The 56350-nt window shown below is 72.3% G+C and carries 48 protein-coding genes and 1 pseudogene (1 of these 49 cut by a window edge); 19 read left to right on the top strand and 30 right to left on the bottom strand.

The features are described 5' to 3' along the window. The 3 genes in view from MLY01S_RS02735 to MLY01S_RS11980 are tightly spaced (at most 51 nt apart) and all read right to left on the bottom strand, a layout consistent with a single transcriptional unit that may run on beyond the window. Positions 1 to 2344: the 5' portion of an ATP-dependent helicase gene (locus MLY01S_RS02735; protein ID WP_245232079.1), read on the bottom strand. The gene continues 1292 nt to the left of window position 1, outside the view; 2344 of the gene's 3636 nt are visible here — the first part of the coding sequence; it begins with the start codon at positions 2342 to 2344; its stop codon lies beyond the left edge, outside the window. Beyond that, on the bottom strand, positions 2341 to 5946 hold the full coding sequence (locus MLY01S_RS12320) for an ATP-dependent helicase (protein WP_067189066.1): 3606 nt from the start codon (positions 5944 to 5946) through the stop codon (positions 2341 to 2343). Before MLY01S_RS12320 ends, MLY01S_RS02735 begins: the two co-directional genes overlap by 4 nt. A 51-nt stretch (positions 5947 to 5997) precedes the next feature. Continuing rightward, a complete protein-coding gene (locus tag MLY01S_RS11980; protein WP_227718833.1) occupies positions 5998 to 6444 on the bottom strand; it encodes an MGMT family protein in 447 nt (148 codons plus the stop codon). Between the two features lie 43 nt (positions 6445 to 6487). Between MLY01S_RS11980 and MLY01S_RS02720 the strand changes: the two genes are divergently transcribed. Further along, positions 6488 to 7174 (top strand): 3'-5' exonuclease, encoded by a 687-nt coding sequence (locus MLY01S_RS02720; protein WP_067189093.1) that lies wholly within the window; start codon positions 6488 to 6490, stop codon positions 7172 to 7174. 146 nt (positions 7175 to 7320) lie between these two features. Here MLY01S_RS02720 and hemL read toward each other — a convergent pair whose 3' ends face one another. Together hemL and hemB are read right to left on the bottom strand one after the other, a co-directional pair. Then, positions 7321 to 8631: a glutamate-1-semialdehyde 2,1-aminomutase gene (gene hemL, locus MLY01S_RS02715; RefSeq protein WP_067189064.1), complete on the bottom strand. Its 1311-nt coding sequence runs from the start codon at positions 8629 to 8631 to the stop codon at positions 7321 to 7323. Further along, positions 8628 to 9614, bottom strand: coding sequence for a porphobilinogen synthase (gene hemB / locus MLY01S_RS02710; RefSeq protein ID WP_067189062.1), 987 nt, complete (start codon positions 9612 to 9614; stop codon positions 8628 to 8630). The genes hemL and hemB overlap by 4 nt, the downstream gene beginning before the upstream one ends. 150 nt (positions 9615 to 9764) lie before the next feature. Here hemB and MLY01S_RS02705 point away from each other — a divergent pair, with 150 nt between their 5' ends. Together MLY01S_RS02705 and MLY01S_RS02700 are read left to right on the top strand one after the other, a co-directional pair. Then, complete coding sequence (locus MLY01S_RS02705) at positions 9765 to 10721, top strand: NYN domain-containing protein (RefSeq protein ID WP_067189060.1); 957 nt, start codon at positions 9765 to 9767, stop codon at positions 10719 to 10721. Beyond that, positions 10721 to 11242 (top strand): DUF2087 domain-containing protein, encoded by a 522-nt coding sequence (locus tag MLY01S_RS02700; RefSeq protein WP_067189058.1) that lies wholly within the window; start codon positions 10721 to 10723, stop codon positions 11240 to 11242. The genes MLY01S_RS02705 and MLY01S_RS02700 overlap by 1 nt, the downstream gene beginning before the upstream one ends. A 270-nt stretch (positions 11243 to 11512) precedes the next feature. Here MLY01S_RS02700 and MLY01S_RS02695 read toward each other — a convergent pair whose 3' ends face one another. After that, positions 11513 to 12382 carry an endonuclease/exonuclease/phosphatase family protein gene (locus tag MLY01S_RS02695; protein WP_067189056.1) on the bottom strand — a complete coding sequence of 290 codons (870 nt, stop codon included), beginning with the start codon at positions 12380 to 12382 and terminating at the stop codon, positions 11513 to 11515. A gap of 214 nt (positions 12383 to 12596) precedes the next feature. On the opposite strand from MLY01S_RS02695, the gene MLY01S_RS02690 reads away from it, so the two are divergent. Then, on the top strand, positions 12597 to 12800 hold the full coding sequence (locus tag MLY01S_RS02690; protein ID WP_067189054.1) for a hypothetical protein: 204 nt from the start codon (positions 12597 to 12599) through the stop codon (positions 12798 to 12800). Positions 12801 to 12836: 36 nt separating this feature from the next. Here the strand turns inward: MLY01S_RS02690 and MLY01S_RS11975 are convergent, their stop codons facing one another. The 6 genes from MLY01S_RS11975 to hemE form a co-directional block, all read right to left on the bottom strand. Further along, the gene (locus tag MLY01S_RS11975; protein WP_167635492.1) at positions 12837 to 14405 is read right to left on the bottom strand and encodes a uroporphyrinogen-III synthase; all 1569 of its coding nucleotides are present in this window, start codon (positions 14403 to 14405) and stop codon (positions 12837 to 12839) included. A 154-nt stretch (positions 14406 to 14559) separates the two neighbouring features. After that, positions 14560 to 15669, bottom strand: a complete 1110-nt coding sequence (gene hemC / locus MLY01S_RS02680; RefSeq protein ID WP_067189052.1) for a hydroxymethylbilane synthase — start codon at positions 15667 to 15669, stop codon at positions 14560 to 14562. Positions 15670 to 15672: 3 nt separating this feature from the next. Next, complete coding sequence (locus MLY01S_RS02675) at positions 15673 to 17034, bottom strand: ferrochelatase (RefSeq protein ID WP_067189050.1); 1362 nt, start codon at positions 17032 to 17034, stop codon at positions 15673 to 15675. Beyond that, a complete protein-coding gene (gene hemQ / locus MLY01S_RS02670) occupies positions 17034 to 17720 on the bottom strand; it encodes a hydrogen peroxide-dependent heme synthase (protein ID WP_067189089.1) in 687 nt (228 codons plus the stop codon). The genes MLY01S_RS02675 and hemQ overlap by 1 nt, the downstream gene beginning before the upstream one ends. 65 nt (positions 17721 to 17785) lie before the next feature. Further along, positions 17786 to 19372, bottom strand: a complete 1587-nt coding sequence (locus MLY01S_RS02665; RefSeq protein ID WP_082739542.1) for a protoporphyrinogen/coproporphyrinogen oxidase — start codon at positions 19370 to 19372, stop codon at positions 17786 to 17788. Next, the gene (gene hemE, locus MLY01S_RS02660; protein ID WP_369804922.1) at positions 19369 to 20571 is read right to left on the bottom strand and encodes a uroporphyrinogen decarboxylase; all 1203 of its coding nucleotides are present in this window, start codon (positions 20569 to 20571) and stop codon (positions 19369 to 19371) included. Before hemE ends, MLY01S_RS02665 begins: the two co-directional genes overlap by 4 nt. Before the next feature lie 162 nt (positions 20572 to 20733). On the opposite strand from hemE, the gene MLY01S_RS02655 reads away from it, so the two are divergent. From MLY01S_RS02655 to MLY01S_RS02635, 5 genes are all read left to right on the top strand, one after another. Further along, positions 20734 to 22083, top strand: coding sequence for a glutamyl-tRNA reductase (locus tag MLY01S_RS02655; protein ID WP_067189086.1), 1350 nt, complete (start codon positions 20734 to 20736; stop codon positions 22081 to 22083). Beyond that, positions 22080 to 22685 carry a TetR/AcrR family transcriptional regulator gene (locus tag MLY01S_RS02650; protein ID WP_067189046.1) on the top strand — a complete coding sequence of 202 codons (606 nt, stop codon included), beginning with the start codon at positions 22080 to 22082 and terminating at the stop codon, positions 22683 to 22685. The genes MLY01S_RS02655 and MLY01S_RS02650 overlap by 4 nt, the downstream gene beginning before the upstream one ends. Before the next feature lie 249 nt (positions 22686 to 22934). Continuing rightward, a complete protein-coding gene (locus MLY01S_RS02645) occupies positions 22935 to 23159 on the top strand; it encodes a DUF3107 domain-containing protein (protein WP_067189044.1) in 225 nt (74 codons plus the stop codon). A 25-nt stretch (positions 23160 to 23184) separates the two neighbouring features. Continuing rightward, positions 23185 to 24747, top strand: coding sequence for an RNB domain-containing ribonuclease (locus MLY01S_RS02640; RefSeq protein ID WP_067189042.1), 1563 nt, complete (start codon positions 23185 to 23187; stop codon positions 24745 to 24747). Positions 24748 to 25091: 344 nt separating this feature from the next. Then, positions 25092 to 26837 carry a DEAD/DEAH box helicase gene (locus MLY01S_RS02635; RefSeq protein WP_082739541.1) on the top strand — a complete coding sequence of 582 codons (1746 nt, stop codon included), beginning with the start codon at positions 25092 to 25094 and terminating at the stop codon, positions 26835 to 26837. A 242-nt stretch (positions 26838 to 27079) separates the two neighbouring features. Here the strand turns inward: MLY01S_RS02635 and MLY01S_RS02630 are convergent, their stop codons facing one another. Next, positions 27080 to 27934 (bottom strand): PHP domain-containing protein, encoded by an 855-nt coding sequence (locus MLY01S_RS02630; protein ID WP_067189040.1) that lies wholly within the window; start codon positions 27932 to 27934, stop codon positions 27080 to 27082. Positions 27935 to 28023: 89 nt separating this feature from the next. Between MLY01S_RS02630 and MLY01S_RS02625 the strand changes: the two genes are divergently transcribed. Next, on the top strand, positions 28024 to 29598 hold the full coding sequence (locus MLY01S_RS02625) for an aminopeptidase P family protein (RefSeq protein WP_067189038.1): 1575 nt from the start codon (positions 28024 to 28026) through the stop codon (positions 29596 to 29598). Positions 29599 to 29683: 85 nt separating this feature from the next. Here the strand turns inward: MLY01S_RS02625 and MLY01S_RS02620 are convergent, their stop codons facing one another. Then, positions 29684 to 30631 (bottom strand): YflT domain-containing protein, encoded by a 948-nt coding sequence (locus MLY01S_RS02620; protein WP_067189036.1) that lies wholly within the window; start codon positions 30629 to 30631, stop codon positions 29684 to 29686. Between the two features lie 103 nt (positions 30632 to 30734). On the opposite strand from MLY01S_RS02620, the gene MLY01S_RS02615 reads away from it, so the two are divergent. From MLY01S_RS02615 to MLY01S_RS02605, 3 genes are read left to right on the top strand one after another with little or no spacing between them, the layout of a single operon-like run. Further along, positions 30735 to 32006, top strand: a complete 1272-nt coding sequence (locus MLY01S_RS02615; RefSeq protein WP_067189034.1) for a magnesium transporter MgtE N-terminal domain-containing protein — start codon at positions 30735 to 30737, stop codon at positions 32004 to 32006. Between the two features lie 9 nt (positions 32007 to 32015). Further along, complete coding sequence (locus MLY01S_RS02610; protein WP_067189032.1) at positions 32016 to 32759, top strand: DUF1003 domain-containing protein; 744 nt, start codon at positions 32016 to 32018, stop codon at positions 32757 to 32759. Next, positions 32756 to 33907, top strand: coding sequence for an Mrp/NBP35 family ATP-binding protein (locus MLY01S_RS02605; RefSeq protein WP_067189030.1), 1152 nt, complete (start codon positions 32756 to 32758; stop codon positions 33905 to 33907). The genes MLY01S_RS02610 and MLY01S_RS02605 overlap by 4 nt, the downstream gene beginning before the upstream one ends. A gap of 42 nt (positions 33908 to 33949) precedes the next feature. On the opposite strand, the gene MLY01S_RS02600 is transcribed toward MLY01S_RS02605, so the two are convergent. The 3 genes and pseudogenes from MLY01S_RS02600 to MLY01S_RS13105 form a co-directional block, all read right to left on the bottom strand. After that, positions 33950 to 34582, bottom strand: coding sequence for a twin-arginine translocase TatA/TatE family subunit (locus tag MLY01S_RS02600; RefSeq protein WP_227718835.1), 633 nt, complete (start codon positions 34580 to 34582; stop codon positions 33950 to 33952). A gap of 14 nt (positions 34583 to 34596) precedes the next feature. Continuing rightward, on the bottom strand, positions 34597 to 35469 hold the full coding sequence (locus tag MLY01S_RS13065; protein ID WP_280642899.1) for a hypothetical protein: 873 nt from the start codon (positions 35467 to 35469) through the stop codon (positions 34597 to 34599). Positions 35470 to 35508: 39 nt separating this feature from the next. After that, positions 35509 to 35601: pseudogene (locus tag MLY01S_RS13105) on the bottom strand (hypothetical protein); the annotation flags it as partial. A gap of 227 nt (positions 35602 to 35828) precedes the next feature. Between MLY01S_RS13105 and MLY01S_RS02590 the strand changes: the two are divergent. Next, positions 35829 to 36479, top strand: coding sequence for an O-methyltransferase (locus MLY01S_RS02590; protein ID WP_067189026.1), 651 nt, complete (start codon positions 35829 to 35831; stop codon positions 36477 to 36479). Between the two features lie 144 nt (positions 36480 to 36623). Here the strand turns inward: MLY01S_RS02590 and MLY01S_RS11970 are convergent, their stop codons facing one another. The 3 genes from MLY01S_RS11970 to MLY01S_RS02580 all read right to left on the bottom strand — a co-directional run bounded on the left by MLY01S_RS11970 (position 36624) and on the right by MLY01S_RS02580 (position 38014). Continuing rightward, the gene (locus tag MLY01S_RS11970; RefSeq protein WP_070637713.1) at positions 36624 to 36794 is read right to left on the bottom strand and encodes a DUF3117 domain-containing protein; all 171 of its coding nucleotides are present in this window, start codon (positions 36792 to 36794) and stop codon (positions 36624 to 36626) included. A 111-nt stretch (positions 36795 to 36905) separates the two neighbouring features. Then, on the bottom strand, positions 36906 to 37235 hold the full coding sequence (locus MLY01S_RS02585; protein ID WP_067189024.1) for a DivIVA domain-containing protein: 330 nt from the start codon (positions 37233 to 37235) through the stop codon (positions 36906 to 36908). Then, entirely contained in the window at positions 37232 to 38014 is a 783-nt protein-coding gene (locus MLY01S_RS02580; protein WP_067189022.1) for an LOG family protein, read from the bottom strand. Before MLY01S_RS02580 ends, MLY01S_RS02585 begins: the two co-directional genes overlap by 4 nt. A gap of 92 nt (positions 38015 to 38106) precedes the next feature. Here MLY01S_RS02580 and MLY01S_RS02575 point away from each other — a divergent pair, with 92 nt between their 5' ends. The 4 genes from MLY01S_RS02575 (at position 38107) to MLY01S_RS02560 (ending at position 41503) form a co-directional block, all read left to right on the top strand. Continuing rightward, a complete protein-coding gene (locus MLY01S_RS02575; protein WP_067189020.1) occupies positions 38107 to 38886 on the top strand; it encodes an amino acid ABC transporter ATP-binding protein in 780 nt (259 codons plus the stop codon). A gap of 62 nt (positions 38887 to 38948) precedes the next feature. Beyond that, the gene (locus MLY01S_RS02570) at positions 38949 to 39830 is read left to right on the top strand and encodes a glutamate ABC transporter substrate-binding protein (RefSeq protein ID WP_067189018.1); all 882 of its coding nucleotides are present in this window, start codon (positions 38949 to 38951) and stop codon (positions 39828 to 39830) included. Positions 39831 to 39956: 126 nt separating this feature from the next. Beyond that, the gene (locus MLY01S_RS02565) at positions 39957 to 40637 is read left to right on the top strand and encodes an amino acid ABC transporter permease (protein ID WP_067189016.1); all 681 of its coding nucleotides are present in this window, start codon (positions 39957 to 39959) and stop codon (positions 40635 to 40637) included. Beyond that, positions 40634 to 41503: an amino acid ABC transporter permease gene (locus tag MLY01S_RS02560; RefSeq protein WP_067189014.1), complete on the top strand. Its 870-nt coding sequence runs from the start codon at positions 40634 to 40636 to the stop codon at positions 41501 to 41503. Before MLY01S_RS02565 ends, MLY01S_RS02560 begins: the two co-directional genes overlap by 4 nt. A gap of 155 nt (positions 41504 to 41658) precedes the next feature. Here the strand turns inward: MLY01S_RS02560 and dapE are convergent, their stop codons facing one another. Next, a complete protein-coding gene (gene dapE, locus MLY01S_RS02555) occupies positions 41659 to 42825 on the bottom strand; it encodes a succinyl-diaminopimelate desuccinylase (RefSeq protein ID WP_067189012.1) in 1167 nt (388 codons plus the stop codon). A gap of 107 nt (positions 42826 to 42932) precedes the next feature. Between dapE and dapD the strand changes: the two genes are divergently transcribed. Next, complete coding sequence (gene dapD, locus MLY01S_RS02550) at positions 42933 to 43892, top strand: 2,3,4,5-tetrahydropyridine-2,6-dicarboxylate N-succinyltransferase (RefSeq protein WP_067189010.1); 960 nt, start codon at positions 42933 to 42935, stop codon at positions 43890 to 43892. A gap of 117 nt (positions 43893 to 44009) precedes the next feature. Here dapD and MLY01S_RS02545 read toward each other — a convergent pair whose 3' ends face one another. The 9 genes from MLY01S_RS02545 to MLY01S_RS02505 form a co-directional block, all read right to left on the bottom strand. After that, positions 44010 to 45290 carry a citrate synthase gene (locus MLY01S_RS02545; RefSeq protein WP_067189008.1) on the bottom strand — a complete coding sequence of 427 codons (1281 nt, stop codon included), beginning with the start codon at positions 45288 to 45290 and terminating at the stop codon, positions 44010 to 44012. Positions 45291 to 45381: 91 nt separating this feature from the next. Further along, positions 45382 to 46548 (bottom strand): succinyldiaminopimelate transaminase, encoded by a 1167-nt coding sequence (gene dapC / locus MLY01S_RS02540; protein ID WP_067189006.1) that lies wholly within the window; start codon positions 46546 to 46548, stop codon positions 45382 to 45384. Positions 46549 to 46552: 4 nt separating this feature from the next. Then, entirely contained in the window at positions 46553 to 46879 is a 327-nt protein-coding gene (gene fdxA / locus MLY01S_RS02535; protein WP_067189004.1) for a ferredoxin, read from the bottom strand. Between the two features lie 53 nt (positions 46880 to 46932). Then, a complete protein-coding gene (locus MLY01S_RS02530; protein WP_127913484.1) occupies positions 46933 to 47403 on the bottom strand; it encodes a hypothetical protein in 471 nt (156 codons plus the stop codon). A gap of 9 nt (positions 47404 to 47412) precedes the next feature. Continuing rightward, the gene (gene typA, locus MLY01S_RS02525) at positions 47413 to 49323 is read right to left on the bottom strand and encodes a translational GTPase TypA (protein ID WP_067189000.1); all 1911 of its coding nucleotides are present in this window, start codon (positions 49321 to 49323) and stop codon (positions 47413 to 47415) included. Positions 49324 to 49551: 228 nt separating this feature from the next. Beyond that, positions 49552 to 51255, bottom strand: a complete 1704-nt coding sequence (locus MLY01S_RS02520; RefSeq protein ID WP_369804939.1) for an ABC transporter ATP-binding protein — start codon at positions 51253 to 51255, stop codon at positions 49552 to 49554. 161 nt (positions 51256 to 51416) lie between these two features. Beyond that, positions 51417 to 52676 (bottom strand): ABC transporter permease, encoded by a 1260-nt coding sequence (locus tag MLY01S_RS02515; RefSeq protein WP_082739553.1) that lies wholly within the window; start codon positions 52674 to 52676, stop codon positions 51417 to 51419. 5 nt (positions 52677 to 52681) lie between these two features. Beyond that, a complete protein-coding gene (locus MLY01S_RS02510) occupies positions 52682 to 54202 on the bottom strand; it encodes an ABC transporter permease (protein ID WP_067188996.1) in 1521 nt (506 codons plus the stop codon). 167 nt (positions 54203 to 54369) lie between these two features. Next, entirely contained in the window at positions 54370 to 56214 is a 1845-nt protein-coding gene (locus MLY01S_RS02505; RefSeq protein WP_067188994.1) for an ABC transporter family substrate-binding protein, read from the bottom strand. Positions 56215 to 56350 lie beyond the last annotated feature (136 nt).

The raw sequence follows: 56350 nt of genomic DNA, 5'->3' as shown, positions 1-56350 counted from the left end.
CGGCGCCGAGGGCCATCCAGCGGTCGGCACGGGTGGAGGGGAAGGCGCCGCGCACCAGGCCGGGCACGGCCACGACGTCCCACTCCAGGCCCTTGGAGGCGTGGGCGGTGAGGACGGAGATCGCGCGCGGGTCCGGCTCGGCGTTCTCGATGCCCAGGCCCTTCTCGTGCTCGGCGGCGGACTCGACCCAGGCGAGGAATCCGGCCAGGTCCACGGTGCGTCCGACGGCGCGGCGACCGAACTGCCGGGCGGTGTCGATGAAGGCGTTCAGGTGCCGCCGGGCGGCCACGGCGGAGGGTCCGGGGCGCAGGGCGAGCTCGACGTCCAGGCCGGTGGCGCGCTCGACCTCGCCGATCATCTCGGCCGGGTCCATGTCCGTGCGGCGGGCCAGGCGGCGGAGCATGTCCCGGGCGGCGGTGAGCCGGCGCAGCCCCTCGGCGGAGAAGGTGCGCCCGTCGCGGCCGGTCCAGCGGCTCGACTCGCGGGGCAGGTCGTCCAGGGCCTCGAGCAGCACGGCGGCGTCCGCGTCCTCCTCCGGGCTGGTGTCCTCGAGGCGGGCGGCCTCCTCGTCGCTCTGGCGCGTGCGCAGCCGGGCGACGAAGCGGGCGCGTTCCTTCAGCAGTGCCAGGTCGGCCGGGCCGATGCGCCAGCGCGGGCCGGAGAGCCAGCGAACGAGGTGGTCGGAGCGGCCGGGCTCGGCCACCACGTGCAGGACGGCGAGGACCTCGGCGACCTCGGGCAGGGACAGCAGGCCGTTGAGCCCGAGGACCTGGTAGGGGGCGCCGGCGGCCTCGAGCGCGTCGATCACCGGGCCGAACTGGGCGCGTCCGCGGCAGAGGATCGCCCGCGAGGGCACGGGGCCGTCGCCGGCGTCGTCGGCGAGCCGCTGCATCCGGGCGACGAGGTCGGCGGCCTCCTCCTCGCCGGTCACGTACTCGTCCAGGCGGACCTCGCCGGCGGAGGCGCCGGGGCGCGACTGCAGGGGTTGCACCTGGACGGTGTCCGTCTCCGGCTGGGCCATGGGCGCCACGATCCGGTTGGCCAGGGCGAGGATCGACTCGTCGTTGCGCCAGGCGGTCGTCAGGTGGGACACGTCCGCCGGCCTCAGCCTCCCGACGACGGCCCCCTCCCCCGTCTGCGCCTCGCCGTCCGCGGCGGCCGGGTCGGCGCCGGGTGCCTGCCGCGCGTCCTCGTCCCTCGCCGGGAAGCGGTGAGGGAAGTCGAAGAGCTGCCCGGCGGAGGCGCCGCGGAATCCGTAGATGGACTGGTGGGGGTCGCCGACGGCGGTGACGCAGTGGCCGACGCCCTCGCCGGAGGACGCGCCGAAGAGCCCTGCGAAGATCGTCATCTGGGCGTGGGATGTGTCCTGGAACTCGTCCAGCAGGACCACTCGATAGCGGTCTCGCTCGATGTGGCCGACCTCGGGGACGTCGGCGGCGATGCGGGCAGCATGGCGGAGCAGGTCGCCGAAGTCCATGACCTCGGCCTCCTCCTTGGCGGCCGTGTAGGCCTCGACCATGTGCGCCATGAGCAGCCGGGCCCGCAGGGAGAAGAGCAGCTCGCCGGCCTCCTTGTTGCGGGCGGCCCCGGCACGGGTCGGCGGCAGGGAGGCGCCGTGGGCGATTTCGGCGGCCAGGTAGTCGCGGACGGCGTCGGGCTCGACGAGGTGCTCGGCCATGTCCCCGGCCAAGCCGAGCGCGCCGGAGACGAGCGTGGACAGGGCGGGTGCACCCTCCTGCAGGTCCACATCCGCGTCCTCGGCGATCTGCCGCATCATCCGATACGCGTCGGCGTCGGTGATCTGCACGGCACCGGGTTCGACGCCGATGCGCAGCCCGTGGTCCCGGACGAGGGCGCCGGCGTAGGAGTGGTAGGTGGAGACGGCGGCGCGGCCAAGCTCCTCGGCAGTGCCCTCGAACCCGGGGATCTCGAAGCCGGGCACGGCGAGCAGCCGCTCGAGGCGGCCGTTGATGCGGTGGGCGAGCTCGCCGGCGGCCTTGCGGGTGAAGGTGACGCCGAGGACCTGGTCCGGGCGGACGAGTCCGTTGGCCACGAGCCAGACGACGCGGTCGGCCATGGTGGCGGTCTTGCCGGAGCCGGCGCCGGCCACCACCAGGCGCGGCGTGAGCGGCGCCTGGATGACCTCGGCCTGCTGGGCGGTGGGCCGCAGCCAGGTGCCGGCCTCCTGCTCGGCCTCGGTGGCCAGGAGGCGGGCGAGCTCGTCGGGGCTGTAGCGGATCTGCATGGGCTGCTCCACGGTCTGGGCTGGGCTGCTCGGTGCTGGGCTGCTCTGGGCTGTGCCGCCGCCCGGGCGGCCGGCGGTGGTGCTGGGGGCGTCGGTCACCGGGTCCACTCGGTCACCTGCCGTCCCTCGGAGCACAGCGGGCAGAGCGCCGCGTGGCGGCAACGGTCCCCTGTGCCGTGCAGGGTCAGGTAGAACGGGCCGACCGTCCGGCCGGCGGCGAGCGCCAGCTGGGCCCATGCCCACTCGTCGTCCTCGCCGAGGGCGGGCTGGTCCTGGACCTTGACCTTCTTGGTCCCCGCGCCGAGCTGCACGAGCCCGGCGCCGCCGGGCTCGGTGGGTCGGGAGACGCCGGGGACCTCGACGCCCTCGGCGGTGAGCGCGCCCGCGGCGAGGGCCACCTGGTAGGCCGCCAGCTGGGGCTGGCGCAGCATCTCCTTCTGCGTGGGGGTGCTCCGGCCGGTCTTCAGGTCGATCACGTAGGGGCGTCCCTCGGCGTCCACCTCGAGACGGTCGATCACACCGGTGATGCGCACGGTGACGTCGGCCAGCGGCACCGGCACGTCGATCCGGATCTCCTGGGCCACGCACACACGGCCGGCGTCGCGGGACTCGGGCAGGTAGCGGATGAAGGTCTCCACGAGCTCACGGACCCGCTCCAGCTGGACCTCGCCGGTCCAGCCCGCCGGCAGGCCGAGCTCGGGCAGGCGACGCTCGACCTCGTCCCGCAGCGCTTCGGGCGGGCCGGCAGGGTGGGCCTCACAGACGCTGTGCACGAAGGTGCCCACGGACTGCGCCAGGGTGGTGGTCGCCTCGGCCCCGGCCTGGGACATGATCCAGTCGAGCGGGTTCTGCAGGAGCATCTGGGCGCGCGAGGGGGACAGCCGGACCTCTCCGGCCGGGTCCACGACCGGTTCCTGCGAGGACAGCGGGGCCAGGCCCCACCAGTGGTCCGGATGGGCTGCCTCCACGCCCTGGGCGGCGAGCCAGGCGAGGCCGCCCGCGGCCTCGGCGCCGTCCTTGCCCTCGCCCTCCTCCAGCGAACGCCGCATCCGGGCCACGAGGGCGCCGGTGGTGAGCGGGTCGGGGACCTCGGTGCAGACCAGCTCGCCCTTCTCGGTGCGTTCGGGGCGGGCGATCAGCTCGAGGAACTCGGACGGTGCCGCCTCATGGTTGACCACGGCCGTGCCGACCACCGTGTGACGGGCCCGTGAGACCGCGGCGGCGAACGTGCGCAGCTCATCCTGGCGGGTCTCCTGCAGGCGGATCCGGTGCGGGGTCGGCCAGGCCGCGCCCTGACGGTGCAGGACGAGGTCCGCCAGGTCCGTGGCGCCGAGCAGCTGGCCGCGCAGGCGGGTGTTGGGCCAGACGCCGTCCTGGATCCCGACGACCAGCACGGTGTGCCAGCCGCGGCCGGCCGCGGAGGCGGGGGTGAGCACGTGCACGGCGTCCCGTCCGGACGCGCCGCGGGCCAAGGAGTCCATCGGCAGATCCTGGGACTCCATGTAGCGGGAGAACGCTGCGGGGGCAGCGCCGGGGAACTGGTCCACATAGCGCTCGACCATCTGGAACAGGGCGACGACGGCGTCGAGGTCCGCGTCCGCGCGCCGGCCCTCGCGGGCGGCGTCCGGGCGGTCGGTCTTGCCGAGCGCAAGACGGCGCCATGCCTCCCCGCGTTCGGCGGCCTCCCAGACGGCCCAGAGGACGGTCTCCGCGGTGGCCCCCTCCTGCCGGGCGGCGTCGAGCCCGGCGTGGAGCATGCGGGACAGGCGCTGCAGGCCGTGGTGGCGAGGCGCCTCCTCCCCCAGCAGCGAGGGGTCCAGCAGGGCGGCCGGAAGCAGCACCTCGGAGCGACGGCGTCCGCCGCGGGCGCGCTCCGTGGCGAGCAGGTCCTGGCGCAGGCGGCGCAGGTGCAGCGGCGTGGTGCTGCCGTAGCGGCCGCGCAGCAGGTGCTGCACGTCGAGGGAGTCGAGGACGTCCGCGAGCACGTCCTGGCGGTCCTCCTCGGCGGTGTCCCGGCCGTCCTCGTCCACGAGGGCGGCCACCACGGTCAGCAGGTGCAGCAGCGGGGCCACCGCGGGCTCGTCCTTGAGGACGGTGCCGGCGACGTCGCGGACGACCGGCACGCCCTCCGACTCGAGGAACGCGGTGATCTCGGCGACGCGGGAACCGGCGCGGGCGATCACGGCGATCTCGTCCAGGGGCACGCCCTGGCCGTGGTGGACCTGCAGCACGCGCTGCAGGACGAGGCGGTCCTCGTGCGCGGCGGTGGGCACCACGTGGACCTCGGCCGCCGGGGCCGGGATCTGTCCGCCGTCCGGCCCCTCGGTGCTGTCCGGCCCCTCAGTGTTGTCCGGCCCCTCAGTGCTGTCCGGCCCCTCAGTGCTGTCCGGCCCCTCGGTAACGTCCGGCCCCTCAGTACCGTCGTCCGTGCGGTCCTCGGCCGCCCGGGTCAGCCCACGCACGCGCGCCAGGTCCGCGGAGGCGGTGGCCACGCGTCGGGCCACCCGCTCCCAGGCCTCGAGCACGGGGGCGGACATGCGGTGGCCCTGGGTGAGCACGTGGATCCGTTCGGCGGCCGGACGCGGCCCGCCCTCCTCGTCCAGACGGGCCGGATAGGAGCCGACCTCTGCCGGGACGGCGCCGCGGAAGCCCTGCACGGTGGTGTCCGGGGAGGCGGCGAGCAGTGCGTCGGTGCCGCGGGCGATCACCGCGAGCAGGTCGTGGACCGCCGGGGTCGCCTCCTGCAGGTCGTCCACCACCACAAGCCGCAGCCTCCGGCGCTCGGCTGCGGCGAAGGCCTCCGTGGCTGCGGCACGCTCCGGGTCGTCCGGGTCCACGTCCGTGAGCACGCGGACGGCTGCGGAGATCAGACCGGCGGGGTCGAACGCCTCGGCCATGCCCAGGTCGATGCGGTCGCGGTAGTCCTGCACGAGGATCGCGGCGGCCTCCCACTCGGGTCGGCCGTGCCGGGCGCCCAGCTCCTGCAGGTCCCCCGGCTCCACGCCGAACTCACTCATGCGGTCCACGAGCTCGCGGACCTCGCGGCGGAAGCCGCGGGTGCCGACGGCCTCGGACACGGACGGCGGCCAGTCCGGACCCACCGCGGTGCCCTCCGCGTAGCCGTCCAGCAGCTCGGCAATCACGGTGTCCTGCTCGGCGCCGGAGAGCAGGCGCGGCGGCCGGGCCAGGTGCCGTAGGGGGCCGTCCACACGGGCGCGGCGGATCAGGTCGAACGCGTAGGAGGACCAGGTGCGCACCGGTGTGACGGCGCGCGTGCCGTGGCCGGTGGCCTCGAGGCGCACGGTCAGGGCGTCCCGCAGGCGAGCCGCGGCCTGGCGGGTCGGTGCGAGCACGAGCACGGACTCCGGGTCCAGCCCCGCCTCGAGCCGGCGGGCGACGGCCTCCACGAGCGTCGCGGTGCGACCGGTGCCCGGGCCGCCGAGCAGCAGGACGGCGCCGTGCCCGGCGGTGAGCGAGGCGACGGCCTCCTGCTCCTCGGCGAAGGCTCCCGGACCCGTCTTCGCGGTGTCCGGTCCGCGCAGCCGGGCCGCCACGGTGCCCTCGACGGTGGACGTCTCCGCCCAGGACTCCTCCCACGCCTGCCGCTGCTCCTGCCGCAGGGCGGCGACCTCCTGCACGTCGTCCGCGGCCGGATGGTCGGCGACGTTCGGCGGGGCGGGGTGCTCGGTGCTCTGGTCCATGTCCCCGATTCTGTCAGGAGCACCGGACACGCTAACGGCCGCCTTCGGGCCTCAGGCCTGGCGCGACCGCTGCGCCAGCCGCTCCAGGGACCGCTGCGCCGCGGCATCGGGCTGCCAGCGCGCAGCGGACAGGTCGACCCTCGGATCATCGTGTCCGCGCAGCGGCGTCCCCTCGGTCTCCCAGTGTCCCTTCGCGACGACGGCCAGCTGAGTCGGCAGGGACCCGTCGGCCCGCACCACACGCCACCAGGGCGTGCCCTCGGCAGACTCCGCCATGGCTCTGCCCGCCTGACGGGCGCCGCCGGCGCCGAGCAGGGCGGCCAGGCCGCCGTAGGCGACGGCCCGCCCGGCCGGGATCAGCCACGCGGCGGCGGCGAGGGCCTCCAGCACGGTGAGGGGGCCGTCGTCGGGAAGGCCCGGGACGGCAGGAAGGGAGCCGTCGCCAGGCGGGCAGTCCCCGGCGAGCGGCTGTGCAGGAGGGGTCTCGGCGGTGTCCACAGGCTCATCCTGCCGTGTCCGTCGACGCGGTAGCGTGGAGGCCGTGAACTGGCATGAGCAGATCCGGGCAGGGTTCGACCTCGAGACGACCGGCCGCGATCCTTCGAAGGCGCTGATCGTCACCGCGACGATCGTCATGGTGGACGGCGCGGGCCTCGCCCGCTCCAGCGCCGAGTGGCTGCTGGACCCGGGTGTGCCGATCCCGGACGAGGCCGCCGAGGTCCACGGGGTCACCACCGCGAAGGCACAGGCTGAGGGCATGCCCGCCGCTCAGGGCGTCGCCGAGATCCTCGAGACCCTGCGTGACCTGTTCCGCGCCGGCATCCCGGTGATCGCGTTCAACGGCGTCTACGACTTCACGGTGATGGACCGAGAGGCCCGCCGCCACGGCCTCCAGCCGCTGGAGCCGACACCGGTGATCGACCCCTTCGTCCTGGACCGTCAGATGGACCGCTTCCGCAAGGGCAAGCGCACCCTGTCCGTGGTGTCGGAGCACTACGGCGTCACCCTCGAGAACGCCCACACCTCCGCCGCGGACGCCCTCGCCGGCGTGCACGTGGCGGACGCTCTGGCCCGCAAGTACGACGCGCTGCGCATCGATCCCGCCGACCTGCACGAGCGCCAGGTCACCTGGAAGGCCGAGCAGGCCGCCAGCTTCGAGGAGTACCTGCGCCGCAAGGACCCCCAGGCCACCGTCTCGCGGGCCTGGCCGGTCGAGCCGCAGGCCTGAGGCCGCCGGCTGCCCCGCCGCCCGGCTCGGCCAGGCCGCGCACGCCACGAACAGTCGTGACGTCCGTGACACGACGACGGCGCCCCACCTCGAGCAGGTGGGGCGCCGTTCGTCTGTGCTCCGGTCCGGGAGGCAGCGGCTGCGGATCAGCCCTGCGGGGTGGCCTGCGCCGCGGCCTCGGCGGCGGCCGGCAGTGCGTCGAGGACCTGCTGGACGGCGGCGTCGTCGTGGGCGGCGGAGACGAACCAGGCCTCGAACACCGAGGGCGGCAGGTACACGCCGGAGGCCAGCATGGACTGGAAGAACGGGGCGTGGCGGAAGACCTGTTGGCCCTGGGCGTCGGCGTAGTCCTTGACGCCGTCGGCCGAGGTGCCGAAGGCGACGGAGAACAGGGTGCCGGCACGCTGGATGGAGTGGTCCACGCCGGCGGCGGTCAAGGCTGAGGTCAGGCCCTCGCGGATGGCATCGGAGGCGGCGGCCACACGGGCGTAGACGGCCTCGTCGGCGTGCTCGAGGGTGGCGTGGCCGGCGGCCATGGCGACCGGGTTCCCGGAGAGGGTGCCGGCCTGGTACACCGGGCCGAGCGGGGCCAGGTGGTCCATGATCTCGGCGGAGCCGCCGAGGGCGGCCGCGGGCATGCCGCCGCCGATCACCTTGCCGAAGCACCAGATGTCCGGGGTCCAGCCCTCGACCTCGCCGAACAGTCCCCAGCCGCCGGTGGCGGTGGCGCGGAAACCGGTGAGGACCTCGTCCCAGATCAGCAGCGCGCCGTGCTTCGCGGTGATCTCGCGCAGGAAGCGGTTGAACCCGTCGCCCGGCTCCACCACGCCCATGTTGCAGGGCACGGCCTCGGTGATCACGGCGGCGATACTCTCGCCGTGCTCGGCGAAGACGGCCTCGAGCGCCTCGGGCGAGTTGTAGTCCACCACGATGGTCTCGGAGGCGGCGGCCTCGGTGACTCCGGCGGAGCCGGGCAGGGCCTGGGTGGCGACGCCCGAGCCGGCGGCGGCGAGCAGGCCGTCCGAGTGGCCGTGGTAGCAGCCTGCGAACTTCACGATCAGGTTGCGGCCGGTGACGCCGCGCGCCAGGCGGATGGCGGTCATGGTGGCCTCGGTGCCGGTGGACACGAAGCGCACGCGCTCGACCGGCACGCGGGAGGCGATCAGCTCGGCCAGCCGGGTCTCGCCTTCCACGGAGGTGCCGAAGGACAGGCCCGCGTCGACGGCGCGGTGGACGGCCTCGACCACGGCGGGGTGCTGGTGGCCCAGGAGCATGGGGCCCCAGGAGCAGACGAGGTCCACGTAGCGCTTGCCCTCGACGTCGGTCAGGTACGGGCCCTGGGCAGAGGCCATGAAGCGGGGCGTGCCGCCGACGGAGCCGAAGGCGCGGACGGGCGAGTCGACGCCGCCGGGGATGACGGCCTGGGCTGCGGCGAAGGCCGCGGCGTTGGTGGTCACAGTGACCCCTCCTTGATCCAGCGGCCGAGTTCGGCCGCGTAGTAGGTGAGCACGGAGCCGGCGCCGGCGCGCCGGATGGAGAGCACGGACTCGGCGATCGCGGCGCGGCGGTCGATCCAGCCCTGGGCCGCGGCCGCCTCGATCATCGCGTACTCGCCGGAGATCTGGTAGGCGGACACCGGGACGTCGGCCGTCTCGGCCACGTCGCGGACGATGTCCAGGTAGGCCATGGCCGGCTTGACCATCACCATGTCCGCGCCCTCCTCCAGGTCCAGGCAGACCTCACGCAGCGCCTCGGTGCGGTTGGCCGCGTCCATCTGGTAGGTCTTGCGGTCGCCGGTGAGCTGGGAGTCGACGGCGTCCCGGAACGGTCCGTAGAACGCGGAGGAGTACTTGGCGGCGTAGGCGAAGATCACCGCGTCGGTGTGACCGGCCGCGTCGAGGGCCTCACGGATGACGCGGACCTGGCCGTCCATCATGCCGGAGGGGCCGAGCACGTCCGCCCCGGCTTCGGCCTGGGCCACGGCCATCTGCCCGTAGATCTCCAGGGTGGCGTCGTTGTCCACGGCACCGTCCTCGCGGAGCACGCCGCAGTGCCCGTGGTCGGTGAACTCGTCCAGGCAGAGGTCGGACATGACCAGCAGCCCGTCCCCGACCTCGGCCTTCACGTCCGCGATCGCCCGGTTGAGCACGCCCTGCGGGTCCAGGCCGGCGGAGCCGGTGGCGTCGCGGGTCTCGGGGACTCCGAAGAGCATGATGCCGCCCAGACCCAGTTCGGCGGCCTCGGCCGCGGCGGCCTTGAGGGAGTCCGTGGTGTGCTGCACGACGCCCGGCATCGAGGCGATCGGCAGCGGCTCGTCCGCCCCCTCCTTGATGAAGGCGGGCAGGATCAGCTCAGACGGATGCAGGCGGGTCTCGGCGACCAGCCGACGCATCGCCGGGGACTGGCGCAGGCGGCGCGGACGCTGCAGCGGGAACGGCATGGGACGTCATCTCCTGTCAGAGAGTCTTTCCGGAGGCCCGGACGGGCCGACGGTCCAGCCCTCCACTGTACCGAGACGCCACCGCCGCCCGCAGGAGAAGGCGGACAGCCGTCGTCGAGACGAGCCCGGCCCCGCCGATAGGGTGGGACCATGACCTCCCCCTCCGCCGGCACACGCATCGCCGTGCTCATCGACTGCGACAACGTCTCCCCATCCTACGCCTCCCTGATCCTGGAGGAGCTGGCCAGCCACGGCACCCCCACCATCAAGCGCGCGTACGGCGACTGGACCACCACCAACCTGAACGGCTGGAAGAAGACGCTGTCCACGCTGGCGATCCAGCCGATGCTGCAGATCGCCAACACCGTGGGGAAGAACTCCTCGGACTCCGCCCTGATCATCGACGCGATGGACCTGCTCTGGATGGGCAACGTGGACACCTTCGCCATCGTGTCCTCGGACTCCGACTTCACCCGCCTGGCCATGCGCCTGCGCGAGTCCGGCAAGCGCGTGATCGGCCTGGGCGCCCGCAAGACCCCGGCCTCCCTGCGCAACGCCGTGGACCAGTTCGTGTACCTCGAGCTGCTGGCGAAGGCGGCCGAGGACGAGCAGGCCGAGAAGCGGACCGGTGAGGCCGCCGACGAGGCCGAGGACTCGAAGCCCTCGGGACGCTCCCGCTCGCGCGGCGGCCGCGGCTCCGGCACCAGCGGGGCGAAGAGGAAGGCGGAGACGAAGCACGAGACGGACGCGGCTGCCGCCGAGGAGACGAAGCCGGCCAAGGAGCCCGCGAAGCCCGCGGGTTCGCGTGCAGACGACGTCACCCCGGCGTTCTCCGATGCCGAGCACGCCGACGACGCCCCGCGCATCAACCTGCAGTCCGCCCTGGTCAAGGCCATCAACGCCACCTCCGGCGACGACGGATGGGCCTCCCTCGGCGTCATCGGCCAACACCTGTCCCGCACGCACGTCGACTTCGACCCGCGCGACTTCGGCTTCCGCAAGCTCTCGGACCTGGTGGAGGACCAGTCCTACCTGCAGACCCGCACCGAGGGCCGGACCATGGAGGCCGCCGTCAAGGCCCGGCGCCGCCGCAGGGCGGAGGGCTGATGGCCGGACCCGAGAACGCCGGGGCGGACACCGCGGCGGGCGCCGGGCGGACAGGGGCGGTGCGCCGCGCGCGCTCGCTGCTGGCGATGCTGCGCAACCCGAAGCTGCGCCGCAGCCTCGGCGCCGTGTTCTCCGAGACCGCGACCGCCGACGACGCCGGTCCCCTGCGCGGGGCCGTGTCGCTGGGTGCGGTCGAGCTGTCCGAGGACGGCACTCCCGTGTTCGTCGAGTCCTTCCTGGGCGAGGCCGTGGCCGACCTGGACCGGGCGCTCGGCCCGCTCGCGGTGCTGGACGGCGCGCGGATCGACGTGAAGGACCTCGCCCTGGACGCCGTGGACGACGCCGTCCGCGCCGTGGCCGTGCGCGTGCTGGATGAAGGCGAGCGGGTGACCGAGTCCGAGCTCAACGGACGCCTGCGACTGTTCGTGCAGGACGTGGCGTTCTTCCGCCGGCACGCCTTCGACCTCGGCGTCTACGAGCGCGCCGCCGACGGCTCGGCCTACTGGCGTGTGGAGGGCTGAGCGGGGCTGGACAGCGGCTGACCGGGACTTCGTGTCAGGAGCGCGTTGTGTGTATGGAAGGCACCGCCGCCTTGCGTGTATCGAAGCACCGCCGCGTTGCGTGTATCGAAGGTGGGCCGTAACCGCTCTGATCGGGCCGATCTCGCCCAACTTTGATACATGCAAGGACGTCCGACCAGGAACGACCAGGAATCAGTCCTGTCGGAACGAGCGGCTCAGGGTTCCGAGCTCCACCAGAACCGATTCCCGGGCGACGTCCTGGCGCAGTCGTCAGCGCTTCAGATCACTGGGGTGAGGAAGCTCGACAGTGGCCACCACGGGAAAGTGATCGGAAGACTCGATCTGCGGAACCACGGCGTGCCGGGCGGTGATGTCGCTCGTCGTCAGAATGTAGTCGATCCGACCTGTGGGGTTGCCCGGCGCCAACGTCTCAGCAGGGCCGACACCGGCGACGGGCCAGACGTCTACCAGGCGCTCCGTGAACACCTCGTACTCCGGCTGGTCCGGACGCGCGTTGAGGTCTCCCATCAGCACGGCTGGATTCTCCTCGTCGGCCAGGACGTCGTTGATGGTCTCGAACTGGAGCGCTCGGAACTGCGAGTTCGTGTGCGTCAGATGGGTGTTGTAGACGGTCACGGGCACCCCTCGGACGTTGATCTCAGCCGATGCCAGGCCACGCTGTTCGCCGCCCTCATGGTTCGGCAGCAGGGTGTTGGTGCAGTTAGCCAGCTTGTGGCGGGAGAGGATGGCCGTGCCGTACTGCCGTCGTTCCTGGCGCCCTTCCTCCGGGTCCAGGTCAAGGTTCGCGGCGTAGCAATAGTCCATGCCCAGACGCGCGGCCAGCCACTGGGCCTGGTCTTCGAACTCGGAGCGTGAGCCATAGGCGTTGTCGACTTCCTGCAGCGCCACAACGTCGGCCTCGAAGTCCGCGATGTCCCCCGCGACGCGTTCGATGTCCAGAACGTCGAAACGGTCTGCCGCGTGGTGGATGTTGAAGGTGGCCACGGTCAACGTGCGGACCGCGGCGTCCGGACGGTGTGGGCGGTCGGCGGAGGGAGCGGCTGCTCCTGTGAGTGTCGTGGCGAGGGCGGCCGAGGCCACGGCGCCGGTCAGCAGGGTGGTGAAACGTGAAGGCTTCATCTCGTCCTCGTGGATCGTGTGGGAACGCCTGGGGAAGTGGGCGTGGAGACGGGCACCCTTCGAGGACAACGCATGTCCGTGGCCGCTCGGTGGAGCCACGTGGGCCTCGGCGTGACGACGAGGTGACGATCGTGGAGGCGCGTGGACGATCAAGCCACGCCCCATTCACCTCGGCGATACCCTGCGCTCACCTGGGATTCCTACGCTGACCGGCATGGCCAACGAACTCGAGTTCCTCAAGGGCGTGGACAAGCTGCATGCCTTCTACACCGAGAATGTCAGGATGCTGGCCCACGCCTACGACCTGACGGACGAGGAGGCCTCGAACCTGCTCTACCAGCACGACTTCCAGAACGTCTCGCGCTCCATCCTGCGGCCGCCGCGGGTGGACGTGATGGCCCCGCCGCCGGAGAACTGACCGGGGCCGGACCGGGCCCACGGCCGAGCCCGCCGCTCAGGCGATGCGGGTCAGCTGGATGAGCACGACCTCGGTCTCGTCCGGCAGCGCACCGCCCCAGAACTCCTCATGGGCCGCCCGCCAGGCGCGCACGTCCCGGTGGCCTTCCCCCTCCGCCACCACGTGCCAGTGCGGCACCCGGCCCAGGGGCACCACGGTCACGCCGGTGACCTCCACGACGGCCGCCACCTGCCCGGCCGAGTCCAGCACACGCTCCCGCGTCCCGGCCCGCGGCAGCGGCTCCTGCGCAGCCTCGTAGTCCCGCAGCAGCGCGGAGGTGGCGGTCTTCTCCCCGGCCAGGATCGCCGCGACCAGCGCATCGCGCAGCGGACCGGGCTCGGCGTACTCGCCGTCCACCTCCGCAGTGCCGCCCGCCTCCTGAAGGCTCAGCCCATGCCCCAGCGCACGCAGGATCCCCTCGGCGTCCGGCGACTGCGCCACGGCCGACAGCTCCAGCCCCAGCCGCCGCGCCTCCGCGGCCGTGGGCCGGCCGATCGCGACCAGGCGGCTGGTCAGCCGCACCCGCTCGTCGTCCAGCCCGTGGTGCGTGGCCAGCTCGCGGGCGGCCGAGGGGCTCGTGAGCACCACATCGTGGCCGGCCAGCCTCGCCACCGGCACGACGACGGCACCCGCCTCCGCCATCTCGCCCACCGGGGCATCGTGGCCCGTTCGCGCTGCACCGTGGCCCGGTCGGGCTGCATCGTGGCTCGCTCGGGCTACGCCGTGGCTCGCTCGGGCTGCGCCGTGGCCCGGTCGGGCTGTGCGCGCGGACCCCGCCCCGGGCGCCGGCCCGGCGGTGTCCCCGCTACGGTCGAGCTCGCCGGCGTGGTCGGCCCCGCCCTGAGGTTCGGGCAGCAGGCGGCGCGAGGGGTCGGCCGGGTAGGGCACGGTCCGGTAGGCCTCCACGCGGGCGACGTGCCAGCCCTTCGCCTCCAGGCCGGAGGTCAGCTCCCCGGTGGCCAGCGCGGACTGCGGAAGCAGCACCAGGGACGCCGGGGCCTCATGGGGGTCGGAGACGTCCGCATCGACACCCTGCGGAACGGCACCCTGCGGAACGGCGACGTCCGCATCGGCGCCCTGCGGAACGGACCGGTCACCGGCGACGTCCGCATCGGCGCCCTGCGGCACGGACCGGTCACCGGCGTCCCCGGCGACGTCCGCTCCGTCGGCCGTCATGGCGGCGTCTGCGGCGCAGCGGCCTGCAGGCTCCACGGACGGGAAGTCGGCCAGGATCCCGGCGGCCGACGCCTGCTCGGGCATCCACGGCTCGGCGGTGCAGCCCAGCTCGGCCAGAACCCGCGCGGTGCCGGCTCCGGTCACGGCCACCTTCGTGCTCCCGCCGACCCGGCCGGTCCAGCCGGCGGCCTGCAGGGCGCGCACGGTGTTGGGACTGGTCAGCACCAGCCATGCGCACTCCCCCGCCTCCACCCTGGCCACCACGGCCCGCAGGGGCCCCGGCTCGCCGGACAGCTCGAAGTCCGTCAGCGGGCAGAAGCGGACGTCCAGCCCCGCCGCGGCCAGGTCCGCCTCCACGGCACCGGCCTGAGACGGCTGCCGGGTGAGCACCAGCGGTCTGTGTCGCACGCCGGAAGCCCGCCCGGTGGCCGCGCCCGCCACGGGAGCACACCCACTCGTCCCCGAGGACCCCTGCCCGGCGCCCGGGCGGGGGTCCTCGGGACGGTGCGGGTCCGACGTCGTCATGTGCGGCGTGCCCCGAGGATCAGGCACCGGTGCCGCGGACGGTTCCCGGCAGCAGGTCGGCGCCCTCGGCGATGAACCCCTCGGCCATGTGCACGCCCAGCGCACCGGCCGCCGTCATCAGGGTGTCCTCGAGCCACTCGGCCGACTGCTCCGGCTCCGCATTCACCTCCTGCGGCACCGCGTCCAGCTGCACCGAGGAGGTGCGGCGCAGGATGCGGGAGCCGTCCAGGGCGGCGACCATCGCGTCCATGACGATGCGCGGGGCGGCGGCACCGGCCTCGTCCTCACCGTCCTCCACACGGGCGACCGCCCCGATCGGCGCGGCGCAGCCGGCCTCCAGGCGCAGCAGCAGGGCGCGCTCGGCGGTCACGGCGGCATGGGTGTGCAGGTCGTCCAGGCGGGCCAGGCCCTCCCGCAGGCGTCCGGCCGGCGTGGTCGGGTCCAGCAGGGCGTCGCCCACGATGCCGTCGTGGAGCGCACGGACCTCCACCGCCAGGGCGCCCTGGCCCGGGGCCGGGAGCATGACGTCCGGGTCGATGCGCTCGGTGATCACGTGCCCCAGGCCGAGACGGTCCAGGCCGGCGCAGGCCAGGACGACGGCGTCCAGGTCCCCGCGCGGGGAGCCGGCGGCGGCCGGGGCGTTGTCGTCGTGCTGCTCCAGGCCCGGCACACGGGCCAGGCGGGTCTGCACGTTGCCGCGGATGTCCACGAGCTCCAGGTCCGGACGCAGCGCCTTCAGCTGCGCCACACGGCGCGGCGAGCCGGTGCCGACCCGGGCTCCCTCCGGGAGGGTCTCCAGGGTCAGGCCGTCACGGGCGCACAGGGCGTCCCGCAGGTCCGCACGCGCCGGGACGGCGATGATCTCCAGGTCCTCCGGCTGAGCCGCCGGCAGGTCCTTGAGCGAGTGCACGGCCATATCCACCACGCCGTCGAGGATCGAGGCGCGCAGCGCGGAGGCGAACACGCCGGTGCCGCCCAGAGAGGCGAGCGAGCCGGTGGTGACGTCCCCGTCGGTCCGGATGATCACCAGCTCGTGGTCCAGGCCCGCCTGCTCGGTCAGCGCCTGCGCCACCGTCCGGGTCTGGGTGGTGGCCAGCGCAGAGCCGCGGGTGCCGACGCGCACGGACATGGTTCAGGCCTCCTCGACGTCGGCGGCGGTCTCGGCTGCCGGGGCCCCCTCGGACGCCTCGGCGCCTCGGCCGTGCTCGGCCAGGCCGCGCACAGCGGCGTCCACGGCGGAGGTGGTCGGGCGGACGGAGCCGTCCCGCATGACCTTCACGCAGCAGTCCGGGCGGCAGACGTCCGGCCAGGCCGGGAAGCAGCCGACGGCGGCGCGGCCGGCACGCAGGCCCATGCGCTCCTCGACGATGTCCACCAGGCCGGACACGAAGCGCGCGTCGGTGCCCGGGGTGCCGGTGCGGCGGAAGCCGACGCCCAGCTCGGCCGCGGTGTCCTTCGCCTCGGTGTCCAGGTCCCAGAGGACCTCCATGTGGTCGGACACGAAGCCGAGCGGGACCACCACGAAGCCGGCCACGGCACGGCCGGAGGCGTCGGTCTGCGCCCCCTCGCCGGCGAGCGCCTCCATGGCGTCGTTGATGTCGGGCTCGAGCCACGGCACCTGCGGGGAGCCGGAACGGGACTGGTAGACCAGCGACCACTCGACCCCCTCGGCCTCCGGGACGCCGGCGAGGATCTCGCGGGCCACGTCCAGGTGCTGCGCCGAGTACAGGTCGGCGCCATCGGCCTCGCCGGCCTCCGCGCCAGCCTCGGAGGCCAGCTGCGCGGACAGCTCGCGCGGGCCGGCGGCCTCGGCGTCGGCGGTCGGGATGGAGTGGGTGACGAACAGGACGTGGATCCGGGCGTCGTCGCCCAGCTCGCCACGCAGGGAGAGCAGGTCCTCACGCAGGCCGTCGCGGAACGGCTCCACGAACCCCGGGTGGTTGAAGTACTGGCGGGTCTTGTCCAGGTCCACCGTGCCCTCCAGGCCGGTCTTCTGCATGGCCATGCCCATGTCCTCGCGGTACTGGCGGCAGGACGAGTAGCAGGAGTAGGCGGAGGTGGTGACGGTCAGGATGCGGCGGTGGCCGTCGTCGACCATCCGCTGAAGGGTGTCCGGGAAGTACGGCTCCCAGTTGCGGTTGCCCCAGTAGACGGGCAGATCGTGGCCGCGGCGGTCCAGCTCGGCCTCGATCGCGGCGATCAGCGCACGGTTCTGGGCGTTGATCGGGCTGACGCCGCCGTTGGTGCGGTAGTGGACGGCGACCTCCTCGAGGCGCTCGTCCGGGATGCCGCGACCGCCGGTGACGTTGCGGAGGAACGGGAGGACGTCCTCCTGGCCCTCGGGGCCGCCGAAGGAGGCGAGCATGAGGGCGTCGTAGGTCTTGGGCGCCATGGTGCCGTGGGCGTCGTAGTCGACGCCGGCGGGGGCCTCCGGGACCTGCCGGACCGGGCGCTCGGCGCCGTCCGGGTGGTGGTGCGTCGGGGACAGGCTCATCAGGCGAGGACCTCCAGGATCTCGGCGGTCTCCACGCGGCGGCCGGTGTAGAACGGCACCTCTTCGCGCACGTAGTGGCGGGTCTCGTTGTCCCGCAGATGGCGCATCATGTCCACCAGGTCGGTGAGCTTCGGGGCCTCCAGCCCGAGCAGCCACTCCCAGTCGTTCAGGGCGAACGCGGACGTGGTGTTGGCCCAGACCTGCGGGAAGTCGCGGCCGAGCAGGCCGTGTTCGCGCAGCATGCGGGCGCGCTCCTTCGGATCCATGGTGTACCAGTCGTAGGAACGCACGAACGGGTAGAAGCAGAGCCACTCGAGGGGCTCGCGGCCCATGGCGAACGCCGGGATGTGCTCCTTGTTGAACTCGGCCAGGCGGTCGGCGCCCATCGCGGAGAGCACGATGTGCGTGCCGGCGAACAGGCGGGTGCGGCGGATGCGGCGGATCGCAGCCTGCAGGTCCTCAGGGACCTGGCCGTACATCCACACCATCACGTCGGCGTCGGCGCGCATGCCGGAGACGTCGTAGGTGCCGCGGACGGTCACGCCCTGCTCGCCGAGCTCGGCGACGAGGGCGTCGAACTCCTGCACGGCGTCCTCCGCCTGCGGACCGTCGAGCGGGGCGGGGCAGGAGCCGTCGTTCGGGCGGGCGAACACGGTGTAGGTGGTGAACCAGTCCTTGCCGGCCAGCGGGTTCGGCGCGTTCTCCTCGGTGGCGGCGGCGTCTGCGGTGTGCTGGGTGTCCTGCACGGGGATCACTCTCTTCCTGCTGCGGGGGTGATGGGGTCGAAGGAGCCGAAGCGGCGGTCCACGGCCTCCACGATCGAGGCCAGGCCGGTGCCGTCGGCCCAGGCGCCGACCACGTCCACGCCGTCGGTGGTCTCGGCGTAGGCGGTCAGCGCCTTCATGGCGGTGCGGGCGGGGCCGGACTGCGGCGGGATGGCGTCGCGCCAGCGGACGACCATGTGAGCGGCCACGTCCTCGGCTGCGAGGTCCACTCCGGTGAGCACGGCGGCGTCGGCGATCGCCTGCTCCACAAGCTGCTCGTCCGCGGTGCGGTAGCCCAGCTGGTCCGGGCCGCCGCCGTGCCGGCCGTAGGAGAGGCGGAGCACGTGGCGGTGCCGGTGGCGGGCGGTGCCGTCCTCGCGGTCGCGGCGGACGACCTCGGCGAGCCACTCCCACTTGGCGGTGGCGTGGGTGAGCGCCTTGGCGCCCACCTCGGTGCCCTCGGCCACGAGGACTCCGGTGCCGCGCGGGGCGCAGTCGAGCCCCTCGGCGTCCACCACGAGCGTCACCAGGGCGACGCCGTCGGCAGGGTGGGGGCCGTCGTCGGGGTCGAGGGCGCCGTGCGAGGCGGGGGCGAGCAGCTCCCAGGCGTTGGGGCCGTCCACGGCGAGGACGATGCGGTCGGCCTCGAGCCCCCGGAGGACCTCCTCGTTGCGGTCGCTGATCTGCGCCCACCACTGGCCGCGCTCGTCGAAATGCTTCAGGGCGGCCACACGGACGCCGCGCAGCACGGTCACGCCGGTGTCCCGCAGCCGGGCGATCAGCCGGGTGGTCAGGATGTTCATGCCGCCGTCGAGGCCGGCCACGAGGGAGCCCGGGGTGTGCTGGCCGCGCAGCGCGGCGACGCCGGCGGACAGGCTGCCCTGCTCCACGAAGGCCTCGAGCAGACCCGGGGCCACCCGGTGCACGGCGACGGTGGACGGGTCGGCGGAGTGCACCCCCGCCACCACGGGGGCAACGAGGCGCTGCAGGACCTCGTCGCCGAGACGGTCGGCCACCAGCTCGCCGAGGGTGATCTCCTCGCCGGCGGCGATGCGCTCGGCCCAGTCGCCCACCTCGGCGGTCAGGTCCTGGCGTGCGCGCTCCAGGCCGGCGGCGGACAGGGCCGCGGCGGTGTCCTCGGCGTCCAGGTCCCCGGGGATGCCCAGCAGGCCCAGCCGTGGGGAGGGAAACGAGCCCTCGGCGGCGTGGATCCAGGACCCGCCGGCCGCCGGGGACATGATGCGTTCGTAGATGTCCAGCTCATGCAGCAGCTCCTGGACAGCGGTGCCGCGCAGCGCGAAGGCCTCCGCTCCGCCGTCCAGCTCCAGCGTCTGGTCCTGCACGGCGCCGTGCTCGTCCTCGGACGGCACGGTGAGGTAGCGCGGCGAGACGGCGCCGCCGAGCACCGAGGTGGCCTCGGCGAGGGTGACCTCCCAGCCGGACTGGCGCAGGCGCAGCGCGGAGAGCAGGCCGGCGATGCCGCCGCCGATCACCAGGGCGGTGCGGGGCGCCTGGTCCGCAGCGGGGGCCACCGGGGCCGGGATCTGCTGCACAGAGATGTCCGGGACCTTCATGCGTGCTCCTCCCCCGAGGCGGGACGCTCGGGCACGTCGATGGAGTGGATCAGCTCGACCACGCGGGTCAGCTCGGTCGGGTCGGTCTCCGGCGGGACGCCGTGGGCCAGGTTGACCACGTGTCCCGGCGCAGCGGCGCCGGAGGCGACGACCTCGCGGACGTGGGCCTCGAGCACCTCCCAGGGGGCGCCCAGCAGGGCCGGGTCGATGTTGCCCTGCAGCGGGACGGCGCCGCGGCCGTCCGGGCCAGGGTTCGCGCAGAGGCGACGGTGCGCCTCGGCCAGGGTGAGGCGGTGGTCCACGCCGACGGCGGACGCGCCGGCATCGCGCAGGTGGTGCAGGAAATCGCCGGTGCCGATGCCGAAGTGCAGCAGCGGGACGCCTCCGACCACACCCGGTCCGGCCAGGTCGGCGACGGCCTCGAAGGCGGCGGCGGAGTGACGCTGCACGTGGGCACGGTAGTCGGCCGCGGAGAGCGAGCCGGCCCACGAGTCGAAGAGCTGGGCGGCGGAGGCGCCGGAGACGATCTGGGCGCGGAGGAACTGGCCGGACACGCGGGCGGCCCAGGACGCCAGCGCGTTCCAGGTCTCCGGGTCGGCGTGCATCATGCGGCGCGGCCCGAAGTGGTCGCGGGAGGGGCGGCCCTCCACCATGTAGGCGGCCAGGGTGAACGGCGCGCCGGCGAAGCCGATGAGCGGGCGGCTGCCGAGCTCGCCCACGGTGAGCGAGACGGCCTCGCGGATGACGTCGAGGGCGGAGTCCTCGAGCTCGGGCAGTGCGGCGACGTCCGCGGCGGTGCGCACCGGGTGGTCCAGGACCGGCCCGACGCCCGGGACGATCTCCACGCCGATCCCGGCCAGGCGCAGCGGGACCACGATGTCCGAGAAGAAGATGCCGGCGTCCACGTCGTGGCGGCGGACCGGCTGCATCGTGATTTCCCTCACAAGGTCGGGCATGAGGCAGGAATCGAGCATCCCGATGCCCTCGCGCACCTTCTTGTACTCCGGCAGCGAACGGCCGGCCTGGCGCATGAACCAGACGGGGTGGCGCTCGGGGCGGGCGCCGCGCAGCGCGGTGATCAACGCCGAATCGGCCGTGGATCGCGCGGATTCGGTGGTGCGCAACGGATGGTCGGCCGGCAGGGCTGCGGCCGCCGTGGACGGGGTCTGAGCAGGGGTCTCGGCGGACATGCCCCCCATTCTTCCATCGAAAGCGATTCCGGGCCCGTGGACGACGACGGCCCACCTCGCCCCACGTGACGGCCGTCACCTCAGCGTCGCCCTATCTGAGCGGATGCCCCGCTTCAGGTGAGGTGCGCCTCGGTGACGGAAGGACCGGCCCCGGCTAGGATGGACGGCGCTGTGACACTCTTCTCGCTGATCGCCTCGCACAAGGACGTCCACCTCGACACGGTCGCCCGCCTGTCCGCCGGTGCCGCGTCCGTGCTCTCCGCCCTGCCCGCCTCCGGTGCCGGCGGGGCCGTCGTGCTGACCACGTGCAACCGCGTGGAGGTCTACGCCGACGCGGACAACGGCGACGTGTCCGGCACCCACAACACCCTCGTGAAGGCGATCGCCGCCGAGACGGACCTCCCGTACGCCACCGTGGACGGCACCTTCCGCCTGCTCGGCGCCGACGCCACCGTCCGCCACCTGTTCGAGGTCGCCTCCGGCCTGGACTCCGCCGTGGTCGGCGAGCGCGAGATCGCCGGACAGGTGCGCCGGGCCCTCGTCGAGGCCCGGGAGGCCGGCACCGCCACGGGCCCGCTCGTCCGCCTGTTCGAGGGCGCGACCCGCGCGGCCAAGGACGTGGGCTCACAGACCGCTCTCGGCGCCACCGGCCGGTCCGTCGTGACCGTGGCCCTGGACCTGGCCGAGGAGCTGCGCGGCGTCGTCACCGAGGAGGAGGCCGAGGACTTCTGGGCCGAGGCGAACGTGCTGCTGATCGGCACCGGCTCCTATGCGGGCACCACCCTGTCCCAGCTGGCGGACCGCGGCGCCACCGCCGTGGCCGTGCACTCCTCCTCCGGCCGTGCCGAGCAGTTCGTCGCCGATCGCGGCGGCTGGGCAATGGCCTTGGGCGGCGAGAGCATCGCCGGGGCACTGGCCGAGGCCGACGTGGTGATCGGCTGCTCCGGGTCCGGCCGGCAGGTCTCCCCTGAGCAGCTCGTGGCCCTCCGTGAGGGCGCCCGGCATCCGGTCACCCTGCTGGACCTGGCGCTCTCCCGTGACTTCGACCCCGCCGTGGCGGACCTGGACCAGGTCGACCTGATCACCCTCGAGGACGTCCGCCTCGCCGCACCGGAGCAGGCCGCCTCGGCCGTCTCCGAGGCACGCACCCTCGTGGAGGGCGCCCTCCGCGACTTCACCGACTCCCAGCGCGGCCGCACCGCCGACGGCGCCATCCGCGCCCTGCGCGAGCACACCCTTGCGGCCCTGGACACCGAACTGGAGCGCGTCCGCCGCCGCCATGGCTGCACCGCACCGGCCGAGGAGATCGAGTTCGCCCTGCGCCACATGGTGCGTCAGCTCCTCCACACCCCCACCGTCCGCGCCCGGCGCATGGCTGCCGAGGGACGGCTGGACGAGTACGAGCGCGCGCTGCAGGCGCTGTACGACATCGAGGTGCCCGCCGCCGCTCCGATCCCGGACTCGCCGTCCGCCTGCCCGGTCCCCCATCAGGACGCGGACGGGCAGAGACGCACCGCATGAGCGGCCACACCCGCGCGGCACGCCTGCCCCGGGCCGAACGCCGCCGGCAGCTGGTGGAGGTCGCCCGCGCCCTGTTCGTGGAGCACGGCTACGCGCAGACCTCCATGGACCAGATCGCCGAGTCGGCGGCCGTGTCCAAGCCGGTGCTCTACCAGCACTTCCCCGGCAAGCACGAGCTCTTCCTCCACCTGCTCGACGTCGAGGTCGAGGCCTTCGTCGCACAGATCTCCGAGGTGCTGTCCTCGGACCTGGACAACAGGCAGCGCACGCGCCAGACGGTGACCGCGGTCTACCGGTATGTGTCCGACCCGAGCCGCCGCCACCGGCTGCTGCTGTCCTCCGGCCGCACCCACGACCCGGACGTCCAGCAGCGCGGCGAGGTCATCGAGGGCACCCTGGCCCGGCACATCGCCAAGCTGCTGCAGGAGGGAGCCACGGTCTCCGTCGAGGAGGCCGAGCTGGTCTCCCGCGGCCTGGTGGCCTGCATGATCGAGGCCGCCCGCTGGTGGGCCGACGAGACCGACGAGGCCTCCCGTCCCACCCTCGAGCGCGCCGCCGAGGTCACCTTCACCATGCTCTGGCGCGGCCTCTCCAGACTCTGAGCACGCCCCGCCCCGACAGCGGGGCGCCACACACGCCCCGCCCCGCCGACGGGGCCCCACACCGTCCGCGCCCCGCGGACGGACCTGTTCCGGCCCCTGTGTTTCGCCACGGGGTGAAACGCCTCCCGTGCCCTGCCTGCCGCCGCGCCCCGTGCCCTAGTCTGAACGGGAACAGAGCCGTTCCGGACGCGCGCGGCCCCGGCCCCGCCGTCCGACGCAGACCGCAGACCCCTGTCCTAGGAGGACCCCATGGAGATCCGCATCGGAGTGCAGCACTCGGCCCGCGAGGTGACTCTGGAGACCGAGCACACCGCCGAGGAGGTCCGCGAGCGCGTGGCCGCCGCGATCGCCGACGGCTCCCTGCTCCAGCTGGACGACGCCAAGGGCCGCACCGTGCTCGTGCCCGGCGAGAAGATCGCCTTCGTCGAGATCGGCGCCCAGAAGGCCGGCCCGCTGGGCTTCGCCGCTCGCTGAGCCGACGGGCGAAGGGGCCTGACCCATGCTGCTGCCCGCACTCGGCGTCCACGGCGCCGGTGAGGACTCCGCCCTCACCGCACGGCTGACCCGTCTCCGCCGGGACCTCGAGCTGCCGGACGCGTTCCCGGACGACGTGCTGGCCGAGGCCGAACGTGCCGCCGAGGACGTCCTCGGCTCCCTCGGGCAGGACCCCGAGCGCGTGGACCTCACCGACGTCCCCTTCGTCACGGTGGATCCGGCCGGGTCCACCGACCTGGACCAGGCCGTCTTCATCGAGCGCACGGACGTCGGCGTCCGCGTGCACTACGCCATCGCCGACGTCCCCGCGTTCGTGGCCCTCGGTGGCGCCATCGACGTGGAGGCCCGCCGACGGGGCCAGACGGTCTACCTTCCGGACGGGCGTGTCCCCCTCCACCCCGAGCGCATCAGCGAGCACGCCGGCTCCCTGCTGCCCGAGCAGGAGCGCCCCGCCTACGTCTGGTCCATGGACCTGGACGGCGAGGGCGTCCTCGGGGCCGTGGAGCTGGTCCGCGCACGGGTGCGCTCCCGCTTCCAGCTGACCTACCCGCAGGTGCAGGCCCTCGTCGGGGACGAGTCCCCGGCGGGCGGGGCACCCGGGGGCGGTGCCGTCGTCGGGAAGGACGGGCGGGTCCCGGCCGAAGTGCCGGACCTGCCCGAGGAGGTTGTGGCCTCGCTGCGGCTGCTCCCCGAGGTGGGCCGGCTGCGGCGCGCCCAGGAGGCGGCCCGTGGCGGCGCGTCCCTGAACATGCCGGACCAGGAGATCCACGTGGACGAGTCCGGCGCCTACCGCCTCGTGCAGCGCAACCCGCTGCCGGTGGAGGACGACAACGCCCACGTCTCCCTCATGACGGGGATGGCGGCGGCCCGCATCATGCTCGACGCCGGCGTCGGCATCCTGCGCACCATGCCCGCCCCGGACGATGAGGCGATCGCCGAGTTCCGCTCTCGCGTGGCCGCCCTCGGCCTGCCGTGGACCCACGAGCAGGACTACGGCGCCTACCTGCGCACCGTGGACCCGACCGCACCCCAGGGCCTGGCCGTCCTCCACGCCGCCACCGCCCTGTTCCGCGGCGCCGACTACACCGCGTTCGACGCGTCCTCCGACGACCCTGAGCTGCGCACCCCGCCGGAGGACCCGGAGCAGGCCGCCCTGGCCGCCCCCTATGCCCACACCACAGCTCCGCTGCGCCGCCTGGTGGACCGCTTCGTGCTGATCGTCTGCCATGCCCTGGTGCAGGGCCACGAGGTGCCCGCCGAGGTGCGGGCCGCCCTGCCGGAGCTGCCCGCGCTGATGGCGGACTCGGGGCGCCGCGCCTCCCAGGCCGACCGGGCGGCCGTGGACCTCGTGGAGGCCGCCGAGCTGACCGCCCACGTGGGCGAGGAGCTCGCCGGCACCGTGGTCCGCACCCGCGGCGAGGACTCCGTGGACGTGCAGCTCGTGGACCCGCCCGCCTACCTGAGCGTCCCCGCCGGTGCCGCCCCCGGCGACGAGGTGCGCGTGCGCATCGACTCCGTGGACGTGGCCTCCGGTCAGGTCGACGCGTCCCTGGCCGGCGGCCGCTGAGGCTCCCTGCCGTCCGCTCCTTCCGGCGCGCCCGCAGGCCGAGGGGCTAGACTGGCCCCCGACGACCGCGTCCCCGCAGTCGTCGTGACCACTGGATGACCGGTCGCACCTGATCACCTGTACTGCCGAATCCGGCGGCGCCTCCCCACCGTGGGGGACGGCCGAGACCGGGTTCCCGGGGCGGGGCCACGAGGCCTTGCGGCTCCGGTGTGTTCTCCCCGCGATCGGCTTCCCCCTGCAGCGCGCACACGGCGCGAGCCCGCACGCACGGGCCCGGAGGCATCCGGCCGCCCGCGCCGCGGACCGACGCCCCGCGCGCCCGAGAAGGAAACGGGAGCGTGAGCATGAGCGACACACCCACCACCCAGAACCCCGAGACCACCCCGGACAGGGCCGCCGAGGAGATGGCCGCCGTCGAGGAGATGGCCGCCGTCGAGGAGATGGCCGCCGAGACCGTGACCCCTGACGAGGTCCCGGCCGTCGAGGAGAAGACCTTCGCCGACTACGGCGTCTCCGCCGAGATCGTGGACGCGCTGTCCGCGCGCGGCATCACCCATCCGTTCCCGATCCAGTCCATGACCCTCCCGGTCGCCCTGGGCGGGCATGACATCATCGGCCAGGCCAAGACCGGCACCGGCAAGACCCTCGGCTTCGGCATCCCCGCCCTGCAGCGGGCCGTCGGTCCGGGCGAGCCCGGCTGGGACAGGCTGGAGAAGGACGGCTCCGCCGGCGCCCCGCAGGCGCTCATCGTGGCACCGACCCGCGAACTGGCCGTCCAGGTGGCCGGCGACCTCACCGAGGCCGCGAAGAACCGCTCGCTGCGCATCGCCACCATCTACGGCGGCCGCGCCTATGAGCCGCAGATCGAGGAGCTGGGCCGCGGCGTGGAGATCGTGGTCGGCACCCCCGGCCGCCTGATCGACCTGATGCGCCAGCGCCACCTGCGGCTGAACCTGGTGAACACCGTGGTGCTCGACGAGGCCGACGAGATGCTCGACCTCGGCTTCCTGCCGGATGTGGAGACCCTGCTGGCCGCCGTGCCGCAGGTCCGCCAGACCATGCTGTTCTCGGCCACCATGCCGGGTCCGGTGGTCGCCATGGCCCGCCGGTACATGACCCACCCGACGCACATCCGCGCCACCGACCCGGACGACGAGGGCCTGACCAAGAAGGACATCCGCCAGCTCGTCTACCGCGCCCACCACATGGACAAGGACGAGCTCATCGCCCGTGCCCTGCAGGGCGAGGGTCGCGGCCGCACCATCATCTTCACCCGCACCAAGCGCACCGCCGCCCGTGTGGCCGACGAGCTGACCAAGCGCGGCTTCGCCGCCGGCCCGCTGCACGGCGACCTGGGCCAGGGCGCCCGCGAGCAGGCGCTGCGCGCCTTCCGCAACGGCAAGATCGACATCCTGGTGGCCACCGACGTCGCCGCCCGCGGCATCGACGTGGACGACGTGACCCACGTGTTCAACTTCCAGGCCCCGGAGGACGAGAAGACCTATGTCCACCGCGTCGGCCGCACCGGCCGCGCCGGCAACAAGGGCATCGCGGTGACCCTCGTGGACTGGGAGGACATGCCGCGCTGGTCCCTGATCGACAGGGCCCTCGGTCTCGGCCAGCCCGAGCCGGTGGAGACCTACTCCTCCTCCCCGCACCTGTTCGAGGACCTCGGCATCCCGAAGGGCACCAAGGGCCGTCTGCCGAAGGACAAGCGCACCCTCGAGGGCCTGGACGCCGAGCACGTCGAGGACCTGGGCGGTCCGGGCTCCGCAGCGCGCGGCGGCCGCAGCTCCGAGCGCGGCGGTCGCGGCGGCGGCCGGGGCCGTGGACGCGGTCGTGGCCGCGGCGGCGAGGCCCGGGGCCGTGGTGGCGAGGGCCGGAGCCGCGACAGCGAGCGCGGCGAGTCCGGCGAGTCCCGCGGCCGACGCGGCGGCGAGGGTCGTGACCGCTCCGAGGGCGGCGAGCGCTCGGGTGAGGGCGGGGGCGGGGGCCGTCGCAGGCGCTCCCGCGGAGGCCGCAACCGCACCCGCCGCCGCAACGGCGAGGTCGTGAAGGGCGGCGAGAGCGCCCCGAAGACCGAGAGGTGACCCTCCCCCGCGCACGTACTGGTGAGGACTCACCGTCATCACGGGTCCTGAGGGGCTCGAGACGGCGTGTCCTCACCAGTTGGGAAGCGGGTCGCCTTAGTATCCGGACGCCGACGACGGCGGCGCACCTGACGCTGTCAGGTGCGCCGCCGTCGTCGTCTCGTCTGCCGCGCCCGGGGCATGGCCTCCGGGTCCCCAGACCTCGTCGTCTCCCCGCGGCGCCGCTGGGACACGGCGCCCGCTCAGCGCAGGACGTCCGTCCCGGTTGCCTGACGTTCGATCTCGGCGAGCACCTCGGGTGCGGTGAGGTTCTCCCCCAGCCGGTTGGGCTTGCCGCTGCCGTGGTAGTCCGAGGATCCGGTGGTGAACAGGCCGTGGCGCTCGGCGATGCCGCGGAGCACGGCGCGGGCCTCGTCCGGGTTGTCGCGGTGGTCCACCTCAAGACCGCCGAGGCCGGCGCCGATCATCTCCTCGAAGGTCTCCATGCCCACCACCCGTCCGCGGGCCGAGGCCAGCGGATGCGCGAACACGGGGACTCCGCCGGCGTCGCGCACGAGGCGGACGGCGTCGGCCGGATGCGGCGCGTAGTGCGGGACGTAGTACTTGGAGGAGCCGGCGAGGATGGAGCGGAACGCGGCGGTGCGGTCCGGGACCACGCCGATCCGCACGAGGGCATCCGCCAGGTGCGGTCGCCCGATGGTGGCTCCCTCCCCCGCGTGCTCGAGCACGTCGTCCCAGGTGAGGTCGAAGTCCTCGGCGAGGCGCTCCACCATCATCTGCGCGCGGTGCAGGCGGGCGTCGCGGGCGCGGGCCATCTCGGCGTTGAGGCCGTCGTGCTCCGGGTCGTGCAGGTAGGACAGCAGGTGCACGGAGACGCCCTCGTCCGTGCGGCAGGACATCTCCATCCCACGCACCAGCAGCAGGCCGTGCCTGCGGGCCGCCTCCTCGGCCTCGGCCCAGCCGGCGTTCGTGTCATGGTCGGTGAGCGCCAGCCCGTCCAGCCCCGCCGCCGCGGCCGCCGCCACGAGCTCGGCGGGAGACTCGGTGCCGTCCGAGACGGTCGAGTGCGTGTGCAGGTCGAAGCGGGGCGTGCTCATGACCCCAGCCTACGGGGCGGAGCCTGCTGCCGGTCCCCGCGGCAGCGCCCCGAGTGCGGCGCCCGGTCCCGGGTGACAAGATGGACGGCATGACCGAGCAGAACAGCGAGAAGACGACCCTCGAGACCTCCGGTGCCGAGCAGGAGCGCCAGCCGCTTCACGAGCGCGTGGAGAACCGCTCACAGCGCCCGAACTCGGACGCGTTCCGCGCGTTCATGGGTTCCCAGTGGGCCCCGGCGCGCACCGAGCTGCCGGAGGCGGACGCCTCCGCCGAGCACGCCGCCCGCCGCCGTGCCGCGGTGTCCGAGCGCTTCCAGGGCGAGCGCCTGGTGATCCCGGCCGGCCAGCTGAAGGTGCGCTCGAACGACACGGACTACCGCTTCCGCCCGCATTCGGCCTTCGCCCACCTGACCGGCCTGGGCGTGGACCACGAGCCGGACGCCGTGCTCGTCCTCGAGCCGACCGACGCCGGTGCCGGGGACGAGGGCTCCTCCCACGCGGCCACCCTCTACTTCCGACCGCTCGCCGGCCGGGACACCGAGCAGTTCTACGCGGACGCCCGCTCCGGCGAGTTCTGGATCGGCCCGCGCCCGACGCTGGCCGAGATGGCCGCCCGCACCGGCCTGCGCACCGCCTCCCTCGAGGAGCTCGAGGTGGCCGTGACCAAGGATGCGGGCTCCCCTGCCGCCGGTCAGGTCCAGCTGCGCCTGCTCCGCTCGGACGACGCGGACATGCTGCAGCTGGTGGAGTCCACCCGCTCCGCCGCGGGCGTGGACCCGGCCGAGGCCGAGGCGCAGGACGGCGAGCTCGCCGAGTTCGCCTCCGAGCTGCGCCTGGTCAAGGACGAGTGGGAGATCGAGCAGATGCGCGAGTCCGTGGCCGCGACCATCGCCGGCTTCGAGGACATCGTCCGCGTGCTGCCGCGGGCGATCGGCCACCACCGCGGTGAGCGCATCGTGGAGGGCGCCTTCTTCTCCCGTGCCCGCCTCGAGGGCAACGACCTCGGCTACGACACCATCGCCGCCTCCGGCAACAACGCGACCATCCTGCACTGGATCCGCAACACCGGCGACGTGCAGGACGGCGAGCTGCTGCTGGTGGACGCCGGCGTGGAGGCCGACTCCCTCTACACCGCGGACATCACCCGCACCCTGCCGGTCAACGGCACGTTCACGGACATCCAGCGCAAGGCCTACCAGGCGGTGCTGGACGCGGCGGACGCGGCTTTCGCGATCGTGAAGCCGGGCATCCGGTTCCGCGAGATCCATGCCGAGGCCATGAAGGTCCTCGTCTCCCGCCTGCACGAGTGGGGCCTGCTGCCGGTCTCCGTGGAGGAGGCGCTGTCCGAGGACGGCCAGCACCACCGCCGCTGGATGCCGCACGGCACGAGCCACCACCTCGGCCTCGACGTGCACGACTGCGCCCAGGCCAAGCGCGAGCTCTACCTGGACGGCGTGCTCGAGCCGGGCATGGTGTTCACCATCGAGCCGGGCCTGTACTTCAAGGAGGAGGACCTGGCCGTGCCGGAGGAGTACCGCGGCATGGGCATCCGCATCGAGGACGACATCCTCGTCACCGAGGACGGTGCGGAGAACCTCTCCGCCGCGCTGCCCCGCACCCCGGACGAGGTCGAGGCCTGGATGAAGGGTCTCCAGCAGCACTGACGCCCACTCCACGACGACGGCCCCGCACCGTGCCGAGAATCGCTTCCGGCGGGTGCGGGGCCGAGTCATGTCCGGGCCGGCCGGGTCAGCGGCCGGAGCCTCCCTGCGGCGGCTCGGGCGGCTGCTGTCCGGGGGTGCCGCCGCGGGCGGCGATGATCCGGTCCACCTCCTCCTGGGACAGGCGCAGGCCGTAGGTCCTGTCCAGACCCTGCGGGGCACCGTCGGCGGAGGCGGAGCCGTCGGCCTGCTGTCCGTCCTGCGCCGGCTGCGCCGGCTGGGCCTGCTGCCCGTCCTGGGTCTGCGGCCCCTCGGCCGGCCTCTGCGCCTGCGGCGCCCCGTCCTGCTGCGCGTGACCGGCCTGGCCGCCCTGGCCCTCATGCGGGGTCTGGCCCGGCTGCGGCCCCTGCGGCGCGGGGACCTGCTCGGACCCGTCCGGACCGGAGGCGCCCTGCGGGGCGGAGGCCGGTGCCGTCGTCGGGACACCCTGCTGACCCTGCTGGGCCGACTGGCCCTGCGGACCCGGCTGGACCGCGGCGGCGGGCACGGCCTGACCGGTCCCGGCGTTCAGGACGCCGCGAGCGCGGCCGGCGTGCTCGAAGGCGACCACCACGTCATAGGCGGCCGGGACGACCTGCTGGGTGGAGGCGAAGCCGTTGCTGTCCTTGCGCATCGCGAAGGCGATCACGCCGAGGATCATCCACAGGCCCACGCCGAGCAGCGCGGAGAACAGGATCTGCTGCGCGCCGCCCTGGGGGGCGATCAGGTACATGAACAGGCCGATGAGCGAGCCGAAGAGCAGGCCGCGCAGGCCCGCGGACAGCGCCACCTGCGGATAGGACATCCGGCCGCGCACCCGCTCGACCACACGCAGGTCCTTGCCCACGATCGTCACCGAGGTGGGCGGGACGTCGCCCTGGACCAGCTTCTCCAGCTGCTCCTGGGCGGCCGCGCGGGTGGTGTGGGTGGAGACGAGCTCGCCGCGGGGCAGGCCGTCGTCACGGGAGGCGTTCGGTCCGGACATCATGAAGGACATGTGCCCATTCTGCCGTGTCGGCCCGCACACGGCCGGGTCAGCGCGGCCCTGTACGCCCAGGGCCGATCTGGGACGGCACGCACCGGACGACTAGGCTGGACCGGTGAGCTCCTCCAAGATCTTCGTGGCCCGGCTGCTGGGCCTGGACGTGTTCGACCCGCTCGGCGACCGCCTCGGCCGCCTGCGGGACGTCGTGGTGCTCGACCGCGGGCTGCGCAACGCACCGCTGGCGATCGGCCTGGTGATCGAGGTCCCCGGCAAGAAGCGCGTGTTCGTGCCGATGACCCGCGTGACGTCCATGGACTCCGGGCAGATCATCACCACCGGCCTGATCAACCTGCGCCGGTTCTCCCGCCGCGGCGCCGAGCAGACGGTGGCCGCCGACCTCTTCGACCGCCGCATGACGCTGCTGGACGGGGAGGGTGAGGTCGTCCTCGAGGATGCCGGACTGGAGCAGCAGCGCAACGGCGACTGGCTGATGACCGAGCTGTACGTCCGCAAGGACGCCGGGCGCAGCACCTTCGGCCGCCCCCGCGGCGAGCACCGGCTCATCGCCTGGAACGAGGCCCGCTGGACCTCCGGCGCCGAGCCGCAGGGCGCCACGAGCTTCGTGGCCCACCATGAGGACCTCAAGCCCGCCGACCTGGCGGACATGATCCATGACATGCCGGCCAAGCGCCGCGTGGAGGTCGCCTCCGAGCTGCAGGACGAGCGCCTCGCGGACGTCCTCCAGGAGCTCCCGGACGACGACCAGGTGCAGATCCTCTCCCACCTGGACATCGAGCGCGCCGCGGACGTGCTGGAGGAGATGGACCCGGACGACGCCGCCGACCTGCTCCACGAGCTGCCGGACAGCCAGCAGGAGCTGCTGCTCGAGCTCATGGAGCCCGAGGACGCGGACGACGTGCGCCGCCTCCTGGAGTACGAGGAGGACACCGCCGGCTCCGTCATGACCCCGGTGCCGGTGATCATGGCCCCGGAGGACACCGTGGCCGAGGCCATGGCGACCATCCGCCAGCAGGAGATCTCCGCGGCCCGCGCCTCCCTCGTGCTGGTGGTCCGTCCCCCGCTGGAGACCCCCACCGGCCGCTACCTCGGCGCCGTGCACTTCCAGCAGCTGCTGCGCTACCCGCCGCCGGAGCCGCTGGGCAACATCCTGGACAAGGACCTCGAGCCGGTCTCCGACCTCGCCCCGATCGCCCATGTGACCCGCGAGCTGGCGACCTACAACCTCACCTGCATCCCCGTGGTGAACGAGCAGCAGCGCGTCGTCGGCGCCGTGACCGTGGACGACGTGCTGGACCACATCCTCCCGGAGGACTGGCGCGCCATGGACCCCGAGGACCTGCCGAACCCGACGACGAGCACGCAGTAAGGAGCGCCCATGGCCGAGAACGCGAACGACCCGCGCACCCGCCAGTCCGGACTGGACACCCCGCTCAGCGCGCGCCGCCGCCGCCTGCCCCGCCTCTCCCCGAACCCGGACGCCTTCGGCGAGGCCACCGAGGGCTTCGCCCGCTTCATGGGCACGCCGCAGTTCCTGCTCTGGATGACGCTGTTCTGTGCCCTCTGGCTCGGCTGGAACACCTGGGGTCCGGAGTCCCTGCGCTTCGACGACGCCGCGATCGGCTTCACCGCCCTGACCCTGATGCTCTCGCTGCAGGCCTCCTATGCCGCCCCGCTGCTGCTGCTCGCCCAGAACCGCCAGGACGACCGTGACAAGGTGGCCCTGCGCGAGGACCGCGACCGCGCCGAGCGCAACCTGGCGGACACCGAGTACCTCACCCGCGAGATCGCGGGCCTGCGCCTAGCCCTGCAGGACGTCTCCACCCGTGACTTCGTGCGCTCCGAGATGCGCAGCCTGTCCGACGACATCGTCGAACAGCTCCGCGAGTCCCTGCGCGAGGAGATCCGCAACGAGATCCGCAACGACCTCCTCGAGGCCCGCTCCGCGGACCGGGACAGGAAGACCACCAAGAAGGGCTCGGCCAAGAAGACCGGCAAGAAGAAGCGCGGGACTCGACCCGCCGACGCGGAGGACACCTCCACCACCACGCTGGCGCTCCTGGCCGCCGAGGAGGCCGCCGAGGCAGCCGCCGAGCGCCCCCAGGAGGGACCGCAGGCATGAGCGCCCCCGAGATCGTCACCTCCACCCCGACGACGGCTCTCGAGTCCGCCGCTCTCGTCGCCCTGGCGGCGGTGCAGGACCCGGAGATCCGCCGTCCGGTCACCGAGCTCGGCATGGTCGCCTCCGTCAGGGAGTCCTCCCCGGGCCGGCTCGAGGTCGTGCTGCGCCTCACGATCGCCGGCTGCCCGCTGAAGGGCACGCTCGAGGCGGACGCCCGGGCCGCCGTCGAGGGCCTGGACGGCTGCGCGGAAGCCGAGGTGCGGCTCGAGGTGATGACCCCCGAGCAGCGCCGCGACCTGCAGGAGCGACTGCGCGGCTCCCGTCCGGCCAACCCCTTCGGAGAGGGCACGCTCACCCGGGTGGTCGGCGTCGCCTCCGGCAAGGGCGGCGTGGGCAAGTCCACCGTCACCGCCAACCTCGCGGTCGCGCTGGCCCGGCGTGGGCTGTCCGTGGGACTGATCGACGCCGACGTCCACGGCTTCTCGATCCCCGGCCTGCTCGGCACCCACGCCGCCCCGACCCGCGTGGAGGACATGATCCTGCCGCCGGTCGCGCACGGGGTGAAGGTCATCTCGATCGGCATGTTCCTGGACGAGGACCGACCGGTGGCCTGGCGCGGCCCCATGCTGCACCGCGCCCTGGAGCAGTTCGTCACCGACGTCTACTGGGGCGACCTGGACGTCCTGCTGATCGACCTGCCGCCCGGCACCGGGGACATCGCGATCTCCGCCGCCCAGCTGCTGCCGACCTCCGAGCTGATCGTGGTCACGACCCCGCAGCACGCCGCCGCCCAGGTCGCCGCCCGTGCCGGGCAGCTGGCGAAGCAGACCGGCCAGCGCGTGGCCGGCGTGGTGGAGAACATGGGCCCCATGACCCTGCCGGACGGCACCGTGCTGGAGGTCTTCGGCGCCGGGGGCGGCCAGGAGGTCGCCGACCGCCTGTCCCAGACCCTCGGGGCCGAGGTGCCGCTGCTGGGCACCGTCCCGCTCGAACCGGCCGTCCGCACCGGCGGCGACGACGGCGTGCCCGTGGTCCTCACCGAGACCGCCGCCTCCCCCGCGGCGCAGGCGCTGGAGCAGGTCGCCGCACGCCTGGCCGTCCGCCCGCGCAGCCTGCGCGGCGTCGGACTGCCGCTGTCCCCGCGCTGACCGCGGCGTGCCCGGCCGTCGTCGGGAAGGACGACAGGAGGGTCAGGTGGCGTCCACGTCGAACGGGGCGGGCGCCTTGCCGAGCAGGTCCAGCGGATCCGGCTCGGTGTCCGGGTGCGCAGCAGGGGTCTCCTGCGTCATCGCGGCCTCGGCACGGCCGGAGCCCATGAGCGCGGCGGCGGCACCTCCGGCGGCGACGGCGGCCGCTCCCCCGGCTGCTGGGGCGCCGGATGCGGCGGTCCCGGCGGTGGCCGCGGGAGCCGCAGTCTCTGCGGTGGCCGCGGAGGCGGCGGTCGAGCCGCCGCCTGAGGGGCGGAAGATCGTCCGCGGGTCCATGTCCTTGATGTCCTGACGGCTCAGGCCGCCGTGCAGGTCCTCGGCACGGACGCCGTTGCGGGCGGTGTCGCGGGTGGAGTCGACGGGCTCGCGCAGCGCCTCGCGGATCATGCGGCGCGGGTCGTACTGGCGCGGGTCGTACTTGCGCCACTCGATCTCGTCGAAGTCCTGGCCGGTCTCCTCCTTGAACTGCTCCTTCGCCCCTTCGGCCATGACCTTCATGGAGCGGAGCCAGTCCGTGAACTTCCTCGTGTACTCGGGCAGTCGCTCAGGACCCAGCACAAGAAGGGCGATGAGGACGAGGACGATGAACTCGCCGCCGTTGATACCGATATTCACAGGCTCTGACTCTACTAGAGGGCCGGGCCCCGGGCCACGCCGGTGGACAGTCCCACCGAGCCGAGCAGGCGATCGATGCCGCGTTCGAGACGGTCGGTGATCTCGTCCGGGTCGCCCAGGTCGTCCGCCACGCTCGAACGCTCGGACAGGACCATCATGGACAGCAGCTGCTCCACGCGCTCGCGCGGCATGTCCGAGGTGACCACATACCGTGCCTGGCCCACCGGCAGGACCGCCGTCCAGGTGTCTGTGCCGTCGTCCGCGGTCACGTGATAGGTGACCCCCACTGGGAGGGTGCCCTCGGTGGCCGCCGGGGCGCCGTCCTGGCCCGGACACGCGGCCGGGACCGCAGGCTCGCCCGCACTGCGGCACTCGCGCACATGCACCGTACGCTCCTCGTCCGACCAGTCCACGGAGACCTCCACCACATCCTGGTCGCTGGCGACCTCCAGGCCCTGGGGGCGCAGGCCGACCGTCTGCAGGGACGGGACCGCCCAGCCCTGGCGGCGCAGGGCGCGGATCGCCGCCCCGTTCTCCGCCGCCACCGCGGCCGAGGCAGCCCCTGCGGACTCGGCGGAGGCGGCCGGGTCCGCCTCGGACTCGGCGTCGGCGACGATGCTGCGGGCGTCCGCCAGGTCGGGGCTCGACGCCGCGTCGGACGGGTCTCCGGCGACCCAGACGGCCGCCAGGGCGCCGGCGGCGAGGACGAGGACGCCGAGCCCTGCGACCACGAACCGACCCGAGACGCCCTGGGCGGCCATGGCGACGCTCTGGCGGTGCGTCGCACCGGCGGCCGTGGATCCATGGCCGGCGGGCGTGACGCCGTGGGAGGCGGGTGTGACGCCGTGGGCGTGGTCGCGTTCGACGCGGCGGGCGGCGGCCAGCACGCGGGCACGCTCGCGAACGGCGTCGGTGCAGTAGGGACACGACTGAAGATGGGAGGCGACGCGCCGACGGCGATGACCGCTCAGGGTGCCCTCAAGATATCCGTCGAGGCGCCCCAGGGGATGGCGGGCCATCGGTCCGAGCGCCTCCTTCCCTGGATCGGTCCGGAACGGCGGTCGTGCGGAGCCGTCCCGCTGTGCCTGTTATTCTCGTCGCCGCTACTGGGAGAAGGCTGAACCCGAGCCGCCAAGGTCCCGAGACCCCCGCGGCCACGAGGGCCGGGACGCGACACGCCGGGGTCCGTACACTGGACCGGTGGCCCGGTCCGGGCCCAGCGCGGAAGGAAGCAGCACACGTGAGCATGAAGGCCGTCAGCCCCCAGCCCTCGGACAAGCACGCCTCCTGGGCCTATGCCGAGTCCCGTCCCGTCGAGGGCGAGGTCGTGGAGCGTGCCCGTGAGCGCTCGGCCGAGCTCGGTCTGCGGGCGGTCACCCCGGGCACCTCGGCGCTGCTCACCGTGCTCGCCGCCACGCGCTCCGCGTCCGCAGTGGTGGAGGTCGGCACCGGCGCCGGCGTCTCCGGCCTCGCCCTGATGGCGGGTCTTCCCGCGAACGCCGTGCTCACCACGCTCGACGCCGACGGCGACGCGCAGCGCGCCGCCCGCGAGGCCTTCAGCGAGGCGCGCCTGCCCAGCCAGCGCACCCGCATGATCACCGGCCGGTCCCGGACGGTCCTCCCCCGCCTCAGCAGTAGCTCCTACGACATGGTCGTCCTCGACGGCGACCCGGCTTCCCTGCCCTTCGACGTCGACCAGGCCGGCCGCATGCTGCGCCGTGGCGGCCTGCTGGTGATCGTCGACGCGCTCGACCACGACCGCGTCCCCAAGCCGGCCGTCCGCGAACCGGCCACCGTCACCGCCCGCCAGGTCGAGCGCGCCCTCCGCGAGGACGAGGCCTGGAACTCGGCGTTGGTCGCCACGGGCACCGGCGTGCTGCTGGCGGTGCGCCGCTGAGGACCGTGACGCGGCCCCGGTCCGGCCTGCCACAGCCTGGGATCGGTCCCGGCTGCAGCGGCCCCAGCACGAGCGAGCCCCCGCCTTTCGACCGTGCGGTCGAAAGGCGGGGGCTCGCGCTGTCTGAAGTGCAGACGCGGGGGCTCAGGCCTCGGTGACTCCCACCAGGCACTCCTTGAGCTCTGCGGCCTCCTCGTTGTTGAGCTCCAGGACCAGGCGGCCACCGCCGTCGATCGGAACTCGCATGATGAGGCTGCGGCCCTCCTTGGTCACTTCCATGGGGCCATCCCCCGTACGAGGCTTCATGGCGGCCATTGCGACTTCCCTTCTTGCTGGTCGGCTCAGGACGACGACCGCCCGGTGCAGGGCTGCGACGTCTCGGGCCCGTGCTCGCCGCCTGTCGGCGAGTCGCCCGTCACACGTTCATTATCCAGGATTCTCCTCGCTGGTGCTAACCGGACCTGCTCCGTCCGCCTCCAGCACCGCGATGCGCTCCTCGCTTCGGCGCAGCGCCTCCTGCAGGCGGGCGACGGTCGCGTCCACCTGCCCGCGGTGGTAGCCGGGCACCGAGTGCGCGAAGCGGACGTGGTCCACGTCGTCCGCCGTGGGCTCGTCCGGCAGCAGCACCGGGGCCGCCGGAGCACCGTCTCGCGGGTCCTGCAGCGGGGCGGTGAACCGTCCGGCCAGCACGGCCACCAGGACCGCGACGACCACGGCCACCGCGGCCAGCAGGGTCAGCCAGACCGGGAGCATCATGCGCGCTCCCCCTGGGCCACGGCGCGCACGGCCGCGACCGCCTCCTGCGCGGTGTCCACGACCGACACGAGGTCCAGGTCCTCGGGCGAGATCATCCCGCGGGCGGCGAGCGTGTCTCGCAGCCAGTCCACGAGCGGACCCCAGAACTCTCGGCCCACCAGGACGATCGGAAAGCGGGTGACGGTGCCGGTCTGCACCAGAGTGAGCGCCTCGAACAGCTCGTCCAGGGTGCCCATGCCGCCGGGGACCACGATGAACCCCTGGGCGTACTTCACGAACATGACTTTCCGCGCGAAGAAGTAGCGGAAGTCGATCCCGATGCCGACCCATTCGTTCATGCCCTGCTCGTGGGGCAGCTCGATGCCGAGGCCGACGGAGGTCCCCTCGGCCTCGGTGGCGCCGCGGTTGGCAGCCGCCATCGCGCCCGGGCCGCCGCCGGTGATCACCGCATACCCGGCGGTGACGAGCTCCCGGCCGACCGCCCGGGCCAGCTCGTACTCCGCGGTGCCCTCGCCGGTGCGGGCGGAGCCGAACACGGAGACGGCCGGGCCGAGCTCGGCCAGGGTGCCGAAGCCCTCCACGAACTCGGACTGGATGCGCAGCACGCGCCAGGCGTCCGTGGCAGTGGAGTGGACCTGCTCCGCCGGCGGCGCCGCGGCGTCGTGGCGGCGCGTGTCCAGCAGCATCTGGTCGAAGGTCGGCCGGCGGGCGGCCTCGCCCCGCAGGGTCTGCGGTCCGCGCCGGAGGCACCGGCGGCGGACGTCGTCGTTCTCAGCCATGACGCCAGCCTATCGGCGCACCGTGACGATCGGGGCTCGGTGCGGATGTCGGTCTGCGCAGAACCTGCGGGCGTTCGGTATATTCCCCGACTATGACGCAGCGCACACCTGAGGCCTCCGCCGCCGCGGAGACCGACGCCCTCATCCAGCTGCAGGGCGTCAACAAGCACTTCGGCGACTTCCACGCGCTCAAGGACATCGACCTGACGATCCCGCGCGGGCAGGTGGCGATCGTGCTCGGCCCCTCGGGCTCCGGCAAGTCCACCCTGTGCCGCACCATCAACCGCCTCGAGACGATCGACGACGGCGGCCGCATCCTGATCGACGGGAAGCCGCTCCCGGCGGAGGGTCGCGAGCTGGCCCGCCTGCGCGCCGAGGTCGGCATGGTGTTCCAGTCCTTCAACCTCTTCGCCCACAAGTCGATCCTCGACAACGTGACCCTCGGCCCCATCCGGGTCAAGGGGAAGAAGAAGGCCGCCGCCGAGGCCCACGCCATGGAGCTGCTCGAGCGGGTCGGCGTCGCCCACCAGGCGAAGAAGCTGCCGGCCCAGCTCTCGGGCGGCCAGCAGCAGCGCGTGGCCATCGCCCGCGCCCTCGCCATGGAGCCGAAGGCCCTGCTCTTCGACGAGCCGACCTCCGCCCTGGACCCCGAGATGGTCCAGGAGGTGCTGGACGTGATGGTCGGCCTCGCCACGGAGGGCATGACCATGGTCGTCGTCACCCATGAGATGGGCTTCGCACGCAAGGCCGGCGACCGCGTGATCTTCATGGCCGACGGCGCCATCCTCGAGGACACGGACCCGGAGTCCTTCTTCACGAACCCGCAGCACGACCGCGCCCGCGACTTCCTCGGCAAGATCCTGACCCACTGACCGGAGCACCCGGCACCGGCCCGACCCCCACACCACCGCACCTGACACCCAAGGAGGCCACCATGGCCCGCAAGAAGTTCCTCTCCCTGACCGCCGTCGCCGCCGCGGCCGCACTGTCCCTGTCCGCCTGCTCCCCCTCCGCCACCGAGAGCAGCGAGGAGAGCTCCTCCGCCGACGGCTCCAAGAAGGGCGGCTCCGGCGAGTCGCTGACCATCGGCATCAAGTTCGACCAGCCGGGCCTCGGCTTCCGTGAGGGCTCCAACGACCCGACCGGCTTCGACGTGGAGGTCGCCAGGTTCGTCGCCAAGGAGATGGGCGTGGACGAGGCGGACATCACCTGGGTCCAGACCCCGTCCGCCAACCGCGAGAACGCGTTGGAGAACGGTGAGGTCGACATGATCTTCGCGACCTACTCCATCACCGACGAGCGCAAGGAGCGCGTGGCCTTCGCCGGTCCGTACTTCGTGGCCGGACAGGACCTGCTGGTCCGAGCGGACGAGGAGGAGATCACCGGCCCGGACTCCCTGGACGGAAAGAACCTGTGCTCGGTCACCGGCTCGACCTCCGCGCAGAAGATCAAGGACGAGTACTCCCAGGGCGTGAACCTCGTGGAGCAGGGCGGCTACGCCGAGTGCGTGACCTACCTCGAGTCCGGCCAGGTGGACGCCGTCACCACCGACGACATCATCCTCGCCGGCCTGGCGGGAACCGAGGCCAACAAGGGCAAGTTCAAGGTGGTCGGCGACCCGTTCTCGGTCGAGCGCTACGGCGTGGGCCTGAACAAGGACAACGACACCTGCCAGCAGATCAACGACGCCATCCAGAAGATGAAGGACGAGGGCGCCTGGGAGGAGGCGCTCAAGTCCAACACCGAGGGCACCGGCTACGAGGCCGACGACGAGCTTAACTCCGGCGCGGACGCCGAGTTCGAGTCCTGCGACTGATCCTGCCGTCGGTGATCGCCCACCACCGGTGACCACCCACCACCACGGAGCCGACCGGGTCGGCGGCGTCCTGCACGGACCCGCCGGCCCGTCCGGTCCGCCCCTGTCTCACCCCTGGGAAGGCCCATGGAATCCCTGACCACCCTCTTCGAGCAGTACGGCTCGCAGATCCCGGTCGCGTTCTGGATGAACATCAAGCTGACCGTCCTCGCGGCGATCGGCTCGTTCGTCCTCGGCGTCGTCCTGGCACTGTTCCGGATCTCGCCGGTCGCCTCGCTGCGCGCCGTCGGCACCGCCTACGTGCACCTCGTCCGCAACACTCCGCTGACGATCATCATGCTCATCGGCGTGCTCGCCGTCTGGGGGCAGCTGAAGATCACGTTCGCGGACGACTTCACGCTGAACTTCTTCATCTTCGCGGTCATCTCGCTCTCGCTGTACCACGCGGCGTTCATGTGCGAGGCGATCCGCTCCGGCGTGAACACGGTCCCTCAGGGGCAGGCCGAGGCCGCCCGGGCGATCGGCCTGGGCTTTTTGCCCGCCGCCCGCCTCGTGATCCTCCCGCAGGCCCTGCGCGGCGCGATCACGCCGATCGGCAACACCCTGATCGCGCTGACCAAGAACACGACCGTCGCCGCCGCGGCCTCCGTGGCCGAGGCCTCCGTCCTGATGAAGACGATGATCGAGTTCCGGCCGGACGTCATGGTGGCGATCTTCATGACCTTCGCCGTCGGCTTCTGCCTGATCGTCATTCCCATCGGGCTGCTGACCACGTGGGCCTCCGACCGTCTGGCGGTGGCACGATGAGCGCCCGGTCCGTCCTCTTCGACGCTCCGGGCCCGAAGGCCCGCCGGAACGTGTTGATCGTCAACGTCGTCGCGCTGATCGGCGTGGCGATCGTCGCCTGGATCGTGTTGGGCATGCTGAACGAGCGCGGGCAGCTCGAGCCCTCGCGCTGGATCAGCGCCGTCAACGGCAACGCCTGGTCCAACTACTACCTGCCGGGACTGCAGTTCACGCTCCAGTCCGCGGCGATCGCGGTGGTCACCTCGGTGCTCTTCGGCCTGGTGTTCGGCTTCCTCCGCCTGGCGCCCTACGCGCCGATCCGCGCCGTCTCGGGCGTGGTCGTGGAGTTCTTCCGCGCCGTGCCCGTGCTGCTGATGATGGTGTTCTTCTACCAGGTGTTCGCCATGCTCGGCCGCGCCGGCGTGATCCCCTCGGCCGACGGCCCGTACTTCGCGGTGATCGTCGGGCTGACGCTGTACAACGGCGCGGTGATCGCCGAGCTCGTGCGCTCCGGCGTGAAGTCCCTGCCGAAGGGGCAGCGCGAGGCGGCCGCGGCGATCGGCATGACACCGAACCAGTCCCTGCGCCTTGTGGAGGTCCCGCAGGCCCTCGTGGCGATGCTGCCGTCCCTGCTCAGCCAGTTCGTGGTGATCCTCAAGGACTCCGCCCTCGGCTACCTGATCGGCTTCTACGAGCTGCTGCAGTACGCGCGTCAGCTCGGCTCCGGCCAGGGCAACATCCTGCAGACCCTGGTGGTCGCCGCCGTGGTGTTCATCGTGATCAACGTCCTGCTCACGTGGCTGGCCACCCTGCTGTCCACGAAGCTCTCGTCCAAGACCGCCGGCCGCACCAAGCCGCGTGCCGGCTCCTCGGCCGTGAAGGTCTGAGCCTGCCCGCCCGGGCGGTGAACGACGACGGCGCCGGCACCTCTCGGACGGAGGTGAGGGCGCCGTCGCCTCCCCGTCGCCTCCGGATCGCCTCCGGATCGCCTCTGGATCGGCTCCGGGTCGCCTCGGGGCCGCCAGCGGCGGTGCTCGGCCGCTCAGCCGGCCAGCAGCCAGGCGCGCAGCGCCTGCAGGCAGGCGTGCACCTGCCCGCGTCCGACGTGCTCGTCGTCCGTGTGGGCGAGCAGGGCGTCTCCGGGGCCGAAGTTCACGGCGGGCACGCCGAGCTCGGAGAAGCGGGCCACGTCCGTCCACCCGTACTTGGGCTTCGGTTCGCCGCCGACCGCGGCCACGAAGCTCGCCGCCGCGGACCGGTCCAGCCCGGGGCGCGCCGCCGGTGAGGCGTCCGTGACCTCGACCTGCCCGTCCCAGTCCACCCCGGCGGCCTCGAAGACCTCACGGACGTGGGCATGGGCCTGCTCCAGGGTCTTGTCCGGGGCGAAGCGGTAGTTGACCTCCACCGTGCAGGCGTCCGGGATGACGTTGCCGGCCACGCCGCCGGTCACGCGGATCGCGTTCAAGCCCTCACGGTATTCCAGGCCCTCCACGGTGATCGTGGCAGGCGCGTAGTCCGTCAGCGCCGTGAGCAGCTGCCCGGCGTCGTGGATGGCGTTGTGGCCGCGCCAGGCGCGGCCCGAGTGGGCGGCGACGCCGCGGAAGGTCACCCGGTACCGGTTGGTGCCGTTGCAGCCGCCCTCGACGACTCCGTCGGTGGGCTCGAGGAGCACAGCGAACTCGGCCTCGAGCAGCTCTGAGGCCTCACGCACCACACGGGCCAGGCCGGAACGCATCGCGTCGACCTCCTCATGGTCGTAGAACACCCAGGTGACGTCATAGGCCGGAGCCGGCCCGTCCTCCGCGCCGACGAGGCCCGCCAGGGCCAGCTGCACGGCGACACCCGACTTCATGTCCACAGCGCCGCGGCCGTAGAGGACGTCCCCGTCCCAGGCCGAGGGGACGGTGCCGCGCGCGCCCTCCACGGTCGGCAGCGGCACGGTGTCCAGGTGGCCGGCCAGGATCACACGCTGCGGCAGTCCCAGATCCGTGCGGGCGACCACACAGTCGCCGATGCGCGTCGTCTCCAGCCTGGGCAGGGCGCACAGCGCCTGCTCGACGGCGTCGGCGAGCGGCGTCTCCCAGTCGGAGACCGAGTAGGCGTCCAGCAGGATCGCGGTGAGCTCGGCCACGTCCGGGCCGGCGGCCAGGTCCGGCAGGTCCACCGGACGGCCGGCGTACGGGTGCAGGGTGTCTGTGGTGGTGTCCATGGCGCCAGTCTAGGAACCTGCTGCCCTGCCCGCCCTGCGGACGACCGTGTGGTGAGACGGCAGACGGGCGGAGCGTGCGCCGTCGTCGTACTGGCTAGGCTGGCCGTATGACCGACACCGCGCAGAACACCGCCCGCCTCGTCTCCGGCCACGGCCTGGCCACCCACGCCGCCGACGGCTCCGTGCTGGACGTCTGGTTCCCCGCCCCCGTGGCCGGGGACCTTGCCGCCGCCGACGCCTCCGTGGCCGACACCCTGCAGGCCGCCGCAGCGGACGACGCCGACCGCGGCACGACCCAGGCGGTCGTCGCGGTCACCGCCGACCTGGACGCCGCCCCCGCCGACGCCCTGGACGCCTGGCTGCGCCTGCACGCCCTCTCCCACCGCCTCGTTCGCCCCAACGAGGTCAACCTGGACGGCGTCTTCGGCCTGCTCACCAACGTCGTCTGGACCAACTTCGGTCCGTGCCCCGTGGAGGGCTTCGAGCTCACCCGCGCCAAGCTGCGTGCCCGCGGCACCGTCAACGTCTACGGCGTGGACAAGTTTCCGCGCATGACCGACTACGTGGTGCCCTCCGGCGTGCGCATCGGCGACGCCGACCGCGTCCGCCTCGGTGCCCACCTGGCCGCCGGCACCACCGTGATGCACGAGGGCTTCGTGAACTTCAACGCCGGCACGCTGGGCACCTCCATGGTCGAGGGCCGCATCGCAGCCGGTGTGGTGGTGGGCGACGGCTCCGACCTCGGCGGAGGCGTGTCCATCATGGGCACCCTCTCCGGCGGCGGCACCCAGAAGGTGAAGGTCGGCGAGCGTGTGCTCGTCGGCGCGAACGCCGGCATCGGCATCTCGATCGGCGACGACTCCGTGGTGGAGGCCGGCCTCTACGTCACCGCAGGCACCCGCGTCACCGTCCTGCGCGAGGGCGAGGAGCCGACCGTGGTGAAGGCCGTGGAGCTCTCCGGCGTCCCGAACCTGCTGTTCCGCCGCAACTCCACCTCCGGCGTGGTGGAGGTCCTTCCCCGCGCCGGCCGCACCGTCGAGCTCAACGACGCGCTGCACGCCAACTGACCCGTCGTTCGCGCGCCGGGCGGTCCGCATCCGCCTCCGCGCGCGGCGCACACACGGAAGGGGCCCGGAATCCGTGGCGGATTCCGGGCCCCTTCACGCGTTCGGGCGGCCGGGGCGTCAGCCCTTGACCGTGCGCAGGTCGTGGCCGGTGTAGACCTGGCGCGGACGGCCGATCTTGGTGGCCGGATCCTCGATCATCTCCCGCCACTGGGCGATCCAGCCGGGCAGGCGGCCGAGGGCGAACAGGACGGTGAACATCTTCTCCGGGAAACCCATCGCCTTGTAGATGACACCGGTGTAGAAGTCCACGTTCGGGTAGAGCTTGCGCTCCACGAAGTAGTCGTCCGCGAGGGCCTTCTCCTCGAGGCGCTGGGCGATCTCGAGCAGCTCGTCGTTGCCGCCGACCTTGGAGAGGATGTCGGTGGCGGTCTTCTTGATGATCTTGGCGCGCGGGTCGTAGTTCTTGTACACGCGATGGCCGAAGCCCATCAGCCGGACGCCGTCCTCCTTGTTCTTCACCTTCTCCATGAAGTCCTCGGGCTTGATGCCCTCGGCCTGGATGGAGCGGAGCATGTTCAGGACGGCCTCGTTGGCGCCGCCGTGCAGCGGACCGTAGAGGGCGTTGATGCCGGCGGAGACCGAGGCGAACATGTTCGCGTGGGCCGTGCCCACCAGGCGCACGGTGGAGGTGGAGCAGTTCTGCTCGTGGTCCGCGTGCAGCATGAGCAGCAGGTCCAGGGCCTTGACCATGTCCGGGTCGATCTCGTACTCCTCGGCGGGGACGCCGAAGCAGAGCCGCAGGAAGTTCTCGACGTAGTTGAGGTCGTTGTGCGGGTACATCATCGGCTGGCCCAGCGACTTCTTGAAGGCGTAGGAGGCCAGCACCGGCAGCTTCGCGAGCAGGCGCACGGTGGAGATGTGCACCTGGTCCTCGTCGAACGGGTCCAGGGAGTCCGCGTAGAAGGTGGAGAGCGCGGAGACGGCGGAGGAGAGCACCGGCATCGGGTGGGCGTCGCGCGGGAAGCCGGCGAAGAAGGACTTGAGGTCCTCGTGCACCATGTTGTGGCGCAGGATGTTGGTCTCCCAGGACTCGGACTGCTCGGCGGTCGGCAGCTCTCCGTTGATGAGCAGGTAGGCCACGTCCATGAAGGTCGAGTTCTCGGCCAGGTCCTCGATGGCGTAGCCGCGGTAGCGCAGGATGCCCTCGTCGCCGTCGATGAAGGTGATGGCGGACTTGGTGTTCGCCGTGTTCATGAAGCCCGGGTCGTAGGTGACCTTGCCGGTCTCCTTCAGCAGCGGAGCGATGCTCAACGCTTCGGTGCCGACAGTGGACTCCTCGACGGGCAGGTCGAGCGTCTTCTCGCCGACGGTGAGTCGAGCGGAGGCGTTCTCAGTCACGGTGCACTTCCTCATCTTCAGTGGTGACGCCTGCACGAAGGCGTCGGGATGCTCGCCGACACGGATGCCGACCGCCTCCTAACCTACCAAGTCAGCCACGGGCGGCGGAATCCAGCCGCCGGGCGGCCTCGTCCACGGCCGCGCACGGCGCGGTGAGCGCCACACGCACGTAGCCGTTACCGGCCTCGCCGTAGAAGACGCCCGGACCGGCCACGATGCCCAGGTCCGCCAGCTCGCCCAGCAGCGCCCAGGAGTCGTCCGCGGTGGCCACAGCCGGGTCCACGTCGGACCGACGGGTCCACAGGTACAGGCCGGCCTGAGAGGAGTCGACGGTGTACCCGGCACCGCGCAGCGCCGGCAGCAGAACCTCCCGACGACGGCGGTAGCGGGCCTTCTGCTCCTCGACGTGGGCGTCGTCGCCGAGCGCCACGGCCATGGCGTGCTGGACCGGTCCCGGCACGATCATGCCCGCGTGCTTGCGGGTGTTCACGAGCGTGGCGATCAGCTGCGGGTCGCCGACGGCGAACGCCGCGCGGTAGCCGGCCAGGTTCGACTGCTTGGACAGCGAATAGACGCTGAGCAGGCCGGTCGGCTCGCCGCCGGAGACGGCCGGGTCCAGCAGGCAGGGCACCTGCTGACCGGTGCCGCCGTGCTCGGCGTCGTCCCAGCGGTCCCAGCCGAGCTCGGCGTAGCACTCGTCCGCGCACACGATCGCACCGAGGGCGCGGCCCTGGTCCGCGATCCGCTTCAGCGCGGGCACGTCCAGCACCGCACCGGTCGGGTTGGCCGGCGAGTTGGTCCAGACCAGCTTCACCCGGGAGCGCACGGACTCGTCCAGCTCGTCCAGGTCGTCGGCGGCCACGGCCTCGGCCCCGCAGAGCAGGGCGCCGATGTCATAGGTCGGATAGGCCACCGACGGGCGGACGACCACGTCCCCGGCGCCCAGTCCCAGCAGCGTCGGCAGCCAGGCGATGAACTCCTTCGAGCCCACCGTGGGCAGCACGGCCTGTGGGTCCAGGCCCTCCACGCCGCGGCGCCGGGCATACCAGGCGACGATCGCCTCGCGCACCTCGGCGGTGCCGTGGGTCGTCGGGTAGCCGTGCGCGTCCGACGCGGCGGTGAGCGCCTCCCGGATCAGCTCCGGCGCGGGGTCCACCGGGGTGCCGATCGACAGGTCCACGGTGCCGCCGGGGTGCTGCGCGGCGCGCTCACGGTACGGGGTGAGCGTGTCCCACGGGTAGTCCGGGAGGGTGCGCATACGCTCAGGCGTCCTGGTTCTGCGGGGGCAGGGCGGCGATGATCGGGTGGTCCTTCGGGATCAGGCCCATCTTGGCTGCGCCGCCCGGCGAGCCCAGGTCGTCGAAGAACTCGACGTTCGCCTTGTAGTACTCGGCCCACTCCTGGGGCGTGTCGTCCTCGTAGTAGATGGCCTCCACCGGGCAGACCGGCTCGCAGGCACCGCAGTCCACGCACTCGTCCGGGTGGATGTACAGGGAGCGCTCGCCCTCGTAGATGCAGTCCACGGGGCACTCCTCGATGCACGCCTTGTCCTTGACGTCCACGCACGGCAGGGCAATCACATAGGTCATGGCCGACCCTTCACCTTTCCTTCAGGCACGGTCTTGTCTCTCGGCGTCCCAGCCTACTCTGCGACCGGCACGGCACGCGGTCTGCGACGGTGCTCCCGGCCGGCCACGACCAGCACGGACACCACCACGAGCGGCAGGCCCAGCAGCCACAGCCCGGAGGCGAGCATCGCCCCCGGCAACACCTCGAGCAGGCGGGCATGCCAGGGCAGGCCGAGGTCGTCGTGTCCGGGCAGCAGCTGCAGCGCCCACGCCGCGGTGAACGCGACGGCACCCAGCAGACCCCCGGCCACCGGCCAGGCGACCCGGCGGCTCCACCACAGCTGGGTGGAACCGACCAAGACGAGGGCGAGCGCGGCGCCCCACGGCAGCGTCCAGGTGCCGGTCGGGGCCCACAGCTGCAGATGCAGCACGGTCCCCAGCAGACCCACGCCCACGCCCAGGGCGACGGCCCCTACCAGGGCGCCGGTCCGTCGTCGGGAGGCCGGCCGCCGGGAGACGGACGGGCGCACAGATGCCGGACTCATGCGTCCGGGTCAGGCACGGGCACGGGCGCGTGCGGCCTTGAGACGGTCGTTGGCGTCCAGGATCACCTTGCGGAGGCGGATGTGCTCCGGGGTGATCTCCACGCACTCGTCCTCGCGGGCGAACTCCAGGGACTCCTCCAGGGTGAGGAGGGTCGGCGGGGTCAGGCCCTCGAAGGAGTCGGCGGTGGCCGAGCGCATGTTGGTGAGCTTCTTCTCCTTGGTGATGTTCACGTCCATGTCCTCCGCACGCGAGTTCTCCCCCACGATCATGCCCTCGTACACCTCGGAGCCGGGCTTGATGAAGAAGGTGCCCCGCTCCTGCAGGTTGATCATGGCGAACGGCGTGGCCGAGCCGGCGCGGTCCGCCACCAGGGAGCCGTTGGTGCGGTACTCGATCTCCCCCGCCCACGGCTCGTAGCCGGCCGCATAGGAGGAGGCGATGCCCGCGCCGCGGGTCTCGGTGAGGAAGCGGGTGCGGAAGCCGATCAGGCCACGGGCCGGCACCAGGAACTCCATGCGGATCCAGCCGGTGCCGTTGTTGGACATCTCCTGCATGCGGCCCTTGCGGGCGGCCATCAGCTGGGTGACGGCGCCCATGAACTCCTCGGGGATGTCGATGGTCATGTGCTCCATCGGCTCGTGGACCTTGCCGTCCACGGTCCGGGTGACCACCTGCGGCTTGCCCACGGTCAGCTCGAAGCCCTCACGGCGCATCTGCTCCACCAGGATGGCCAGGGCGAGCTCGCCGCGGCCCTGGACCTCCCAGGCGTCCGGACGCTCGGTCGGCAGGACCTTCAGGGACACGTTGCCGATGAGCTCCTTGTCCAGGCGGTCCTTCACCTGGCGCGCGGTGACCTTGGCGCCCTTGACGCGGCCGGCCAGCGGGGAGGTGTTGATGCCGACGGTCATGGAGATCGCCGGGTCGTCCACGGTGATCAGCGGCAGCGGCTTCGGGTTCTCCACGTCCGTGAGGGTCTCGCCGATCATGATGTCCTCGATGCCGGCGACGGCCACGATCTCCCCCGGACCGGCCTGCTCGGCGGGCACACGCTCCAGGCCCTTGGTGGCCAGCAGCTCGGTGATCTTCACGGTCTTGGTGGTGCCGTCCTGCCGGGCCCACGCCACCTGCTGGCCCTTCTTCAGGGTGCCGTTGAAGATGCGCAGCAGCGCCAGGCGGCCGAGGAACGGGGAGGCGTCCAGGTTGGTGACGTGCGCCTGCAGGACCTCGCCGTCGTCGTAGGTCGGGGCCGGGACGCGTTCCATGATGACGTTGAACAGCGGCTCGAGGTCCTCAGACTCCGGCAGGGAGCCGTCGGCCGGCTGCTCGAGGGAGGCACGGCCGGCCTTGCCGGAGGCGTAGACCACCGGCACGTCCAGCACGGCGTCCAGGTCCAGGTCCTCGACCTCCTCGGCCAGGTCCGAGGCCAGGCCCAGCAGCAGGTCCATGGAGTCGGAGACCACGCCGTCGATGCGGGCGTCCGGGCGGTCGGTCTTGTTCACCACCAGCACCACGGGGAGCTTGGCGGCCAGGGCCTTGCGGAGGACGAAGCGGGTCTGCGGCAGCGGGCCCTCGGAGGCGTCCACCAGCAGCACGACGCCGTCCACCATGGACAGGCCGCGCTCCACCTCGCCGCCGAAGTCGGCGTGGCCCGGGGTGTCGATGACGTTGATGGTCACGGTCTGGCCCTCCGGTGCTGACGGACCGGAGTAGAACACGGTGGTGTTCTTGGCCAGGATCGTGATGCCCTTCTCCTTCTCCAGGTCACCGGAGTCCATGACGCGCTCCTGGACCTCGCCGTGCGTGGAGAAGGCGCCCGTCTGGCGCAGCATCGCGTCCACCATCGTGGTCTTGCCGTGGTCCACGTGGGCCACAATGGCCACATTGCGCAGGTCGGTGCGGGCGGTCGGATTCGAGGTCATGAAGGTCCTGTCCGGGAGGGTGGAGGAATGCTCGGGGAACACGCCGACGGCGGCCCCCGTGAGATTGTACGCGCGTGGGGCCGCCGTCGTGGTCGGGCGGTGCGGAACGTCACCGCTCGGTGAGGCCCCCGCAGAGACGGCGACGACGGCCGGGCGGGTGCCCGACCGTCGTCGCCTGCCGCTGTGGTGCGGCCCGCTGTGGTGCGGCGTCAGGGGATCCGATGTGGATCAGTAGGCGTGTTCGCCGAAGGAGGCGAGCAGCTCACGGCGCGCCTGGCGGCGCTCGGCCTGCTCGTCCGGGTCCGGCACCGGGGCCGCGGCCAGCAGACGCTGGGTGTACTCGGCCTGCGGGTTGTGCAGCACGTCGTCCGTGAGGCCCTTCTCGACCTCGCGGCCGTCCTTGAGCACGAGCACCTTGTGCGCCAGCATGTCCACCACCGCGAGGTCGTGCGAGACGAACAGGCAGGCGAACTCGTAGCGGGACTGCAGATCGGCGAACATGTCCAGCACGGCGGCCTGGACGGACACGTCGAGGGCCGAGGTCGGCTCGTCCGCGATGAGGACGTCCGGGTCCAGGGTCAGCGCGCGGGCGATCGAGATGCGCTGGCGCTGACCGCCGGAGAGCTCATGCGGGTACCGGTTCACCACGGAGCGCGGCAGCTTCACGGCGTCGAGCAGCTCGTAGGCCCGCTCGAGGCGTGCCTTCCTGTCCCCCACGCCGTGGACCACCATCGGCTCGGTGATGACGTCGCCGATCGGGAAGCGGGGATCCAGCGAGGCCGCCGGATCCTGGAACACCACGCCGATGCGCTTGCGCAGGGCACGCTGCTCCTTGACCGGCATGGAGGCCAGTTCCTGGCCGTAGATCTTCAGCGAGCCCGAGGCCACCGGCAGCAGGCCGAGGACCGAGCGGGCGATGGTGGACTTGCCGGAGCCCGACTCGCCCACCAGGCCCATGATCTCGCCGGGCGCCACGGAGAAGGACACGTCATGGACCACGCGGTTCTTCTTGCCGCGGTGGTCGTACTCCAGGCACAGGCCCTCCGCCTCGATCGCGTACTTCGCCTTGGTCTGGGTCGCGGTCACGGTCTCCGGCTCGGCCACCTCGAAGGAGGTGCCCAGGCGCGGGACGGCGGAGAGCAGGCGCTGGGTGTAGGGGTGCTGCGGGTGCTGCATCACCTGGTGCACCGGACCGGACTCCACCAGCTCGCCGTGCAGCATCACGCAGACGCGGTCGGCCATGTCCGCCACCACGCCCATGTTGTGCGTGATCAGCAGGATGCCGGTGTTCATCTTGTTCTTCAGCGACCGCAGCAGCTCGAGGATCTCGGCCTGCACGGTCACGTCGAGCGCGGTGGTCGGCTCGTCCGCGATGATCGCCTTCGGCGAGCAGCTGATGGCCATCGCGATGACGATGCGCTGGCGCTGGCCGCCGGAGAACTGGTGTGGGTACTGCTTCAGGCGGTTGTGGGCGTCCGGGATGCCCACCATGGTGAGCAGCTCGACGGCCATCTTGTCCGCCTCGGTGCCGTAGGCCAGGCCGTGCAGCTGGATGGACTCGGTCAGCTGGTCGCCGACCGTGAGCACCGGGTTCAGCGCGGTCATCGGCTCCTGGAACACCATGGCGATGTCCTTGCCGCGGACGCTGCGCAGCTTGGCGGGGCTCATGCTGAGCACTTCCTCGCCGGCGAGCTTCACCGAGCCGGTGATGTCCGCGTTGCCCGGCAGCAGGCCCATGGCGGTGGAGCTGGTCACGGACTTGCCGGAGCCGGACTCGCCCACCAGGGCGACGACCTCGCCGGGCTTCACGTCGAACGTGACGCCCTTGACGGCGTGGACCTGGCCGAACTCGGTGTCGAACTTGACGTCGACGTCCGTGAAGGACAGGACCGGCTGGCCGCCGAGGTTGTCGTGGCGCTTCACGATGCCCATGGCCGTGGTGGTCGGGCCGGCGACGGGGCCGCCCCCGCCCTGCGGGGCGTCGGCAGCGGTCGAGCCGGTCGGGGTGCCCTGGGCGGATGCGCCCTGCGCCGCCGCGGCGGCGTCGTTCTTCTTCTTTCCGAACATGGAATGCACTTCCTTCTCAGCTCGTGTCACTGACCACGCGGGGTGCCGGGATGGCCGCGGTCGGTGTTCTTGTCCACACGGGCGATCGGCCCCTCGGCGGACGCGGGGGCGTCGTTGGGGCCCTCACCGGCGGTCGTCGTGGCCGTGGGCTTGACGTCCGTGGCCACAGCACCGCCGGAGGCGGTGGCGGCAGCGGCCGGCGTGGTGGAGGCGGTGGCCTCGTCCAGGGCCTTCTTGCGGCCGGAGAAGCCAAGGAAGCCCTTCTTCTTGCGGGCACCGCCGCCCTGACGCGGGTCGAAGGCGTCACGGAGGCCGTCGCCGAGGAAGTTCACGGACAGGGCGATCGCCAGGATCAGCATGCCGGGCCACCAGAACAGCCAGGGGCGCGTGGTGAACGCGTTCTGGTACTGGGAGATCAGCAGGCCGAGCGAGGACTCCGGCGGCTGGACGCCGAAGCCCAGGAAGGACAGGGAGGTCTCCAGGAGCACCGCGCCGGCGATCGCGAAGGTCGCGTTCACCACGATCACGCCGATGGTGTTCGGCAGCAGGTGCTTGAAGATGACGCGGCCGGGCTTGGCGCCCATGGCCACGGCGGCGGAGACGAACTCCTTCTCCCGCAGCGAGAGGACCTCACCGCGGACCAGGCGGGCCAGGGAGGTCCAGGACACCAGGCCCAGGACGATGGCCAGCGGGATGATGCCGCCCGGCAGATTGTTGGACATCTTGCCGAGCACGGCGGCCAGCACGAGCAGCGGGATCACGATGATCAGGTCCGTCAGGCGCATCAGCAGCGAGTCCACCCAGCCGCGGAAGTAGCCGGAGAGGGCGCCGACCAGCGCACCGATGGCGGTGGACACCAGGCCCACGATCACGGCGATGATCAGCGACTGCTGGGTGCCGCGCATCACGAGGGCGAACCAGTCCTTGCCGGACGAGTCCTGGCCGAACGGGTGCTCGCCCCAGCGCAGGCCCTCCCCGCCCAGGAACTCCGGCACGACCGACAGGGTCGGCTTGCCGCCGTTGATCACGTTGCCGGCGGCCAGGTAGGACTTGTCCCACCAGCCCGGGATCGGGCCGAAGCCGATCGAGGTGAAGGCGAACACGGTGATCACGATCAGCACGACGGTGGAGATCATCGCCGCGCGGTGCTTGAAGAAGCGCTTCCGGACCAGCTGGCCCTGGGAGAAGGACTTCCCCGTCTTCTGACGGAGCTTGGCGTCCTCGGCCTCGGCGAGGTCGAACGCCTTCTGCGCCTCTGTGGGCGCGGTGGTGTTGTTCTGCGTCATCGCGATCACACTCGAATCCGGGGGTCGAGGATGGCGTACAGGACGTCCGCCACGAGGTTCATGAGCACGGCGGCGGTGCCGGTGACCAGGAAGAAGGCCATGACCGGGGCCGGGTCCACCTGGTCCAGGCCGGTGGCGAACAGCTCACCCATGCCCTTCCAGCCGAACACGCGCTCGGTGATCACGGCGCCGCCGATCAGGCCCGCGAAGTCGAAGGCCATGATGGTGGTGATCGGGATCAGCGAGTTGCGGAAGGCGTGCTTCAGGATCACCTGGCGCTCACCCAGGCCCTTGGCCCGGGCGGTGCGGATGTAGTCCTGACGCGAGACCTCCAGCATGGAGGAGCGGGTGTAGCGGGAGTAGGTGGCCACGGAGACGATGGTCAGCAGCACGGTCGGCAGCAGCAGCTGGGTGCCCTTGTCCATGAACTCCACCCAGAAGTGGGCGTCCATGCCGGGGGTCTCGGAGCCGATGGTGGCGACCGGACGCGGCTTGGCACGCAGCAGAGCGGGCCAGTAGTTCGTCATGTGCTCCATGACGATGAACACGCCCATGACCACGGCGGTGATCGCGGAGGCGGTTGCGGCGGTGCCCTTGGAGAAGCCGCCCATGAGGCGGCCGATCAGGATGCCGACCAGGACGGCGATGATGCCCAGCCCCAGCAGGAGCAGCCAGGACGGGTTGTTCATCAGCAGGCCGTAGGTGGCGTAGTAGCTGACCATGCCCACGGCGACGGTCACCAGCGCGGAGTAGAGCACCTTGCGGTTCTTCAGGCCGGCGATCAGGGCGGTCAACGCGACGGCGGCGGCGAGGCCGATGGCCAGCTGGACCAGCGGGCCCATGACCGGGCGGCGCCAGAAGTCCAGGGCGTGCAGGGTCGGGAAGATCACCAGGATGAAGCCGGCGACCACCGCGAAGGTGAGAAGACGGCGCTTGGCGTTCCCTGCCATCGCGGCCTGCACGACCAGACCGGCCAGGAGCGCCCCGATGATGATGTATGTCCAGTTCAGCGTGGGGTCGGCGATCCAGTTGTTGTAGCCGATGGCCATGTACTCCTTCAGGAGCACGGCGGCCCAGAAGACCGGCAGGGAGAAGAACAGGAAGATCAGCAGCGTCACGGCGTAGTCGAGGCCGGAGTACTGGCGGATCGCCGTGATGATGCCGACCGCGATGCCGATGATGATCGCGAGCACGGTGGCGAGGACCACGAGGCGGAGGGTGGACGAGGCCGCATTGGCCAGCAGATCGTTGACCTGCTGACCGCCGCGGTTGGTGCCGAGGTCGCAGGCGCCCCTGAGGCAGCCGGCGACGCCGCGCAGCCAGATGAAGTAGCGCGAGTACCAGGGCTCGTCCAGGTTCATGTAGTTGATGCGCGCCTGCATCAGCTGCTCGCGGTTCTCGCTCTGCGACTCGCGCAGGTCCTTGAGGGGGTCGCCCGAGTTCACGACGAGGACGAAGAGGAGGATCGATGCGCCGAACAGCACGAGGAACGAGCTGCCGAGGCGCTTGAGGATGAATTTCAGCACAACAGGGGGTGACCTTCCGTGCTCAGCGATGGGTGGGGAGGCCCGCGTTCAGCGGGTTCACGGGGAAGGGCCCGACCGCGGGGCGGTCGGGCCCTTCACACCGTGAGTGTCAAGGTGTCACAGCACACTACACGGTGAGAGCCGTGACACCTGCAATCAGGGGGTCCTCACTGGACGCGGACCCACTGCTCGACGTTCCACAGGGCACCGGACTGGGTCGCGGTGTCGCGGACGTTGGCGAGGTCAGCGGCCTGGCCGAGGATGCCCGGGTGGGCGAACAGCGGGATGGCCTGGTAGTCCTCCCACAGGAGCTTCTCGATCTCCTTGACCTGCTCCAGCTGCACCTTCTCGTCCAGCGAGCCGGCCAGCTTGTCCCAAGCGGCGTCGACGTCCGGGTTGGAGTACTGCATGTCGTTCTGGGCACCGGTCGAGTGGTAGATGTTGCGACCGGAGGCCTTCTGGCCGGAGCCGGCCCAGGCGAACAGGGCGACGTCGAAGTCGCCGGCCGGCAGCACCTCGGTGAAGAAGTTCGCGTTGCCGGCGTCGACGATCTCGAAGCCCGCCTCGTCACAGGAGGACTTGATCATGGAGACGATCTCGGTGCGGCGCGGGTTCGGCGAGTTGTAGCCGATGCGGACCTTCGGCTTGGACTCGCCGGACTTCTCGACCAGCTCCTTGGCCTTGTCGATGTTCGGCTCGTCCATCTCCTTCGGGTAGGCGGCCTCGACGACCTCGTCGTAGTTCTCCTGGAACGGGAACACCTCGCGGAGGTTCATGACCTCGGCGTCCTCGTTGATCGGCTTGATGAGGTTGTCCACGATCTGCTGACGGGGCACGCAGAGGGCGAACGCCTCGCGCAGCTCGGCGGAGTCGGCGAAGACCGAGCCCTCGCCGCGGTTGAAGTCGAGGTGCTCCCAGGTGAGCTGGTCGCCGGTCTGCACGACGACCTGGTCGCCCAGGCCCTCGAGCTGCTGCAGGGTGTCCACGGTGGCCTGCGGCTCGATGACGTCGAGCTCCTTGTTCTGGAGCGCCTGCACGTGGGTGTCGGCCGCGGCGAAGCGGATGACGAGCTCCTTGGTGGCCGGCTTCTCGCCCCAGTAGTCCTCGTTGACCTCGAGGGTGATGAACTGGCCGGCGGTCCAGCCGCCCTGCTTCAGCTTGTAGGGGCCCATGGACGGGATGAGGTCCTCGTCCTCCGGCAGCTCGCCCGGCTTGAAGTCCCAGCCGTCGTTCCAGAACTCGGCGGCCGGCTTCAGGGCCTTGGCGTCCTTCTCCTCGATGGCCTTGGCCAGGTCCTCGGTGGACATGCCGGCCTCGCGGGCCACGACGTGGGCCGGGAGCGCGGTGGAGACCATGATCTCCCAGTCGGCGTACGGCTCGTTGTAGGTGACGGTGAACTCCTTGCCGGCAGGGTCGCCCTCCGGCATGTCGTCCACGTAGTCGCCCATGGAGGAGGAGACGGAGTCGAAGAGCTGACCGTCGTCCTCGTTCTTGATGTTGCCGTTGTCCGCGGCCCACTGGAGCTGGAAGTCCAGGGCGGTGACGTCGGTGCCGTCGGACCACTTCGCGTCGTCCGCGATGGTGTACTTCACCTGCAGCGGCTCGTCGGAGACCTTCTCGTAGGTGCCGAAGGTCTCGTCGCGGATGATCTCGCCGTCGGTGCCGAAGTAGAAGAAGCCGGAGAACAGGCGGTCCACCACGGCGGAGTTGTAGGTGCTGTAGGTGTTCGACTGCACACCGTTGTAGGAGGAGAACTCGTCCTCGCCCACGGAGTACGCCACGGAGCCGTCCTTGGGCTCGACCTCGCCCAGGTCGGCCTTGCCGGAGTCGCTCGGCTCGACGGTGTACTTCTCACCGTTCTCGCCGGTGAAGACCTCCTGGCCGCCGCCGTTCTCGCCGGAGCCGTTGCCGTCGCCGTTCTCGTCGGCCGGGCCGGCCGGGGCGCAGGCGGAGAGGAACAGAGCGGAACCTGCGGCGAGAGCCGCAGCCGCAGAGAGCTTGGTGTACTTCATGGAAGTCACTCCAATCATCAAAGGTGCGAAGTGCATCTCAGTGGGGTGAGATCCTTCGGGCTGACCCCGGCTGATCTCGGTGGACGAATCACTGCGAGAGCGAACCCCCTCAGGTTCCACTCCGTGAGATGGACCA

It is taken from the genome of Micrococcus lylae NBRC 15355 (genome assembly GCF_001570885.1).
Classification (GTDB): Bacteria; Actinomycetota; Actinomycetes; order Actinomycetales; family Micrococcaceae; genus Micrococcus; species Micrococcus lylae.
This window is presented reverse-complemented; position numbering and strand designations above follow the sequence as displayed.

What these genes read in the sequence shown, in the direction of transcription:
- MLY01S_RS02520 (WP_369804939.1), bottom strand. Translation starts at nt 51,255, where the DNA reads ATGGGCATCGTGAAGCGCCACGACAACCTCGGCGGCCAGCCGGTCCTG.
- MLY01S_RS02705 (WP_067189060.1), top strand. Translation starts at nt 9,765, where the DNA reads ATGACCTCCCCCTCCGCCGGCACACGCATCGCCGTGCTCATCGACTGC.
- dapD (WP_067189010.1), top strand. Translation starts at nt 42,933, where the DNA reads ATGACCGACACCGCGCAGAACACCGCCCGCCTCGTCTCCGGCCACGGC.
- dapE (WP_067189012.1), bottom strand. Translation starts at nt 42,825, where the DNA reads ATGGACACCACCACAGACACCCTGCACCCGTACGCCGGCCGTCCGGTG.
- MLY01S_RS11970 (WP_070637713.1), bottom strand. Translation starts at nt 36,794, where the DNA reads ATGGCCGCCATGAAGCCTCGTACGGGGGATGGCCCCATGGAAGTGACC.
- MLY01S_RS02590 (WP_067189026.1), top strand. Translation starts at nt 35,829, where the DNA reads ATGAAGGCCGTCAGCCCCCAGCCCTCGGACAAGCACGCCTCCTGGGCC.
- MLY01S_RS02700 (WP_067189058.1), top strand. Translation starts at nt 10,721, where the DNA reads ATGGCCGGACCCGAGAACGCCGGGGCGGACACCGCGGCGGGCGCCGGG.
- MLY01S_RS02530 (WP_127913484.1), bottom strand. Translation starts at nt 47,403, where the DNA reads ATGAGTCCGGCATCTGTGCGCCCGTCCGTCTCCCGGCGGCCGGCCTCC.
- MLY01S_RS02585 (WP_067189024.1), bottom strand. Translation starts at nt 37,235, where the DNA reads ATGATGCTCCCGGTCTGGCTGACCCTGCTGGCCGCGGTGGCCGTGGTC.
- MLY01S_RS02630 (WP_067189040.1), bottom strand. Translation starts at nt 27,934, where the DNA reads ATGAGCACGCCCCGCTTCGACCTGCACACGCACTCGACCGTCTCGGAC.
- MLY01S_RS02640 (WP_067189042.1), top strand. Translation starts at nt 23,185, where the DNA reads ATGCTGCTGCCCGCACTCGGCGTCCACGGCGCCGGTGAGGACTCCGCC.
- MLY01S_RS02690 (WP_067189054.1), top strand. Translation starts at nt 12,597, where the DNA reads ATGGCCAACGAACTCGAGTTCCTCAAGGGCGTGGACAAGCTGCATGCC.
- MLY01S_RS12320 (WP_067189066.1), bottom strand. Translation starts at nt 5,946, where the DNA reads ATGGACCAGAGCACCGAGCACCCCGCCCCGCCGAACGTCGCCGACCAT.
- MLY01S_RS02605 (WP_067189030.1), top strand. Translation starts at nt 32,756, where the DNA reads ATGAGCGCCCCCGAGATCGTCACCTCCACCCCGACGACGGCTCTCGAG.
- MLY01S_RS02570 (WP_067189018.1), top strand. Translation starts at nt 38,949, where the DNA reads ATGGCCCGCAAGAAGTTCCTCTCCCTGACCGCCGTCGCCGCCGCGGCC.
- MLY01S_RS02565 (WP_067189016.1), top strand. Translation starts at nt 39,957, where the DNA reads ATGGAATCCCTGACCACCCTCTTCGAGCAGTACGGCTCGCAGATCCCG.
- MLY01S_RS02645 (WP_067189044.1), top strand. Translation starts at nt 22,935, where the DNA reads ATGGAGATCCGCATCGGAGTGCAGCACTCGGCCCGCGAGGTGACTCTG.
- MLY01S_RS02505 (WP_067188994.1), bottom strand. Translation starts at nt 56,214, where the DNA reads ATGAAGTACACCAAGCTCTCTGCGGCTGCGGCTCTCGCCGCAGGTTCC.
- MLY01S_RS02560 (WP_067189014.1), top strand. Translation starts at nt 40,634, where the DNA reads ATGAGCGCCCGGTCCGTCCTCTTCGACGCTCCGGGCCCGAAGGCCCGC.
- fdxA (WP_067189004.1), bottom strand. Translation starts at nt 46,879, where the DNA reads ATGACCTATGTGATTGCCCTGCCGTGCGTGGACGTCAAGGACAAGGCG.
- MLY01S_RS02635 (WP_082739541.1), top strand. Translation starts at nt 25,092, where the DNA reads ATGAGCGACACACCCACCACCCAGAACCCCGAGACCACCCCGGACAGG.
- MLY01S_RS02515 (WP_082739553.1), bottom strand. Translation starts at nt 52,676, where the DNA reads ATGACGCAGAACAACACCACCGCGCCCACAGAGGCGCAGAAGGCGTTC.
- typA (WP_067189000.1), bottom strand. Translation starts at nt 49,323, where the DNA reads ATGACCTCGAATCCGACCGCCCGCACCGACCTGCGCAATGTGGCCATT.
- MLY01S_RS02625 (WP_067189038.1), top strand. Translation starts at nt 28,024, where the DNA reads ATGACCGAGCAGAACAGCGAGAAGACGACCCTCGAGACCTCCGGTGCC.
- MLY01S_RS02610 (WP_067189032.1), top strand. Translation starts at nt 32,016, where the DNA reads ATGGCCGAGAACGCGAACGACCCGCGCACCCGCCAGTCCGGACTGGAC.
- dapC (WP_067189006.1), bottom strand. Translation starts at nt 46,548, where the DNA reads ATGCGCACCCTCCCGGACTACCCGTGGGACACGCTCACCCCGTACCGT.
- MLY01S_RS02580 (WP_067189022.1), bottom strand. Translation starts at nt 38,014, where the DNA reads ATGGCTGAGAACGACGACGTCCGCCGCCGGTGCCTCCGGCGCGGACCG.
- hemC (WP_067189052.1), bottom strand. Translation starts at nt 15,669, where the DNA reads ATGTCCGTGCGCGTCGGCACCCGCGGCTCTGCGCTGGCCACCACCCAG.
- hemE (WP_369804922.1), bottom strand. Translation starts at nt 20,571, where the DNA reads ATGGGGGGCATGTCCGCCGAGACCCCTGCTCAGACCCCGTCCACGGCG.
- MLY01S_RS02575 (WP_067189020.1), top strand. Translation starts at nt 38,107, where the DNA reads ATGACGCAGCGCACACCTGAGGCCTCCGCCGCCGCGGAGACCGACGCC.
- MLY01S_RS02695 (WP_067189056.1), bottom strand. Translation starts at nt 12,382, where the DNA reads ATGAAGCCTTCACGTTTCACCACCCTGCTGACCGGCGCCGTGGCCTCG.
- MLY01S_RS02665 (WP_082739542.1), bottom strand. Translation starts at nt 19,372, where the DNA reads ATGAAGGTCCCGGACATCTCTGTGCAGCAGATCCCGGCCCCGGTGGCC.
- MLY01S_RS02675 (WP_067189050.1), bottom strand. Translation starts at nt 17,034, where the DNA reads ATGAGCCTGTCCCCGACGCACCACCACCCGGACGGCGCCGAGCGCCCG.
- MLY01S_RS02620 (WP_067189036.1), bottom strand. Translation starts at nt 30,631, where the DNA reads ATGTCCTTCATGATGTCCGGACCGAACGCCTCCCGTGACGACGGCCTG.
- hemB (WP_067189062.1), bottom strand. Translation starts at nt 9,614, where the DNA reads ATGCCGTTCCCGCTGCAGCGTCCGCGCCGCCTGCGCCAGTCCCCGGCG.
- MLY01S_RS02650 (WP_067189046.1), top strand. Translation starts at nt 22,080, where the DNA reads ATGAGCGGCCACACCCGCGCGGCACGCCTGCCCCGGGCCGAACGCCGC.